Below are 53,791 nucleotides of genomic sequence, written 5' to 3' on the forward strand. Positions count from 1 at the left end.
AACGCCGCCTCCCAAAAGACAGCCTTGAATCAACCTCCGAGTCTCCAGTCAAGCTTTGTCCACGAAACCTAGAAAAGTCGAACGTACTGGAAAGTCTCAGCTAATCATGTCGACGAAAGACCCTCACAATCCTGTTTTTAAGATCGAATTTCGCCCCCCTTCGCTCGCCGATGAATGGATGTTCCGGATACGAGGATTCAAAACCCGTTTTGGTTGAGGCCGCTTCCAAACAATTTTCATCAGGATGTAAGCGTTGAACAAGCCCCTTGTCTTCCACGTTCGATAAGAGCACTGCGTACCTACGCCGTGAGCATTGATCCCGCCTCGACATTGTAAATCGACCTCGCATACGCTATATAAGCGAGGCTGACGTTGCGCGCGACGGATTGCGGCGCTCCGGCACCCCTTTTCAGAACACCGGCCTCTCGGCACCCGCCGCCATGTGGTGCGCGGGTACGATCATGATTTGAATACTGAGACAAAGACATGCCTATCGGCACTGTAAAATTCTTCAACGCCCAGAAGGGCTACGGCTTCATCGCGCCGGAAGGCGCCGGCGAAGACGCGTTCGTCCACATTACCGCCGTTCAGATGGCGGGCATGGAGACGCTCGATAAGGACCAGCGCGTCAGCTATGAGCTGGAGCGCGATCAGCGCGGCCGCACGAGTGCGGTGAGCCTGAAATCGGCCTGAGCGCCCGCGCGCTTGGCGGGAGGTCCGGCGAGGTTCGCCGGGCCGTCCCCACGGCTGTGAAGCCAGTACGCTTCACCGGAAATACGCCGCCTGACCGGCGGCCAAGAAAAATGACAGATATGCAAACCTACAAGACCAACGGACGCCGGCACCCGGCGCGCCGCACGACTTCACCTACGCCGAATACAGCGCCCCCCAAAGGCGCGCGGCGCGAGCCCGGCGGGCTGACGCGCCAGCAGCTTCGGCAGATCGTTTATGACCTGATCGGCTGACAGCTGGTCTCAACCGAAAGAGCCTTGGCGTGAAAGACCAGACAGCATTCTACGAGGAACGCATCGCCGAGGCCCAGCGCGCCATTGCCGAGGCCATGCTCACGAACGTGCGTAAACAGGCGATCCTTGCGCGTGATCGCTGGATCGAACTCGCGCGGCAGCACACCCATAACCTGCTGGAGGGGGAGAAAGTGCGCGCCGCCAAGCTCGCCCGCGACGTGGAACGCGAACTTGCCGCCGCCGGAAAATGAAGGCGACCGAACGCTGGACGCTGGCCTTCGCCAACGCCTTCACCATAGGCGGAGTCGACGGCACGCTGCCCGCGGGCGAATATCAGGTGGAGGTGGACACGGATTCCATCCCGAACGACGGCGGATCACCGAAAGTGGTTTCTGCCTTCCTCTACGTGCGTCGTGGGGGAAAGGCCTATGCCTTCGAAGTCGATGCGGAAGAGCTCGGCCGCATCCACAAGGCCGACCGGAAGAAATCTGGAAACATGCCGCGTTGATGGCACAGACCTGATTTGGCGTTCGCCGCGAATCGGAAAATATGATATCAGTCTTTATCACCCGATTTCCGGCCGCAAGCATCTCGTGACTGAGAGACACCATGCTCCCGCTTGCACATTCGGGAGAAATCGTGTGCTTTCAATTGTAAAACGCGAAACATATTCGCTGTCTTCATTCGCTGGCGGGGAACCGGCGCCGGAAGAGATCGGCGATACCGGTTATTCGGAACTGAGACTGAACCTCACGCCGGTCTGCTATTTCGAGATCTATTGCGGGGAAGAGAAAAGGCTGACTTCCACCATACACTGCGGTGGGGACTGGCGTTGGCGCTTCTGCGCGCCGAACGGGACGATTATGGCGCGGGCCTCCGGATATCGGAGCGAGGTCGAATGCCGCGCCGCTATCGACATGCTGCGCTCCAGAGCGGCCGGCGCCAAAATTCGCGACGCCTTGCAATACGCCTGATCGGCGTACGACACCGCCAGCCTGAAGGGAACCTCATGGACCTGAACCGACTCCTCCGCCAGGAGCAGATCGCCATCATGCGGCGTGACGCGGCCATCGAACCGCACCTGCTTGCACAGTACGAGTCAGAAATTCACCGGCTCGGGCGCAGACTCGACTCTCACGCCTACCCGCACCGCCACTTCCCGGACCGCCGCCTGCGCGCCCGCGCCATGAAACTCTCGCTGATGCGCTGGGACGACGACGGAGGGGCGATCGTCGCGAAGTCCCGGAAGGCATTTGCCAATCAGGTTCGCTCGGATAAGATCGGGACATAAAGCGCCCGAAGGGAGAATTGCGCGGTAGCCTCCGCGCGTACCACGCCCTTCGCTCAGCAGGAGGGGGTGTTCATGCGCGTCTCGTCTTTCGTTTCCAGTTTTGTACTTTCCGTCGCAGCGCTGGCAGCGGCTTCTGCCGCCTCCGCCAAAGACGACACGGCGTTCCTCTCCTTCCCGATGGCGACCGAGATCAGCGCGGCACGCGCGGGCGCCTTCGCGTGGACGGTGCAGCAGGGCGACAAGACGCAGCTCTTCGCCGCATCGGGGCCCGGCTTCAAGCGCACGGCGCTGTTTACGCAAAGCGATGTGGACGGCACGCCGATCACTGGCATCCAGATTTCACCCGACGGTGCGTGGGTCGCTTTCACCACGGGGTTCGCGGCGGGCGGGTATAACCCGGCGAGCCTCATCACGCCGCCGAAGGCGACGCTGTGGCTCGTCTCCAGTGCGGGCGGTGCCACGCCGGTGAAGATCGGCGAGGGGGCTTCGCCGGAATTCACGCCGGACGGGTCGCGGCTCGTTTACCGGAGCGGGGCGGACCTGTGGGCCGTGGCCGTTGGTGCCGGCGCCGCTGATGCGAAGCCGGAGATGCTGGTGCGCGGCGGCGCGGCCTTCGCGCAGCGCGCCTGGGCGGCGGACGGGAAGAGCTTCTACTTCGTGCAGGATCGCGGCGGCTGGTCCTTCCTCGGCCGCCATACGCTCGGCAGCGACCGCGTGGAGTGGCTGGTAACGGGGGCGGATCGGCTCAGCCACCCGGTGCTTTCGCCGGACGGCAAGTCCATTGCGTACCTTCGCTGGCCGGGGCGCGAGCATACGGTGACCTACGACAATCTCGAAAATCAGTCCGTCGCCGTCGAGACGGTGGCGGCGGGCGGCGGGAAAGCGAAGACGCTGTGGCAATCAGGGCCGCGCGGCGGCTCGTTCATTTCCGACGACGACGAGGGGCTGCTGCGTTGGTCCGACAGCAAGACCATTGTGTTCCGCGCCGAGGAAGACGGCTGGGCGCGACTCTATGCGGCGAGCACGGCGGGCGGCAAGGTGCGTGCGCTGACGGGCGAAAAATGCGAGGTCGCGGAGAGCGAGCTTGCCGCGCCGGACACGCTGTTCGTCATCCACAATTGCCGCGATCTCGATACACGGCAGGCCTCGCTCATCACCGTTTCCAGCGGGCGCGAGCGCGTGGTGGAGACGAAGGACGTCGTGCTGGCGCTGGCGAGCGCGGCGGGCGACGGGCGGCATGTCGCGGTGACGGGCGGTGGGGTGGACGCTTCCGCCATGCTGCGCATCGTGGATAGTGCGACGGGCAAGGTGGCATATACGGAGATGCCCGCGGATTATGGCTATCGCCACAGTTTCGCGGCGCCGGCGCCGCAGCAGGTGCGCCTCGCGGCTTCGGATGGAGAGAGCGTGCCGGGGCAGCTTTTCCTGCCGAAGGGCAAGGGGCCGCACCCGGCGCTCGTCTATGTGCACGGCGGACCGACGCGGCAGATGTTCGCGGGCTTCCACTTCAGCGGATATTACGCGAACGACTATGCGATGAACCGGCGGCTCGCGGAGATGGGCTATGTGGTGCTCGCGCTCAACTACCGCTCGGGTGTCGGCTACGGGCGGGATTTCCGGGAGACACCCGGGCGGGCTTGGCGCAAGGCTTCCGAATACGCCGACGTGCTGGGGGCGGGGCGCTGGCTCGCAGCGCGAGCCGACGTGGACGCGAAGCGCATCGGCATCTGGGGCGGCTCCTACGGCGGGCTGCTGACCGGGCAGGCGCTGGCGCGGAACTCCGATCTGTTCGCGGCGGGCTCCGCGATCCACGGCGTGTTCGACTGGAGCTGGCCGTCGCCGGTGCCGGGGCACCTCAACCCCAGCAAGTTCTTTGGTGTGGGTGAGGCGGACAAGGCGGCGGCGCTTGCGGCCTCGCCGCTCGGCGCGGTGGCGGGCTGGCGCTCGCCCGTGCTGCTGTTCAGCGGCGACAACGACATGAATGTGGACGTGCGCGAGACGGTCGACCTCGCGCAGAAGCTGCGGCGGCAGGGTGTCGATGTGCGCACCGTGCTTCTGCCCGGCGAGTCCCACGGGCTGATCCGCTTCTCGGCATGGCAGCAGCTGTGGCGCGATCAGGCTGAGTTCTTCTCGGACACGCTCGGCAAGCGCTGAATATTGTTACGATTGCGTACTGTTAACCATAAGTATTTTGAATTTATTCAGGAATATGAACGGCAAAGCGTCGGCGGGATTTACAGGGGGAAGGCGCGTTAATCATTAAGATGGCGGAACTCCGCAACTGGCACGGTTCTTGATTCTTCGGCTTCGAGATCTGAGACAGGAGTACCGTATATGAAACGCGCTTTCTTCCTTTCCGCTGCCGCCATGCTGATCGCGGGCAGCGCGAACGCCGCGCCGGTGAGCTTCAATTTCGAGCAGGACTACGGCGCGGGCGCCAGCGTCAGCGGCAGCTTTTCGGGCGAAGACCTGAACCTCGACGGTGTGCTCACCGCGAACGAACTCACCGACTTCTCGGCCTTCTGGAGCGGCGGCAGCGACGCGTGGAACCCGGAAAGCTTCGAACTCGGCGGCATCGACAGCTTCGTCTACGACTTCGGCGAATATCTGACCGAAGTCATCGTGTTCGGCACGGGCGGCGCGGACTGGGTGCTGAACGCCTATTACACCGGCGTCGAGGACCGCTTCTCGGGCGTCGCCGAGACGTGGAACGCCGTGCGCGTGTGGGCTGCGGCGCTTCCCGAGGTCGCAGCAATCCTGCCCGCCGTCGAAACGCCGACCGCAGACGTGCCGGAACCGGCGGCGCTCGCGCTGTTTGGTCTCGGCCTTGCCGGCCTCGCGCTCGGCCGCCCGCGCCGCAAATAATCGATGCGGAATCGCAACGACCTCTCCCCTGTGATACACTCCCGGAAAAGGGAAAATGGAGGGGTCGTAATGCGTAAGCGTTGGGTAGCGGCCGCGGTCTTTCTGGCGGCGGCCGGGTTCAGCGGATCGGCGGCGGCGCGCTGTGTGCTCCCGATCCTGGTGCAGCGGGATGCGGACGAAGCCGCGAAATACCTGCTGGCGAGCGAGGCGCTGGTGATCGACGGCATCGTCCGCGAGTTGCCGCGCGGCGACGGCACGCTGTTCCAGCGCATCGAGGTGATCCAGTACCTGAAAGGCAAGGGCGCGGAGTCGATCGACATCTGGCCCGGCCCGGGCAAGCCCACGCGCCACGAAATCCTGAACACCGACGACTGGGGCCGTATCGACGCCCCCGCCGGCTCCCGCGTGGTGACGGCGCTCCGGCAGACCCCCTACGGCTGGACCGTGGGCGAATGCGCCTATCAGGCGCTCGCCGTGCCGGGTGTCGAGACCGCGCTGCGCGAGACGACGACCGTGCGCATCAAGCCTGAAAAACCCAAGAAGAAGTAGCGCGCGCAGACGCGAGCCGTTAGGGCGGAGGGCATGGGGGACACGCTCATCCGCGCCGAAAATCTCGCCTGCGTGCGCGGCGGTCGGCTGCTGTTCGAAGGCCTGTCGCTTGCCGTCGGGGCAGGAGAGGCGCTGCGCGTGACCGGGCCGAACGGCAGCGGCAAATCGAGTCTGCTGCGCTGTCTCGCCGGACTGCTTCCGCCCGCTGCGGGCCGTATCGAACACCCGGCAAAAATCGCCTGGCTGGGGCATGAGAACGCTTTGAAGCCGGGGCGCACGCTTGGGCAGGAACTCGGCTGGTGGGCGCGAATGGATGACACGCAGGCCCTGTTTGCGCTGGGGCTGGAAACGCTCGGCGACGTGCCGGTCAGGATGCTTTCTGCAGGGCAGAAACGGCGCGCGGCGCTGGCGCGGGTGATCGCCTCGGGCGCGGCGCTGTGGTTGCTGGATGAACCCGGCGCGGGGCTCGATGCCGCGAACGCCAAGGCCCTGTCGGCGGCGATCGGCGCACATCTTGCGGCGGGCGGCGGCGCGATCGTGGTGACGCATGGCGAGACCGATGTGCCGGGCGCGCGGGAGCTGGCGCTGTGAGCTTCTGGCGTCTTGTCTCCCGCGGTGTGGACATCGGCGCGGGCGGCCTCATCCCGCTCGTCTTCTTCGTGATGGTCGCGAGCATGACTGCGTTCGCGATCGGGCCGGACGCCGCCCTGCTCGCGCGCGTCGGCGCGGGCAGTCTGTGGGTGGCGGCACTGCTCGCGGCGCTGCTGCCGGTGGGAACGCTCGTTGCCGAGGACGTCGCCGACGGCACGATGGACCAGCTGCGCGTGCGCGGCATCGCGCCCGAGACGATCATGGCGGCACGGCTCACAGCGCACTGGCTCGGCTTTGCGCCTGCGCTGCTCGTCGCGGCGGTGATCGGTGGCGCGATGCTGAACGCCGATGTTCCCGCGCTGGTGACGGGCCTTGCGCTTGGCACGCCCGCGCTCGCCGGGCTCGGGCTGGTGGCTGCTGCGCTCGTCGCCGGCGCGCGGGGCGGGCCTGCGCTTGCCGGGCTCATCGTGCTGCCGCTCGCGCTCCCCGTGCTCATTTTCGGCAGCGCCGGAGAGCTGCGCCTGCTCGCCGCGTCGAGCCTTGTCGTCACCGCGTTTGCGCCGTTCGCGGCGGCGGCTGCGCTCCGGCAGGGCGACGGCTGAATAGCCCTTGCGCGTCAGGCGCTTCCGGTTAGGCTGGCGTCGTTCAACGGTCAGGGAGAACGGGCATGGCCTATACGTTCGAAATCACCAAGGACAAGGCGGGCGAATACCGCGTCGCCTTCAAATACAATTCCGAAAAGATGTTCACGACCGAAGGCTATTCGAGCAAGGCAAGCGCGAAGAATGCCATCGAGTCCATGAAGAAGAACGGCCCCGGCGCCGACGTGGTCGACAGCTCGGACGGCTGACGGCGGCGTTTTGGGCAGCGGCTTTAGGGCTCGTTGCCGCGACTGGTCTTGAAATCGTCGTGCGCGCCGCGATCCCACGCTGATCGTGTGAACGTCTTTGGAGGCGGTGTGGCCGCATATCTGCGCAAGCCTGCAACGCGCTGAGGAGCCAATAGGATCATGACGCCGCTCGCACGCCGCCATTTTCTCCTGTCAGGGAGCGCTCTGGCCACACTGCAATTCATTCCCGGCGCCCTGCAGGCATCGGAGGCAACGACTGCCGCCGACGCAGCCGCAGAACGAATGCTTGGCGGTGTCGCGGAAGCCCTGCTTGCCGAGCACCCCGAAAATGCCGGTGCGCTCGGGCTGGACACTGGCATGCGCCGTGCGCTCAAATCGCGGCTGACGGATCGTTCGCCAGATGGGGTCCAGCAGCTTGCCGCAGCGGCAAGGCAAAGGCTGGCGCAGCTCCGCGCAATCAACCCCGATCAGCTCGGACCGGAAGCACGCACGCATGTCGCGGTCACGACGGCGGCCCATGCGCTGGCGGTGGAGGGCTTTGGTTTCGGCTTTGGCGATACCGCGATGCTCAACCAGCTCTGGTCCTATCGCAACGCTCCGTATGTCGTCGCACAGAATATGGGCGCCTTTGTCGAGATTCCGGATTTCCTCGAAAACAGCCATCCCATCGCAGGGGCCGCCGACGCCGACGCGTATCTGGCCCGTATGGAAGCCTATGCACTGGCGCTGGATGGCGAAACCGCTCGCTTGTCGCACGATCGCGGCATCGGCGTTGTCGCGCCCGGCTTCCTGTTGGACAAGACGCTTCGGCAGATGAAGGCCGCGCGCGCGCAGCCCATCAGCGGATGGGGCCTGGTTTCCTCTGTCGCGCGGCGTACCGAAAACATCGCCGGCGGCTACGCGGCGCAGGCTGCCCGGATCGCCGCAGACAAGGTTGCTCCCGCGCTCGATCGCCAGATCGCGGAATTGGAGCGTCATCGCGCAGTGGCCACCGCCGACGCGGGCGTTTGGAAGCTGCCCCAGGGCGATGCCTATTATGATTGGGCGCTGCGCGCGGCGACCACTTCAAATCTGTCCCCCGACGAGGTGCACCAGCTCGGGCTGGAACAGGTGAAATCGCTGGCCGCACGGATGGATGTGCTGCTGCGCGCCGAGGGGCTTACGCGCGGTACTGTTGGAGAGCGAATGACCGCGCTCGGCAAGGATCCGCGCCACCTTTTCCCCAACACCGATGCCGGGCGCGCGCAGATTCTGGATTATATCAACGGCCGCATCACCGACATCCGCGCCCGTATGCCGCGCGCCTTTGCAACACTTGTTCCCGGCAATCTCGTTGTAAAGCGGGTGCCGCCCGAAATCGAGGCTGGGGCGCCCGGCGGCTCGGCAACCGCGGGCACCATGGATGGCTCCGTGCCGGGCATCTTTTTCATCAACCTGCGCGACACGGCGATATCGCCGCGTTTCGGTTTGCCGACCCTCACCTATCACGAGGGGATTCCGGGGCACGTGTGGCAGGGCGAGTATAGCTACAAGCTGCCGCTCATCCGCTCGTTGCTGGCGTTCAATGCCTATTCGGAAGGTTGGGCGCTATACGCCGAGCAACTTGCCGACGAACTCGATGTCTATGAAGGCGATCCGCTCGGGCGGCTGGGTTATCTCCAGTCCATTTCATTCCGTGCCTGCCGCCTTGTCGTTGACACCGGATTGCACGCCAAGCGCTGGACCCGTGAACAGGCGATAGACTGGTTCGCCACCACAAATGGTTCGCCGATCGGGGAAGTCAGCAGCGAAGTTGATCGTTATTGCGCCTGGCCCGGCCAGGCCTGCGGCTACAAGGCCGGGCAGAACGAGATCAACCGCCTGCGCGAGAAGGCGATGGCCGCGCTTGGAACCCGCTATGATCTGCGGCTGTTCAACGATGCTGTGGTGAAGGCGGGCGGCGTGCCCATGACAGTGCTGGAACAGCTGATCGACGCGCATATCGCGACGTCTCGCATTTAGGATCCGGCCCGTCAGCGAGGCGTCAGCGAGCCGATGATAGCGGTGGTCGTGGTTCTATTTCTGGGGTGAGGCGAGGGCGATGGCTGAATCGATTGTTACCGCGCGCTATGGCAAGGCGACGATTGCACTGCATTGGGTGATGCTGTTGCTGCTGGCGGCGGTGTTCGCGACGATCGAGATGCGTGTGCTCTTCGAGCGTGGTAGCGAGACGCGCGAGTTCGTGAAGTCGCTGCATTTCATGCTGGGGCTTTCGGTGCTTGTGTTCGTCGCCGTCCGCATCGCCGCGCGTGTCGCTGGCGGCACGCCGCCGATATCGCCGCGTCCGCCGGTGTGGCAGACCGCAGCAGCCCATGCCGTGCACGCCGCGCTCTATCTTTTCATGATCGGTATGCCGATCGCGGGCTGGCTGATCCTGAGCGCGGAGGGCGAGCCGATCCCCTTCTTCGGTCTCGAACTGCCGCCGCTCGTGTCCCCCAGCGAAGCGCTTGCCGAACAGGTCGAGGAAATCCACGAGACAGCCGGAGAGGTGGGCTATTACCTGATCGGCCTGCACGCAGCGGCTGCGCTGTTTCACCACTATGTGATGCGCGACAACACGCTCCTCAGGATGTTGCCCGGCCGGGGATGACCGATCGGGTGCAGCCCGTTCAGACCACGGTTCCGAACAGGCGGCCGATCCCGGCGGTGACGGCAAGCGCGAGAATGCCCCAGAAGGTGACGCGCGCCATCGCCTTCCAGACGTTCGCGCCGCCCGCCCGCGCGCCGACGGCGCCGAGCGCGGCGAGGCAGACGAGCGACGTGGCCGAGACGGCGGGAATGATGAGTGCCTGCGGTGCGGCGACCACGGCGAGCAGCGGCAGCGCCGCGCCGACCGAGAAGGTGACGGCGGAGGTGAGCGCAGCCTGCACCGGACGCGCCGCGGTTACCTCCGAAATGCCAAGCTCGTCGCGCGCGTGCGCGCCGAGCGCATCCTTCGCCATCAGCTGATCGGCGACCTGATGCGCGAGCCCGGTTTCGAGGCCGCGATCCATGTAGATGCGGGCAAGCTCCTCGCGTTCGAAGCGCGGCTGGGTGGCGAGCTCTCCCCGTTCCCGCGCGAGATCGGCGGCTTCCGTGTCCGCCTGCGAGCTGACCGAGACATATTCGCCTGCCGCCATCGACATCGCGCCCGCGACGAGCGCTGCCACGCCGGCGATCAGCACGTCGGACGGACCTGCTGCTGCGGCGGCGACGCCGACGATGAGGCTCGCGGTTGAAACGATGCCGTCGTTCGCGCCGAGCACGGCGGCACGCAGCCAGCCGATGCGTGCGACGAGGTGATTTTCCCTGTGCCGACGTGCCATCAGCATCCTCCCAATGTCCCAGCGTTGCTGTTAGCATCCTGCGCGCCGGGAAGGCGAGAGAGGGGTGCGAAATGGACATGGGCGCGGAACTGAACGGTGCCTGCCACTGCGGGCGCGTGCGATTCCACGTGACGTTGACGGACGGCCTCAGGACGGCGCGGCGCTGCACCTGCTCCTACTGCCGGATGCGGGGCGCCGTGGCGATCTCGGCGGACGCGGGCAGCCTTCGCATCCTTTCCGGCACGGAAGTGCTGGCCACGTACAAGTTCAACACCGGTACGGCCGAGCATCATTTCTGCAGTGTGTGCGGGATCTACACGTTTCACCGACGGCGCTCGAACCCTGGCGAATACGGCGTGAACGCTGCCTGCCTTGAAGGCGTGAGCCCGTTCGATTTCGCCGAGGTGCCGGTGCTCGACGGTGAAAATCATCCCGCGGACACAGGCGGCAGCGCGCGGCTGGCGGGCGTACTCCGGTTCGAACGCGCGAAAGACTGAGACGGCGCGAGAGGGGGGTGGCGGATCGCTGCGGGCGTTCCTATCTGCTGGTTTCAAGCAGGAGATCAGCATGAGCGAACCGTCCGACTACGTGCCGCCGAAGGTTTGGACCTGGGATCAGGGAGGCGGCGGACAGTTCGCTTCGATCAACCGGCCCATCGCGGGGCCGACGCACGACAAGGCGCTGCCGGTGGGGAAGCATCCGCTGCAGCTCTATTCGCTCGGCACGCCCAACGGGCAGAAGGTTACAATCCTGCTCGAAGAGCTGCTTGTGGCCGGATATTCGGGTGCCGAGTACGACGCGTGGCTGATCAACATCATGGCGGGTGATCAGTTCGGTTCGGGGTTCGTGGACGTGAACCCGAATTCGAAGATCCCGGCGCTTGTCGACCGCAGCGGTGCGGAGCCGGTGCGCGTGTTCGAAAGCGGCGCCATCCTCGTGTACCTTGCGGAAAAGTTTGGCGCGTTCCTGCCGAAAGACGGCGCGGCGCGCGCGGAAGCGCTCTCGTGGTTGTTCTGGCAGATGGGGAGCGCGCCTTTCCTCGGCGGCGGCTTCGGGCATTTCTATGCCTATGCGCCGGAGAAGATCGAATATGCGATCAACCGCTACGCGATGGAGGTGAAGCGCCAGCTCGACGTGCTGAACCGGCGGCTCGCGGACTTCGAATATGTTGCGGGCGCGGATTACACGGTCGCCGATATGGCGATCTGGCCGTGGTACGGGGGCCTGGTGCGCGGCGAGCTTTACGGCGATTCCGCGACCTTCCTTTCCGTGCACGAATACGAACATGTACAGCGCTGGGCGGGGCAACTCGGCGATCGGCCGGGCTTGCGGCGCGGACGCATGGTGAACCGCCGCACCGGGCCGCTCGAGGACCAGCTCCACGAGCGCCACGATGCGAGCGACTTCGACACGAAGACCGCCGACAAGCTGGCGGCGGAATAGCCGCTAGCGACCGAGCTGGCCGCGCAGCGCGCCCTTCGGGTGCGAGGCGTTGTGGACGTTGACGTAGTAGTCCGCAGGCTTCGCGAGGATTGCGTTGACGACTTCGGCATCTGCCTTGACGCAGCCCTTCGATGCGCCCTTGGCGGGAGGATCGAGCGTGACGACGGGCGGGCCGGCGACGCCTGTCGCACCCTTGTGGATATGCGCCATCGTGGCCGTGTCGATACCGCTTACGTCGAGCGTGTAGCAGACCTCGGGCTTGGTGCTGTCGAGCGTCACGCTCGCTGTGCCCTTGCCGTCGGCGTCCCCGGGGCCGGGAACCTCGGCGGCGCCCGTGAGATGGATCTGCATCGTCACGGGCGCGGCGGCGGCGGGGGTGATGATCATTGCGGCGCCCAGAAGTGCAAGTGCCGTTCGCATCGCGTTTCTCCTCAAGTTGTGAAAGGCCGAAATATCGGCGGCGAATTCCTGTTCGCCAAAACGCTTCCGGGCGCTGCTGGTTCCTAATGTATCGAGGCCTTGATGTGCGCGACGAGCTGGTCGACGACTGTGCCCCAGCCTTCGTGGAACCCCATCTCCTCATGCTGTTTTCGCGTCTCTTCGTTGCCGTGGATAGCGATCGCGGTGTAGCGCGTGCCGGTCGCGGTCGGTTCCAGCAGCAGCGCGGCGGTGAAGAACGGCTTCGGTGCGGGGCGGAAGCCGGGGAGCAGCGTGTCGGTGAAGACGAGGCGCTGGTTCGGCACGACTTCGAGATAACAGCCGCTGTTCGGGAACTCCTGTCCCTCGGGTGAGCGCATCACGGTGTTGAATTTTCCGCCGGGACGCAGGTCGATCTCGCACGAACTCACCGACCACGGCTTCGGGCAGAACCATTCCTTGATGCTGTCGGGCGTCGTCCAAGCCTCCCACACGAGTTCGACGGGAACGTCGATCTCGCGTTCGAGTACAAGGTCAAGCGTGGGGTCGGGGGTGAACGTAAACAGGTTGGACGTCATTCCGATCTCTCCTTCTTCATTTTCAGCAGATAGGCATCGAGCCGGTCCAGCCTGCGCTCCCACATCGTGCGCTGCCTGCCCAGCCAGTCTTCGGCGACCTGAAGCCGTTCGGGGGCGAGTTCATAGGTTCTGACCCGCCCTTCCTTTTTCGAGCGTACCAGCCCTGCGCCTTCGAGCACCCTGAGGTGTGCGACGAACGAGGGCAGCGCCATCCGGTGATCCGCCGCGAGGTCGCTGACCGAGGCGGGCTTCGCGCTCAGCCGTTCGAGCACGCTGCGGCGCGTCGGGTCCGACAAGGCGCGGAAGATGCCGTCGATCACTGCGTGTGGCGGCGGCGCTGACGGCGCGCTGTGCATTCCGGGGATCATGCGCGGCTCCTTTCGTTTGGCGTGCATAGGCAAGGAAAATACTTAGGTCAATTCCTAAGTATGGACCGTATGCTTGCGCAGCTTAAAAAATCTGTCATCAGACCGTCACAAAACTGTCGCAAAGCGCGCTGTCGCAGACGGGGGACGTTTTCATTCGCCAGATTGCCGCCTTGCCCTATCGATCGGAGGGAACCGCGATCGATGCGCCCGTGCGCATCCTTCTCGTGACCTCCAGGAGCAGCCGGCGCTGGGTGATCCCCAAGGGCAATGTCACCAAGGGAATGGCGCCCCACGCCGCCGCGGCCGACGAAGCGGAGGAAGAGGCGGGCGTGCGCGGCGCGGTGTGCCCGACGCCGCTCGGTTCGTATCGCTACCGCAAGCGGCGCAGCAACGGCGCCTCGCTGATGGTCGATGTTGACGTCTTCCCGCTCGCCGTGACGCGCGAGCTGGAGCGCTGGAAGGAGCAGGACGAGCGCGAGCGCCGCTGGTTCACGCTCGCTGAGGCGGCGGAAGCGGTGGATGAGGACGACCTGCGCGATCTCATCCGCTCCTTCGGCGCGTCCGAATTCAATGCCGCCGCCCGCCGTACCGGGATGCTGACCGCCGTGGCCCAAAAATCGAGGATTCCCCACATGTTCGCTTGGTTCCAGCGCCTGCTTCCCAAGACGGGCAATTTCTTTGAACTGTTCGAGGCGCACGCGATGACCGTCGTCGCCGCGGCGGACGCGCTCTCGCGGCTCCTTGAAAACGGCTCTTCCGCAGAGGATCACATCCGCGAGGTGATCGAGCGTGAACACGACGCCGACGACATCATCCGCGAGGTGCTGCACACCGTGCGCCGCACCTTCCTGACGCCGTTCGATCGCGGCGCGATCACCAGCCTCATCGGCGCGATGGACGACGCGATCGACGAGATGCAGGCAACCGTTTCGGCGATCTCGCTCTACGAGGTTGGCGAGTTCGAACAGGAAATGCGCGATATGACCGCGATCATCGTGGACGGCGCCCGGCTCGCCGCCGAGGCGATGCCGCTGTTGCGCGACGTGGGGCGCAACGGCCAACGCCTCCACGAGCTCACCGAGCGGCTGGTGCGCATGGAAGGCCACGCCGACGAGATTCACGCAATCGGTGTGAAGAAGGCGTTCAAGCAATACGGCGCGAGCGACACGCTGCGCTTCATCGTCTCGCGCGAAATCTACAAGCACCTCGAGCGCATCGTCGACGCGCTCGAAGATGTCGCGAACGAGATCGACGGCATCGTCATCGATCACGCCTGACGACACGATACAATGCACGAACTCGCGTTACCGCTGCTTATCGGCCTCATCGTCATCGCGCTTGCGTTCGATTTCCTGAACGGGCTTCACGACGCGGCGAATTCGATCGCGACCGTCGTCGCGACGCGTCTGCTCGGGCCGGTGCAGGCGGTCGCCTTCGCGGCGGCGTTCAACTTCGCCGCCTATTTCCTCAGCCTCGCCTTTCCCGAATTGCACAAGGTCGCCGAAACGATCGGCAAGGGCATCATCGACAAGGATCTGGTGACGCCCGCCGTGGTGTTCGGCGCGCTCATCGGCGCGATGTTCTGGAACGTCGTCACGTGGCTGAAGGGCATCCCGTCCTCGTCGAGCCACGCGCTCGTCGGCGGCATCGTAGGCGCGGGCGTGGCGCACGCGGGCATGTCCGGCATCGAATGGAGCGGGCTCAACAAGACGCTGATCGCGATCGTGCTCTCGCCGCTGCTCGGCATGTTCCTCTCGATGCTCATCATGCTGCTGACGAGCTGGCTGATGAAAGATGCAACGGCGCGCGGGGCGGAGCGCGGATTCCGCTACCTGCACCTCGCCTCGTCCGCCGCCTATTCGATCAGCCACGGCCTCAACGACGCGCAGAAGACGATGGGGATCATCACCGTGCTCCTCTATTCGACCGGCCATCTGCAGGGCGAATTCCATGTGCCGCACTGGGTGGCGATCAGCTGCTACATCGCGATCGCGCTCGGCACGCTTTCGGGCGGCTGGAAGATCATCGAAACGATGGGATCGCGCATCACCAAGCTTTCGCAGCACCAGGGCTTCAGCGCGTCGGCGGGTGGCTCTGTGATGGTGTTCACCGCCTCGCTGCTCGGCATCCCGGTCTCGACGACGCACACGATCACCGGCTGCGTCGTCGGCGCCGGCACCGCCCGCCGCGCCTCCGCCGTGCGCTGGGGCGTTGCGCAGAACGTGGTGATGGCGTGGGTGATCACCATTCCCGCATCCGCGGCGGTGGGGGCGATCTTCTACATGATTACGCGGCTGTTTTAAGGGCGGGGCCCGCTGGATGAATCGCTGCAGTCAGGGGCTCGCGGGGTCTTAATTACCCTTGATCCACTCCGCCCGCAGATACGGCGCCACATTCTCGCAAAGCGTCGTCCATTCGGCGTCTGTCACCGGAAGTGCCTTCCGCTCGGCGGCGAAATATTCGGCCGGGGGCGTGAGCGCGGGCCAGTCGCTGGCGAGGACGAAGCGGTCGAGGCCGATCTTGCGCATCTGGGCGACGTAGGCGGCGCGCCATTCGTCGGCGGTGCGGGTTTCAATGCCCTCTGTCGGAACGCTCGCGAGCTTCGAAAGGTCGAGCTGGGCGACGGCGGATATGTCGAGCACGAGGTTGGCGGTGCCGGGAGCCTTGCGCTCTATGGCGTCGCCATAGAGGCGAAGGGCTTCCAGCGTCGCGGCATCGATGCCGCCGAAGCCGCCGCCGTGCGCGATCTGCACGGGGAGGTCGCCCGCCTCTGACAGCACGGTGTCGATGAAGGTGGCGATGTTCGCGTTCGAGAACGGCGCCGCGCCGCGCAGGTGGACGACGAGCGGCATCCGCGCCTTGCTCGCGGCGGCGAAGAAGGCGGCAAGCGTTTTGACCTGATCGGGATTGCCGAGATCGAGACCGCTGTTACCGAGGTGGAGCTTCACGCCCGACGCGCCGGGCTGGCGCGACCAGTATTCGAGTTCGTCGAGCGCATTGCCCAGAAACGGATTGATGCCGACAAACGCGACGAGGCGGCCGTTCGAGGCCAGCGCCTGGTCGACATTGAAGCGATTCTCGGCACGCATCCGCCGGGCCATCTCCTCGGGGGCGAGCGGGACGGCGGAGAAGCCGAACATGTAGCCGGCGGACAGCAGCACACCCTGGTGAATGCCTGCGCGATCGAGTTCATGCACGGCATCGCCGCCCATGCGCACCTTGAAGATGTCCCCGGAGATGCCTTCAAAGACACCCGGCATCGCCTTCTGCATGTCCTGCAGCCAATCGGTGATGAGCGCGCTCTGGATATGCATATGGTGATCGGCGCGCGGGGCGGGTTCCGCGAGCGCACCGGTGCTGCTGAACAGGATTGCCGCTGTCAGCATCGCGCGGCGCGCGGTGCGCGCCTGTCTTGCCCAGATCATCGTCTCCACCCCCAATAAAATGAACTAATATTCATTTTTCGAATATCCTGAGAGATTCGTCAAGTTAAAATGAATTTCTGTTCATTTTGATATGTGTGCCGTAAAGGCCTCCTCATCGAAGAGCGGGAAATCCAATGCCGAAGCGCGATTCTACCCATATGACGGCACAGCGGGAGCGCATCCTGCAGGCGGCGCTCGGCTGCATTGGCGCTTATGGCGTCGAAGGCACGTCCATCGCGCATATCCGAAAGGCCGCGGGCCTCAGTGCGGGAACGATCTATCGCTATTTCGCGAGCAAGGAGGATCTCGTCGTCGCTGCGCTGGAGCATTTTTCAACATACGAGACAGCGGTTCCCATCCCCGGGAACTGGGCCGAATATCGTGCGGGGCTGATGAAGGAAAAGCGCCCGACCGGGCTCAGCTCCGCCGAGCTGGACAGTGCCATGCTGCACCTCATGGCGGCGGCGCTTTCGGCCGATTATCTGCGCGCGGCGATCCGACCCGTCATCGAACGCAATCTCGCCGAACAGCGGCAGGTGGTGGAGGCGCTGGTGAAGGCCGGCGGCATCGAAATCGCCGGGACGCCTGAAGAGACGGTGCGCGCAGTCGCGGCGGTAGGCATCGGCATGTCGTGGCTCGCGGCGCTCTCCGGCCAATCGGCCGAAGCTGCGGCGGAAGAGGCGGCCGGGATCATCGACCGCCTCGTTAGGCTCTAAACTGCGATAACCAAACTCGGCTATGCCTGCTTCGGCATGTCCGCGTCGTCGAGTTCTGTCGCGCGCAGGTGCGCCGGGCGGGCTTCGAGGCGCTTCCAATAGGCCTCGAACGCGGGGCGCTTTTCCATGCTGCCGAACTGCAGGCCCCAGAAGATGTGCGAGCCGACGTAGACGTCCGCAGCGGTGAAGCTGTCGCCTGCGATATAGGGCGCGGCGCTGACGGCCTTCTCGAGCGTGTCCATCACATGCGCGAAGCAGCCGTAGCCGACCATCATCTGCTTGTCGGCGGGCACCTCGACGCCGAGCGTGCGGTCCGCGATCGCCGCTTCGAGCGGGCCCGCCGCAAAGAACAGCCAGCGGTAGTAGCTGCCGCGATTCTGTGGCGCGGGGGCGAGGTTCGCCTGTGGGAAGGCGTCGGCAAGGTAGGCGCAGATCGCGGCGCCTTCGGTGACGACCGTGTCGCCGTGGCGGATCGCGGGTACCTTGCCCATCGGGTTGATGGCGAGATAGGCCGGGGCCTTCATCGTGGACCCGTACTCAAGGATTTCGGTGCGGTAATCCGCGCCTGCCTCCTCCAGCATCCAGCGCGCGATGCGGCCGCGCGACATCGGGTTCGTGTAGAGCACGAGATCGGTCATCATCCATCCCCTTCGAATCGGAAAGAAGGGAACATATCAGGAACAGTTGGGCGTGTCGATCAGCGTGTCATGGCGTTGGTGATGCTGCTGAACACGTCGACTAGGGAGAGACCGAGCATCTGGAACGCGATGATCGCCGCGAGCGAGATGAGCGCGGCGATGAGCCCATACTCGATGGCGGTTGCACCCCTGCGGCTGACGAGAAGACGGCGAAAAATACGCATCGATCCGATCCCCTGCGATGTTGCAGTACAAGGTATCGGGCGCACGGGTTGCCGAAGCGTTACCGGCCTTTCATCGCGCTCGTTGCGGTTTCGAGGATGTCGACGACGAAATAGCCGAGCACGGCCGCGACGACGATAATGATCACGATGGTGACGACGAGGCGGCGGCCACCGCCGCGTGCTGCCGCGCTGCGTGGTGGTTGGGGTGCGGAGGGCATCGGAGCATCATCCTCCATGCCGGTGCCGACCTTCCAGTTCGACTCTGGTGGCTTTGCCATCATTGGATACTATGGCGAAATGACTGCGCCTGACAATGGTTTCGAATCGCTGGGAACGCTGGGCGAGGATGTGCTTGCTGAGGTGGTGCGCGAGGGCGAGCTTCTGCTTTCGAGCCAGCTTCAGGCCGGTATTGCCGCCGATCAGCGTGCGCTGACCTTCGCGGGGTTTGCAACGACGGCGGCGGGTGCGGTGTTCGGCCTCGTGATCGCCAATCCCATGCCGAAGGATGTTTTGCCGCCGACACTCGTTGCCGTGCTCGGCCTCACGCTGGCGACGGCGCTGCTTGTCGCCGTGGTGATGGCGATCCTTTCGGCACTGCCGCGCCAGTTCTTTTTTCCCGGTAACGAACCTGCGAACTGGGCACCTGAACACTGGTCCTTGCCCGCGTCCGCGCCCCGGACGCTGAAGGCTGCGCGTGTCGAGCAGGCGCAGGTGCTGCAGGCGATGATCACCGCCAACAAAGCGGGCGCGGAACGGCAGGCGAAGCTGATCCGCCGCGCGGTGTGGCTGGCGTTCGGCGCGGCGATCGCGGCGCTGGCGGCGGCGATGGCGGCCTACGTGGTCCTAGCCGTCGCGGCTTGAGCAGGCCGACGCCGCTGCGCGCGGCGGCAGCGCGCGGGCGAAGGCGCTGAGCGCGGCATAGGTCGCGTCGCGCGCCTCGGCATCCAGCATTTCACGGCAGGCGGTGTCGAAGCGCGGTCGGTCGTTTGCTGCGGCCGCCGCCGTCATTGCCGACAGCGCCATCTCGTCAGGCCCCAATCCCCGGCAGCAGGGCGGGCTGATCAGGAAACAATCCGGCCAGTGATCGCCCACGATCTGCACGGCGGTGAGGAGCCGCGTCGCAGCGAGCGGGCTGCCCAGCCGTTCGGCGAGCGCCTCGCGCGGGTCGTGGCCGGCGCGCTGGCAAATAACGACCAGCCGCGTGCCCATCACCATGTGCATCGGCGTGCGCGCGAGATCGCGCAGGTCGGGCTTTCTGAGCAGGTCCTCGAGCGGGTTCGTCATTCGGGCTCCATGAATTGCACATGCGTCTCATTGACAGGTGTCGAGAATCGATTCTAATGAGAATCAGTTGCAGTAGCAATGGTGACATTTGAGTTTGGGGGTGACAGTGACTTCAGCTTCGCGGGCCGCGTTGGCGGCCGCTCTTTGCTATGGAATGACGGTGGGCGCGGCGCACGCGGCGGAGGACGCGGCAGGGCTCGACGACGGCACGATCACGGTGACCGCGACGCGCAGCCCGATCTCGATCGACGACGCGCCGGCGGTGGTGACCGTGATCGACGAACAGCGCATTGCCGACGAACTCGTCACCGACATCAAGGATCTCGTCCGCTTCGAGCCCGGCGTTTCGGTGCGCCGCGCACCCGCGCGCTTCGGCGCCGCGCTCGGCACCACGGGCCGCGCGGGCAACGAGGGCTTCACGATCCGCGGCATCGGCGGCAACCGCGTGCTCATCCAGGTGGATGGGGTGCGTGTGCCCGACGGCTTCAGCTTCGGCGCGCAGGGCGTGGGGCGCGGCGACTATGTCGATCTCGGTCTCGTGAAATCGGTGGAAATCCTGCGCGGACCGGCCTCGGCGCTTTACGGCAGCGACGGGCTTTCGGGCGCGGTGAGCTTCGTGACGAGCAACCCTTCGGACATATTGAAGGAGGGGCAGAGCTTCGGCGGGCTGGTGCGCGGCGCGTACAGCTCGGCGGACGAGGAATATAGCGGAACGGCGATCCTCGCCGCGCGCGGCGGCACCGTCTCCGGCATGGTCGCTTACACGCGGCGCGACTACAAGGAGCTCGACAACAAGGGCACCGACGACCGCACGGGATCGCTGCGCACGACGCCGAACCCGCAGGACGGCAAGTCCGACGCGGTGCTCGGCCGCCTCGTGTGGGAGCCGGGTGGCGGACACAAGGTTCGGCTGACCGGCGAATATGTCGATACGTCGCTCTATGCGAATGTACTCTCGGGTCTCAGCACGACGGTCGACCGGCTCGAGGCGTGGGACACGGGCAAGCGCGTCCGCGCGGCCGCCGACTGGACGTGGGAAGGCGAAGGCGCGATCGATTATGCGCGCGTCGGCGCCTACTGGCAGGACGCCAAGGACCGGCAGTATACCGAGGAGGACCGCACCCCCGCGGCGGACCGCACCCGGCTCAACACGTTCGACAACCGCGTGATCGGCGCGTCGGCGGAATTCCGTGCGGGCTTCTCGACGGGCGCGATCGAGCATCGTATCAGCTTCGGCGGCGACGTCAGCGAAACCCGGCAGAAGGGCGTGCGCGACGGCACGGTGCCACCGTTCGGCGAGACCTATCCGACGCGTGCCTTCCCGGTAACCGACTACACGCTTGCGGGCCTTTATGTGGGCGACGAGATCAGCTTCGCGGACGGCATCGTAACGCTGTTCCCGGCGCTGCGCTTCGATCACTACAAGCTTTCGCCCCAGGACGATCCGCTGCTGCCGGCCTTCGCGGGCGCGGGGCAGAGCGATTCCCGTGTGTCGCCGAAGTTCGGCGTCGTGGTGAAGCTCGGCGAGGCGGTGCGGTTGTTCGGCAACTATGGACGCGGCTTCAAGGCGCCAGAGCCGAGCCAGGTGAACCAGTTCTTCTCGAACCTCGCCTCGGGCTACACCTCGATCCCCAACCCGAACCTCGGGCCGGAAAAGAGCGAGAGCATCGAAGGCGGCTTCCGCGTGACGAGCGATGCAGTGCGTTTCGAAGCGAGCGTGTTCCACGCGAAGTTCGACGACTTCATCCTGCAGAAGGTGGTGAGCGGCAGCTTCACACCGACGGACCCGGCGATCTACCAGTTCGTCAACGTCAATGCCGCGAAGGTGGACGGCGCCGAGGCGAAGCTGGAGGTGAAGCAGGGCGGCTTCACCGGTACGCTCGCGATCAGCTACGCTGACGGCACGCTGACCAACGAGGCGGGTGTCAAATCGCCGCTCGACACGATCGACCCGCTGAAGGTCGTGGCCGGGATCGGCTACCGCGAGACGGAAGGCCGCTTCGGCGGGCAGCTGATCGCGACGTTCGGCGCGCAGAAATCCATCGGGGATGCCGTCGGCGCGTGCAGCACCGCCTGCTGGCGGCCGGGCGATTTCCTGATCTTCGACGCGACCGCGTTCGTGCGGATCGGCGAGGCGGTTACCCTGCGCGCGGGCATCTTCAACATCACCGACAAGAAATACGCGTGGTGGAGCGATGTGCGCGGCGTCGGCGACAGCTCCGCGATCAAGGACGCCTACACCCAGCCCGGACGCAACGCGAGCGTCTCCGCGACGTTCCGCTTCTAAGCCCAAGGATGAGCATGATGAGACCGATCTACCAGACCATCGGCGCAAGCCTGTTCGCGCTCGCCATCGCCGTTTCACCCGCGCTGGCCGACAAGCCCGTCGGCGAACGCAGCGTCGTAGCGGAGGATCTGGCGTTCAAAGCCGACCGCGCCGACATCCTCGCCATGGCGGGCAATTACCGCGTGCGCTTCGAGATGCAGGAATCGACGCCGTGGACGACGGACTACACGCCGCTCGAACCCAAGCGCTCGGGCGGGCACGAGGTCGTGCGCGTGATCGAGGATACCGGCCGCCGCATCGTGCTGCAGCACCTGCTCGTGGTGGAGGACGAGAACGACAAGTCCTTCATCATCAAGCACTGGCGGCAGGATTGGGACTACGAGCCCGCGAAGGTGCTGGTGTACGCCGGCGACGGCAACTGGGTGTGGGAAGAGGTGCCCGAGCGGATGCGCGCGGGGCGCTGGTCGCAGACGGTGTGGCAGGTGGACGACAGCCCGCGCTACGCCGGGTGGGGCCAGTGGGAAACGCAGGCGGGCATCCGCCGCTGGCGCTCCAACTGGACATGGCGGCCGCTCGCGCGCCGCGACGCGATCCGGAATCCCGTCTATGACCGCTACTTCTCGATCAACCGCCACCAGCCGACGCCCACGGGCTGGATTCACTGGCAGGACAACACCAAGATGGCCGAGGAGAACGGCAAGCTGCGCCCGATCGTGCAGGAATATGTGCTGAACACCTACACGAAGTTCGACGGCTACAACGTCAAGGCGGCCGACGATTACTGGGCGAAGACGAAAGCCTATTGGGCAGCCGTGCGCGGCGTGTGGGACGAGGTCGCGGCAAAGCGCGGCGGTATCCACATCGCCGAGAAGGCCGACACCGGCACCGTCATCTCCGGGCGCCTTCTGGAGATCGCCGACGAGGTGAACGGCGGCAAGCTGAAGGATGCGGCGGCGATCAGCGAGGCGCGCAAGCTCATCACCGAGGCGACGGCACAGCCGCCGCAGGCCGCTATCCAACAATAACCAGTGCCGCGAGGCCGACGCCGCCTGCCGCGCAGCTGAACATCAGCGTCGCGGCGGCGGCCCAGCCCTTGCGCCAGCCGGCGAGGCCGATGCAGATCGCGGCCTTGAACGCCGTGTTGAGCAGGATCGGCACGCCGAGCACCGCGCCCGCAGTGACGGGATCGAGGCTGCCCGGCGTCAGCGTTCCCAGCGTGACCGTGGCGGCATCGACATCGAATGTGCCGGTGAGCGCGATGATGACGCCGAGCCCGGCCTCGCCGTAGCGGGCCTCCGCCCAGCGCGCGAACAGCGCTGCGCCCGCGATGAGCGCGGCAAAGCCGAGCGCGGGGAGAATGTCGAACGGGTTTGCCGACGTCATCGGCGCGGCGCGCGAGGGCGCATGTTTGTTGTGCCGCATGACGAACGCCGTGGCGGCAAGCGCGGCAAGCCCGCCCGGCACCACGATCCACGCCAGCGTCGTCACGACGAACCCCGCGACCGCGGCGGCAAGGACGAGCGTACGCGCCATCATCACCGCGCCTGCGAGCGCGATGCCGGCAATCGCGGGTGCGGGCGGATCATCACCTTCGGCAAGACGCCTGGCGAGCGCGGCCGTGGCGGCCGTGGACGAGACGAGCGCGCCCGCCGCCGCCGTGGCGAGCGTGCCGCGCACCTCGCCGAAGCGCTTGGCAGCGACGTAGCCGACGAACGACAGGCCGGAGACGAGCACGACGACGAGCCAGATGCTGCGCGGGTTCCACGCGTCGTAGGGGCCGTAGGCGGCATCGGGAAGGAGGGGCCAGACGACGATGGAGATGAGCGCGAAACGCGCCACCGCCTTCACCTCGGCAGCGGTGAGGCCGCGAATCCACGCATGGAGCTCGTCGCGCATCGAGAGCAGCAGCACCATCACGCCGGTGCAGACCAGCGCGACGAGCACGTTGCCTGTCGTCGTCAGCATACCGAGTGCGAGCGTGATGAGCCCGGCAATCGTGGTGGTGGCGCTGACGTTGCCGTCCTCGGCCATGTCGCGCCAGTAGCCCGCCACAAGCGCGATCCCGGCGACGGCGGCAAGCAGCGTCGCCAACATGTCGTGGCCGGCTTCCAGCGCGATTCCGGCGATGCCGCCGAGCAGGCCGAGCAGGCCGAACGTGCGGAAACCTGCAACGCGCCCGCCCGCTCGCTCGCCGCGCGCGCTCCAGCCGCGTTCGACGCCGACGAGCAGGCCGAGAGCGAAGGCGATGCCCACATCGCGAAGGGGCGTGAGGTCTTCCATGACGCCTGAACTATCACAGCTTTACGGCGCGCGAAGCGGCAATCGGCAAAAGCCGATGGCGAACAAGGGGTTGAAGTCACGCCATGTTCATGAAAATCATGGCAATCACGAAATGAGAGTTGTTTACGGGCACAGGGGGAATTTGCATGGCGGATACACGCATCGGCATCGTCAAGCGGATCATCTGGCCGGCGAAGGCATCGCTCTTCGCGCTCATCGGCGGCGCGGTGGGGCTGTTCGGCGATCTCGTGAACTTCTTCGCGGAGTTCCTTTCAGCCGACATACTCGTGCTGGTCTTCGCGGTGATCACCGGCGTCGCGGGGCTGCTCTGCTTGCAGCGCGCGTTCATGGTGAATGCGGCGGACGACACGGCGGTGGATGAAGTGGTGCAGTGCACGCAGTGCGATGCCTTCCGCTTCGGCCTGTTCGCGACCGCCGCGTTCATCCTCCTCATGCTGGTGGGGCAGGGGCAGTCCGCGACGGAAGCGGTCGGGCGGCAGCTCGGGCTCATCAAGGAAGACACGGCGGTGATCCGCGATCAGGTGGGCGATCTTCATGCGATGGCACAGCCGCAGATGATCATCGACAATCCGAAATCGGCGCAGGATCATTTCAACAACGCGTGGATTTACCAGAACATGCAGCGGAATCCGGGCAAGGCGTTCGCCGAGATGCAGGCGCTGTACGCGGATTATGCCCCGAAGAAGCTCGACGCTGCGCAGCTCTATTTCGATGCGGGCAATGCGGTCACCGGCCGTACGCAGCTCGTGGAGGGTATGCAGGCACTGGCGCGCAAAACGGGGGACGCGACGCTGCTGGTGATTGCCGCGCGCGCCGCGCCGAGCGAGGAGGCGGGCAATGCGATGGCCGCTGAGGCGCAGGCGATGGACCCGGCGCTGCCGTTCGCGTGGTGGGACATCATGCGGCCGAAGACGATGCGGGTGACCGACATGACCCAGCGCGGCGCGGCGGCGCAGCTCGTCCGGCTCACCGCCGATCGCGAGATCATCGAGAAGTTCCGCGCGCTCTACAACGCACAGCCCGCGCAGCACTGGTATTTCCTGCCGCAGTACGCGGGCGATATGGAAAGCATCGCCCGCCAGCAGTCCGAAGGCCTTGCGAACAACATCGCCACCTATGACGACATTGCAAGCGGCCGCCTCGCGCAGCGGGTGCGCGAGGAATATCAGCAGAAGAACCGGTAAAGGCGCGGCCCCTCTCTCCGTCGGGAGAGAGGGGTTGACCGCCTAGCGGCCCTGGCGGCGTTGGCCGCCGCCGGGATTGCCGCGACCGCCGCTGTTGCCACCGCCGTGCGCGGGCTTGGCCGAATATTTCGGCTTGGGCGCGCCGAAATGGCGGCGCTGACCGTCACGATCGCCTTCGCGGCGCTCGCCGCCGCCGGAACGCTCGCCGCGATGGCCGCCGGGTCCACCACGATGGCCGCCGTCGCGGCGGCCGTCACGACGCTCGCCGTGCGAGAAGCCGCGCTGGTCGCCGCTGTTCTCGCCCGTGCGCGCGACCGGCTTCGCGATCGCCGCGGCGCGGGCGAGGAAGTTCTCGGGAAGCGGCATCGGCTCCAGCTTCTGGCGGATCAGCCGCTCGATATCGCGCAGGTACGTGCGCTCGTCACCGTCCGAAACCAGCGCGATGGCGATGCCCTCGCGGCCCGCGCGCGCGGTGCGGCCGATGCGGTGCACATATTGCTCCGGCACGTTCGGCAGCTCGAAGTTGAACACGTGGCTGACGCCCGGCACATCGATACCGCGCGCGGCGATATCAGTGGCGACGAGGATCTTGATTTCGCCCGAACGGAACAGGCCGAGCGCACGCTCGCGCTGCGGCTGCGATTTGTTGCCGTGGATCGCTTCCGCCGCGATGCCCGCACCCTTCAGGTGGCGGACGACGCGGTCGGCGCCGTGCTTGGTGCGCGTGAAGACGAGGCCGCGGTCCATGTCGGCGCCGAGGTCTTGCAGCAGGAGCGTAAGGAGCGCCTGCTTTTCCGAGGCGTTCACGTGGATGACGTGCTGCGCGACGCGCTCGGCGGTCGTCGCCTGCGGCTTCACTTCCACCTTCTGCGGTTCGGTGAGGAACTGCGCGGCAAGCTCCGCGATCGCGGGGGGCATGGTTGCCGAGAAGAACAGCGACTGGCGCTTCTTCGGCAGGATGCGGACGATACGGCGCAGCGCGTGGATGAAGCCGAGATCGAGCATCTGGTCGGCTTCGTCGAGCACGAACACCTCGACCTGCGAGAGATCGAGCGCGTTCTGGTCAACAAGATCGATCAGGCGGCCGGGGGTGGCGACGAGGATGTCGACGCCACGCTGCAGCGCGCGCACCTGGCGCCCGATCGGCACGCCGCCGAACGCCGTGGTGATGGTGAGGCGCAGGAACTTGCCGTAGGTGCGGAAGGATTCGGCGATCTGGCTGGCAAGCTCGCGCGTCGGCGCCAGCACCAGCATACGCGACGTGCGCGCCTTCAGCGGCTTGTAGGTCTGCGACAGGTAGTCGAGCGAGGGCAGCGCGAACGCAGCGGTCTTGCCGGTGCCCGTCTGCGCGATGCCGAGCAGGTCATGACCCTTCATCAGGATCGGGATCGCCTGCCGCTGGATCGGCGTGGGGACGGTGTAGTTGGCTTCGGTGAGCGCCTTTTCGATACGCTCGCCCAGGCCGAACTGGAGAAAATCAGTCATTTCAATCTTTCAAAAACATGTCCGTGCCGCGCAGCCGAAATGGCGCGCGGACGCGAAGCGGTGTCGTGACGACCCGCGTGACGAGGGGAAGCCGGTGGGCCGAACCGTCTGAAGACGCGCGCTCAATCCCCGAAGGAAGCGATCACGCCGGGCGCGTCAGGGCCTTATCGGCCGACGTTCGGTCACGGCGGCATGTGGGGGAGAAATGTGGCGGCGTCAAGGCGCGGATTTGCGGTGGGTCAAGTCGGGCGGCGCGGCACGGCGCTACGCAGGGATATGACTGATCCCTTTTTCTTCCTGGCCGCCGTGTTCGCATTGCTCGCCGTGCCGGGGCCCACGAACACGCTGCTCGCGGCGTCAGGCGCGACCGTGGGCGTGCGGCGTTCGCTGCGGCTCGTTCCAGCCGAGCTTGCCGCCTACACGCTGTCGATCGGGGTGCTCATTGCGGCGCTCGGCCCGCTGATGGTGCGCTATCCGATGGCCGCCGCCGCGGCGCAGCTTGGCATTGCGCTCTATCTTCTGGCTGCCGCCGTGCGCTTCTGGGCGTGCGGGGCGCATGGGGAGCAGGGCGGGGTTTCGGTGCGGCGCGTGTTCGTGACGACGCTGATCAATCCCAAGGGCCTGATATTCGCACTGACCATCTTTCCCCATGAAGCGCTGGCGCGCGCATTTGCCTTGTTCGCGCTGATATGCGTGCCGGTGGCGTGCGGCTGGATCGCGCTTGGGGACCGGGCGGGGCGCCTTGGCGGACGCTTCGCGACGCCGCGACGCGTCTACCGGATCACGGCGGCAGCGCATGTGGTGTTCGCGGGCCTGGTCGCGAACGGCGCGCTGCACGCGCTCTCCTGAGCGGCAAAACAAAACGGGCGCCCGTTTCCGGACGCCCGTTTTCGTGACGAAGATCGTCTGATCAGCCGCGGCGGCGACGCGCCATGCCGACACCCATCAGGCCAAGGCCGAGGAGGCCGAGCATCGCGGGCTCCGGCACGTCCGTCGGCGGCGGCGTGGTCGAATCGCTGAAATCGAAGCGCACCTGCTTGATTTCTGCCCACACCGGTCCGGTCGAGCTGAACGTGAAGGAGTTCACACCCGGCTCGGCGAAGGTGATCGTGAAGAAGTTATTGCCGTTGTCACCGAACGATCGCGTGAAGCCGTCACCGAAATCGACAGTGCCGCCACCGCTCTTCTTCACGCCGATGATGTTGAGAACGAGCGTCGTGAAGGCGATGCTGTTGTCCTGGAAATCGATCGTCATCGTGTTGAAGCCGTTGCCGGCATCGTCAACGATCTTGGCCTGCCCGCCGGCTTCGTAATCGAGCGCCTCGTTGCCGTAGACATAGATGTAGGTGGTGGGGCGCCCATTGAGGCAGCCCACGACGCCGTCGTTGATCGCGGCAGGGCGCGGATCATCGCAGGAGTTGAAAAGCAGGTTGTTGCCCGTGCCGCTGGCGCTGTCCACGACGCCGATGACCGTGGCGGACGCATTGGACGCGCTCATGCCGATCAGGGCGGCGGCGGCCATGCTGAGTGAAATCGTCTTCATGTCTCGTCTCCTGTCGGGCGGTGTTTGACATACCCCGTCCCGGTACACGTGCGTAATGAAGCAAGTCTCGTGCCATCAGCCGGAGACCCGCAGAAACCCTTGATTTGCGATTGATTTTCAATAACTTTCGTAAGAGTCTCCGACACTTTCAGCGCCGCTCAATCGGTCGGAAAGCCCCGGTTCCTCAGCAGCGCCTCGACCTGCGGATCGCGACCGCGGAACGCACGGTATGCCTCGGCGCGGTCGATGGCGTCGCCGGTCGCAAGGATGATGTCCTTGAACCTCTTCGCCGTCGCGGCATCCCACGGATCGCCCGCCTCCTCGAACGCCGCCCAGGCGTCCGCCGCCATCACGTCCGACCAGAGGTAGGAGTAATAGCCCGCCGAATACGCATCGGATGAGAACAGGTGGCCGAACTGCGGCAGGCGGTGCCGCATCACGATTTCCCTCGGCATCCCGATCTCGCCGAGCATGGTCTTTTCGGCCTGCGCAGGGTCGATCACGCCCGATGGGTCCATGTGGATCTTCATGTCTACGATCGCCGAGCCGAGGAACTCGACCGTCTCGAAGCCCTGGTTGAAGGTCTCCGCGGCCTTCAGCTTGTCGATCAGCGCCTGCGGCATTTTCGCGCCGGTCTTGTAGTGGCGCGCATAGGTATCGAGGATTTCGGGGGTCAGCACCCAGTTCTCGTGCACTTGGCTTGGGAATTCCACGAAGTCGCGCGGCGTGCCGCCGAGCGACGGATAGGTGGTGTCGTTGGAGAGCGCGTGGAGCGCGTGACCGAACTCGTGGAACAGCGTGCGCGCATCGTCGAGGCTGATGAGCACGGGGTCCCCCGGCGCGCCCTTCGTGAAGTTGTTGTTGTTTGAGACGATCGCGTCGCGCTGGCGACCCCCGAGCTTGTCCTGCCCGCGATAGGTGCTCTGCCAGGCGCCCGAACGCTTGTACTGGCGGGCGAAATCGTCGCGGTAGAGATAGCCCACGTGTGTGCCGTCCGCTGTGTTCGTAACGTGATAGACGCGCACGTCCGGGTGGAACGTGGGGAGCGTGCCGGTGATCTCCTTGAAGCTGTAGCCATAGAGCTTGCCCGCCATGTGGTAGGAGGCGGCGATCATGTTCTCGAGCTCGAAGTAGTTCTTGAACTCGTTCTGATCGAGGTCGTAGCGCGCCTTCCGCACCTTCTCCATGTAGTAGCGGTAATCCCACGGTTCGATCGTGAGCTTGGCGCCCTCGCTGTTCGCGAGTTTCTGCATGTCAGCCACTTCCTCGGCGACGCGCGCGCGGGCGGCAGGCCAGACGCGCATCAGCAGGTCGAGGCCCTTCTGCGGGTCCTTCGCCATCGTGTCCGACATGCGCCAATGCGCGTGGCTCGCGTAGCCGAGCAGCTTGGCGCGGTCGGCGCGCAGCTTCACGATCTTGCGGATGTCTTCATGCGTGTTGTTGGTGTTCGCATTGTCGCCGCGCATGATGAAGGCGCGCCAGACCTTCTCGCGGAGCGCGCGGTTGCTGGAGAAGGTGAGGAATGGATCGACCGCCGAGCGCGTGTTGACGACGGCGTAGCCGGACAGCTTGCGTTCTGTGGCGGCAGCCTTGTAGCCGGCGATGAGCGCAGGCGGCAGACCGCCGAGGTCGCTCTCGCCGAGCGTGACCCACGTGTCTTCGTCCGCCTGCACCTTGTTGCCAAAATCGTTGAAGAGTGTGGCGAGCTGCTGGTTGAGCTTGCCGAGTTCGGCCTGCTTTTCGGCGGGCTGGCTCGCCCCGCTGCGCACGAAGTTTTCGTAGCTCTTCTCGACGAGGCGCTTCTGTTCGGCGTTGAGGCCGCTCGTCTCGCGCGTGTCGTAAACCGCCTTCACGCGTTTGAAGAGTTTCGCATTGAAATTGACCTTGTCTTCCACCGCTGAAAATTGGGGCAGAAGCTCCGCCGAGATGGCCTGATGCGCAGGATCGTTCTTGCTCCAGCTCATCACGAAGAACAGCGTGGCGAGGCGGTTCAGCGCTTCGCCACTCTTTTCGAGCGCTTCGAGCGTGTTCGCAAAGGTGGGCTTGGCGGGGTTGTTCGCAATGGCGTCCACCTCGGCGAGCAGCTGTGCCGAGGCTTTGTCGAACGCCGGCTTGAACAGGGGCGTCTGCACCTTGTCCCACGGCGGCACGCCGCCATTCGGACCCGTCCATTCGGCGAGCAGCGCATTGACCGCCGCATCGGAAACCGCAGCAGCTGGCGGTGTTTCGGCGGAAGCGGGGAGGGCGAGGGTCACGGCAAGCGCGGCGGCGCCGGCAAGAAGGCAGGAACGAAGCATGGAACTCTCCAGTGGGGGATCGCCGCCACGCCCTCGGGCATCATCCGGATTTGACCTGTGACAATGCGCTCGCTTGGCCGGACGGCAGACATGACGTCATACTTGCCGCCTGCACCCGCTGAGCGCAAGCGCTGGCGGCGGGTGCAAACAGTGCGTATGAGACAGGCTGATGCATCGGTTCGCAAATCCCGCCCGGTTCCTGAAGATCGCCCGCCCGCTGACGGTGGTGGCGCTCGTGCTTGGTTTCGCGCTTACGGCGGTGGGGCTGTGGTGGGGCGTGTTCCACGCGCCGCCCGACTATCTGCAGGGCGAAAGCGTGCGCATCATGTACCTGCACGTGCCGACCGCGTGGATCTCGATGGGGAGCTACCTCGGGCTCGGCATCGCGGGGATTACCATCCTCGTGTGGAAGCATCCGCTCGCCGAGGTGGCGCTGGAGGCGCTGGCGCCGGTGGGCGCGGTCTATGCGGGCGTTTGCCTGCTCACAGGATCGATCTGGGGCCGCCCGACGTGGGGCACATGGTGGGTTTGGGACGGCAGGCTCACCTCGATGCTGGTGCTGTTCTTCCTTTTCCTCGGCGTTGTCGCGCTTGCAGGCGCGTTCGACGAACGCAGCCGGGGCGCCCGGGCGGCGGCGGTGCTCGCGATCGTAGGCCTTATCAACCTGCCGATCATCAAGTTCTCGGTCGAGTGGTGGAACACGCTGCACCAGTCCGCCTCGATCACGCTCCGAGGCTCCAGCATCCATCCCGACATGCTCTATCCGCTGCTGACGAGTGCCGGCGGGCTCGGCTTGCTGATGGCGGCGGCGGTGCTGATGCGGATGCGCGCGATCATCGCCGAGCAGCGCATCGCCGCGCGGCGGGCGCGGCTTGCGGGAGATGCGGCATGAACGCGCTGCCCTTCGTGATCGCGGCCTATGCGGTAGGCGCCATCGGCATAGGCGGTGTGCTCGTGTGGAGCTGGGTTTCGATGCGCCGCGCCGAAAAGGCGGCAGACGCGCTGCGGGGAGAACGGCGATGAAGCCCAAGCACCAGCGGCTCGTGCTCGCGGGCGCAGCTGTGGCGGCGCTCGGCATCGCGGCGGCGCTTGCGCTGCCTGCATTGCAGGACCAGGCGGCGTATTTCTATGCGCCCGCCGACGTGGTGGCGAAGGGTGTGGCGCCGGGGCAGGCGATCCGGCTCGGTGGGCTGGTCGAGAAAGGTTCGCTGACACGCAGCGCCGATGGGCTCACCATCCATTTCCGTGTCACCGACCGGCTCGAATCGGTGCCGGTGGACTACACCGGCATCGTGCCCGACCTGTTCCGCGAAGGGCAGGGCATGATCGCCGACGGCCGCTTCGACGCGGACGGGACGTTCAAGGCCGAAACGCTGCTCGCCAAGCACGACGAGAAGTATATGCCGCCCGAGGTGGCGAAGGCCGTTGAGAAGGCCGAGGCGGCGGCGAAGGCAAGGCCTGAGAAACCGGCACCTTAGAGTTTTCTTCACCTTACCCCGGCATCGTTTCCGCCCTCGACAGGGAACACCCGGCGGCGATGACGGTCCAGATCATTTCGAACCCGGTTTCGGGCGGCTTTTCGCCGCAGCGCATCCTTGCGCTCGAAACGGCTTTTCGAAAGCGCAGCCATGCGCTCGCCTACGGGCACAGCGCGCCGGGGACTGCGATCGCGCTTGCCGACGATCTCAGCCTCGTCTGCGTCGTGGGCGGCGATGGTACGTTGCGGCATGTGGTTTCGGCGCTGCGGCAGGCAAAAGCCGATGTGCCGATATGTGCCTATCCTGCCGGGACCGTGAATCTCCTGGCGCGCGAGGCGGAGTACCCGATCGATCCCGACGCATTCGTCGAGCGCGTGTCGTGTGCGGATCGCAGACGCAGGGGCTTTGCCGGACGCATCGGTGAGCAGCTTTTCCTCGTCTGCGCGAGCGCGGGGCCGGACAGCTATGCGGTGGCGGGCGTATCGTCGCGCCTCAAGCGCTGGATCGGCCGCGCCGCCTATGGCGCAGCATTCCTAAGCGTGCTGTTGCATTGGCCGCGCCCGCGAATCGTACTCGATGTCGATGGGCGGCGGATCGTCTGCGAGGCGTTCTACGTCGCCAAAGGCCGGTTTTTCGCGGGACCGTGGAGCTTCGCGCGCACCGCCTCGATCAACGACGAGACGCTGCATCTCGTCGCGCTGACCCGCGCGCGGAGGCGGGACTACGCGCGGTTCATGTGGGCGTTGCTGCGCGGCAAGCCGGTGGACCGGCTGCCGGGCGTCCTAGCACAGCCGTTCGACACGCTGAGCGCGGCGAGCGATGCGGATGTGCCGGTGCAGGCGGACGGCGACACCATCACCGCCCTCCCCACCACGATAGGCATTCACGACGGCATCATTCACTACGCATAGGTGGCTCCTGCCGCCGCAGGCGTGACGAAAGCGCGCAAGCGGGCTGCATTGCGCGCGCGCCGGTGCTAAGGCGCTGACAATGAAAATTCCGGGGTGGCGCCAACAGTGATTCCCGAGATCGGCCATGCAGCCTTGTGGCTGGCCGCAGGGCTTGCGCTCGCGCAGGCGCTTGCGGGATTCCGCGCCGATGGCGGACGCATCGCTGTGCCCGCTGCGCTCTTGCAGGGTGTGCTCTGCGCCGTCGCCTTTGCGGCGCTGACGTGGGCGTTCGTGAAATCCGATTTCTCGGTCGCGCTCGTTGCGGGCAACAGCCACACTGCGAAGCCGGAGCTCTACAAGTGGACGGGCGTGTGGGCGAACCACGAAGGCTCGATGCTGCTGTGGGTCGCCGTGCTCGCCGTGTTCGGCGCGCTCGCCGCGATCCGTGCGAAGGGACTCGGTGAGCGGTTCCGCACGGTGATGCTCTCTGCGCAGGGCTTTATCGCGCTCGGCTTCTACGCCTATCTGCTGATCGCCTCGAACCCGTTCGCGCGCATCGTGCCCGCACCGATCGAGGGTTCAGGCATGAACCCCCTGCTGCAAGACCCCGGCCTCGCGTTCCACCCGCCGCTGCTTTACATCGGCTATGTCGGGCTTTCGGTGACCTTCTCGTTCGCGGTGGCGGCGCTGTTGCTGAACCGCGTGACGCCGGAATGGGCGCGTGCGGTGAAGCCGTGGGTGCTCGGCGCGTGGAGCTTCCTCACAGCCGGAATCACGCTCGGCAGCTTCTGGGCCTACTATGAACTCGGCTGGGGCGGCTGGTGGTTCTGGGATCCGGTGGAGAACGCCTCGCTGATGCCGTGGCTGGCGGCGACGGCGCTATTCCATTCGGTGGGCGTGCTCGCGGCGCGCGGCGCGCTCAAGAACTGGACGCTGCTGCTCGCGGTCGTCGCCTTCTCGCTCAGCATGGTCGGCACGTTCATCGTGCGCTCCGGCCTCCTCACATCGGTCCACGCCTTCGCGGTTGATCCGGAGCGCGGCATCTTCCTGCTCGTGCTGCTGGCGATCTACGTGGGCGGCGCGCTCACGCTCTATGCGCTGCGTGCGGGCACGGTTACAGCCGGCACGTCGTTCCGGCCGGTGAGCCGCGAAGGCGGCCTCGTCGTCAACAACCTCATCCTCTCGGCGGTGTTGGGCGTCGTGTTCCTCGGCACGCTCTATCCGCTGTTCCTTGAAGCCGCGACGGGCGAGCAGGTCTCGGTCGGCCCGCCCTATTTCCAGACGGCGCTGCTGCCGCTGCTGCTGCCACTCGTCGCGGTGATGGCGGCGGGGCCGCTGATGCGCTGGCGGGCGATGGATTGGGCGGGGCTCGGTCGGCGGCTCGTGCCCGCGCTGGTGCTCGGCATCGCAGCGATCGGGATTGCGCTGGCGCTGGGGATGCGGAGCCCGCTCGCGCTGGCGGGCGTCGCGCTTTCAGCGTGGCTCGCGGCAGCGAGCATCATGATCTTCCGCGGACGGAAGCTGAAGCGCGTCCGCCGCATTCCGGCGAGCGTATGGGGCACGGCGCTCGCGCACCTCGGCATCGCCGTCACCACGCTCGGCATTGCGGTGAGCGGCGCGGGGACGATCGAGACGCTGGCGAACCTCGCACCGGGCGGGCGGCTGAGCGCGGGGCCGTATACGGCGCAGGTCGACGACATCCTGCCTGCGGCGGGGCCGAACTACACGGCGATCCGGGCCATGCTCAGCGTGACCGGGCCGGATGCAACCATAGTGCTTGCGCCCGAACGGCGGACGTTCGTGAATCCCGGCAACGAGACGACGGAAACTGACATCTGGCCGCGTCTCACCGGTAACCTCTACGCCGTGCTCGGACCCGGCGACGGCAGCGGGCGTTGGCAGGTGCGGCTGGTGTGGCAGCCGATGATCGCGCTCATCTGGATCGGCGGCATGATGGCTGCGTTCGGCGGGCTCATCTCGATGATGCAGGGCCGCAGACGGCGGGAGGACATGGAATGACTGTGAGACGCATCGCGCTGGTCTTGCCGCTCCTGATGTTCCTCGGCTTCGTGGCGCTTGCCGTTTACCGCATGGGCGAACCGCAGCAGCGCGTGATCGCATCGAAGATGGTTGGCAAGCCCGTGCCTGCGATGGACCTCGTCGGCATGGACGAACTGCACCCCGGCCTCAACGACGGCGATCTTCGGCAAGGGACGGTAACGCTGGTGAACCTGTTCGCGAGCTGGTGCGCGCCCTGTCGCGTGGAGGCGCCGCAGCTGAAGCAACTCGCCGACAAGGGCGTGGTGATCCACGGTATCGCGGTGCGCGACACACCGGAGAATATCACGGCGTTCCTGAAGGATCACGGCGATCCGTTCCGCCGCATCGGCATGGACCCGAACAGCAAGGCAGTGTTGAACCTCGGCGCGTCGGGCCTCCCCGAGACGTTCCTGATCGACGGCAAGGGCATCATCCGCAAGCAGTATATCGGCCAGATCCGGCCCGAGCAGGTTGCGGAGATCCTGAAGGATATTGACGAGGCAAAGGGCTCATGAGGGCGCTGCTGCCGCTCGCCTTCCTGGTGCTCACGGCCGCTGCCGAGGGGCCGGCGCTGCCGCCCGCGCAGGAAGCGGCGGCGCGTACGCTGATGCACGAGCTGCGCTGCCTCGTCTGCCAGCACCAGTCGATCGCCGACAGCGACGCCGACATGGCGGCGGACATGCGCGCCGTCGTTCGCGAACGAATCGCGGCGGGCGAGAATCCCGAACAGGTGAAATCCTACCTCGTCAGCCGCTACGGCGACTACGTGACCTTCGATCCGCCGAAGACGGGCGCGAACCTTGTGCTGTGGGCGGCGCCGCTGCTGTTCCTCGCGATCGGTGCCGTTGCCGTCTGGCGGCTCTACCGGAGGAAGGGTGCATGAGCGGCTGGATCGCCATCGCCGTGCTGACGCTGCTGACCGGCGCGGTGCTGTGGCGGATGAAGATGCCGCTGCTGCCGGTGGGTTTCGCACTCGCCGTGGGGCTGGCAGGCTATCTGCTGACGAGCAATCCGGCGCTACCGAGCAAGCCCGCGCCGCCGCGTGCGATCGACGCGAACGCCGCGCCACAGCTCGAAGCCGCGCGCCAGCGGCTCCTGCAGAACACGGGCGACGTGGGCGCGTGGCTGTTGTTCGCCGATATCCTCAGCCATCAGGGCAAGACCGAGCAGGCCATCGAAGGCCTCAGCATGGCTGCGAAGGCGATGCCCGATGTGCCGGACCTGTGGGTCGGGCTCGGCAATGCGCTGACGCGCCATGCCGATGGTTTCATCACGCCGGCTGCGCGGCTGGCATTCGGCCGGGCGTCGGTGATCGCTCCCGATCATCCCGGCCCGCCCTATTTCCTCGGGCTCGCATGGCTGCAGGCGGGCGAACCCGACGAGGCGCTCAAGGTGTGGCAAGACCTCTATGCGCGCAGCCCGAAAGATGCGCCTTACCGGCCCGAACTCGAACGGCTCATGCGCGGCGCGCGCGCGATGATGGCGGCGGGCATCGATGGCGGCCGCTTCCCGGGCGCGGATGACAACGCGCCCGCGCTCGAACAGCGTTAAGCCGAAAGGTTCTGCGGACGGATGCCCGTCAGCGCGGCAATCGCCTCAGCGGATGCCGGCTATGACCTCTTTCAGCCTCAGCTTTTCTTTTTTCCATTGTGCGATGAGAAGTTCGTCGGGTAGCGGTCGGTGGACTTCCTGATTGATCTGGCTTTCAAGATTGGCGTGTTTTTCCGAAAGCGCAGCCAGGTATGTGTCGACCATAGTCCGATCTCCTCTGCTCTGAAGTGCATCAGGATGAGCGAGTGGACCACATTTCGAAGCGCTTGTCAGCGGTGAAGCGGTGAAGCGCGCATTTACCACAATCTGTGGTGAAAGAGGGCTATTCATCCCCAGAATCTGGGCGATATGCCGCCCGCGCATCAAAACGACTCGCAGCGACCGCGCGCGCGCTTATGGTAGCGCCATGACCAGACGACTCGCGAACCGGCGGACGGAGTGCAGACAACGTGGATGAAAGCGACGTGAGGGAGCGCCTCGAGTCGCTGCTCGAGGAACACCGCGATCTTGATGCCGCCATTGATGCCATCCGCGCCCTGCCCGGCAGCGACCAGCTCCAGCTTGCCCGCATGAAGAAGCGCAAGCTGCGGCTGAAGGACGAAATCGAGAGTCTCCGCGATCAGCTGCTGCCGGATATCATCGCCTAGAATCGAAGGCTTTTCGGGTGTAGACTGCACCGCATCGTTTCCCTGACAGGGAGGTGGTGCCATGACGAAGAGACTGTGGTTCGCGGCCGTTCTGGTCGTGTTTCCCGTCGCGGGGGCCGCAGACGCGGCTGTGACCATCCTTGGCGACGGCTATGCTCGCAAATGCTACGAAGCAGCCGAGTTCAACCGCGCCGGGCGTACGGCGTTTGCGGACTGCAACCTTGCGCTGAAGCAGGACGCGCTCTCCAGTTCCGAGCGGGCGGCAACGCATGTGAACCGCGGCATCCTGTTCATGCAGGGCCGCGACTATGCAAATGCGATTGCCGACTACGACACGGCGCTCGGGATCGATGACGACCTTGCCGAAGCCTACATCAACAAAGGGATCGCGGTGCTGCACCGCGGCGGCAGCGAGACGCTTGCTGTCGATCTGCTGTCGCGCGGTATCGCGCTGACGCCGAGCCGGCTCGAGATCGCGCTTTATGCGCGCGGTGTCGCGTACGAGAAGCTCGGCCGTGCCCGCGAGGCTTATCTCGACTATCGTGAGGCGGCTGCCCTGAAGCCCGACTGGCCGGAGCCCGCGCAGGAGCTGACGCGTTTCAAGGTGATTGAATAAGCCGGCAGGAGAAATATGCCCGCCCGGTGCATGTCCGGGCGGGCGAGGCGCAGGGTTAGAAGCTCGTGCGAACGGTGAGGCCGTAGGTGCGGGGATCGCCCGGCTGGCCGACGACGAGACCGGTGTTGCTCGGGCCAAACGTAAGCTGCTCGAAGTAGTTCACATCGAACGCATTGCGGACCCATCCGTAGATATTGAACCCGCTATCGTCACGGAAACCGAAGCGGAAGTTGGAGAGGGCGTAGCCCTTGACCCACGTGTACGCCGACGGCGAGGGATTCGACGAGAAGTTCGACCGGTAGTTGCCGTCGAAGCCAAGGAAGACCTCTCCGTCCCGGCCAAGCAGTTTGACGGGTGTATTGGTTTCGGCGCCATACGAGAACGCCCACTCCGATACACCGGGAAGCCGCTTGCCGGAGATGTCGCAGTTCGCCGGGCTGAGGCCCGGTGTGCCAGGCGCTGCCGGCGTCTGTCCGGCGCCGACGGTGGTGCCGCCCGCGAGTTCCGGCGGGCACGGCGCATCGACGAAGCGCTTGTATTTCGCGTCGGTGTAGGCGCCGCTGGCGTAGGCCTGGAAGCGGTCGCTTGCCCGAACCGAGAAATCCACCTCGACGCCTTGTGAGCGGACTTTGCCTGCGTTTGCGAGATAGCCGCGCAGCACGCCGAGCTGACCGTTGGTCACGGTTGCCTGGTAGTTTTTCACATCGGTCCGGAAAATCGCGAGGTTGAGCGTCGCCCGGCGATCCCAGAACTGTGTCTTGAGGCCCGCTTCCCAGTGGTTGACCGATTCCGGTTTCACCGTGCCGGCTTCGTAGATGGGCTCTCCGGCCGCGTTGGTCGGAAGGCCGTTCTGGTTGACGCCGCCGGTTTTGAAGGTCTTGGCGTAGGTTGCGTAGGCGCGAATGTCCTGCGTGACTTCATAGCTCGCCGTCAGGTCATAGCTGAAGTTCCAGTCGCTGAACGTGGGCGCGGAAACCTGCGGCGCAAATACACCGCGCTGCGCGACCTTTCGCGGATCGGTTTGACCGAACAGCACAGGGTTGCCGTCGCCATCGAAAACGGTGCGCTCGTAGTAGCCCGATTTCTTGTCGTAGTTGATCCGCGCGCCCGGCTGGATGGTGAAAGCATCCGTCACCTTCCAGCTCAGCTGTCCGAAGATGGCGGCGCTGGTGTGCTTCAGATACTGGGTGTTGTAGGCGGTGAGACCGTCGAGCACCGACGGATCGAGCGAGAGCGGGTCGGAGGGGCTCAGCGTCCAGCGGCTGGATGCCGGACCGTGCTGTTCGGTACCCTGCGTATCAACCCGCTGCTTAAGGCCGAAAGCGCCCACCACGAAGTCGAACTTGTCGCCTTCGTATGCGTAGCGAAATTCCTGCGTATACTGGTCGTGCTGCGACGGGTTCTGCGATTTCGAGACGATGGCAAGCCCCGTATAGTCTCGGTCGTTCTCCGGCTTCCAATCCCAGAAGCGCCAGGCGGTGACCGAGGTCAGCGTGCCGGGTCCGACATCCCATTTCGCCCGCAGCGAAACGCCGCCCGTTTTGTTTCCGGCGTTGAGGTTGGCGTCGATGTCGGTCAGGCGATCGAAGGGATTGGTGCTGACGACTGCGTAATTCTGAAGCGCGGCCAGAGCAGCATACTGCCGCCCGGTCGAACGCTGCGTGGCCCCGGTGCGAACATACACGGTTCCGCAGCATTCGGGGTTCTGCTTGTTGAAGTCGCCGGCAAGGGTGATGTCGAGATTTTCGTTGGGCCGGAACAAGAGCTGTCCGCGAAGACCAATATTGTCCTGCTCGTTGATCCAGTTTCCGGTCGTGACGTTGAAGATCGTGCCCCTGCGGCTCGTACCCGAAAACGCGATGCGCGCTGCGACCTTGTCGGAGAGGGGGCCGGAAATCGCCGCCTTCGCCTGCTTGAAGGCGAGATTGCCGACGGTCAGCTCGGCCTTGCCTTCGAAATCGAACGTCGGCTGGTTGGTCGTGATGTTGATGGCGCCGGCGGTGGTGTTCTTGCCGTAAAGTGTTCCCTGCGGACCGCGCAGCACTTCGATGCGGTCGACATCAAGAAAGTCGAAAACCGAGGATGACGCACGCGCATAATAGACATCGTCGACATAAAGGCCGACGCCCTGGTCGATACCATCCGTGGTGAGGCCGAACGGCGCGCCGAAGCCCCGGATATTGACCGCCGAGTTGCGTGGGTTCGAGGAATAGAACTGTACCGAAGGCGCAAGCTGCTGAAGCTTGCCAACATTGAAGGCGCCGGTTTCATTGATCTGGGCGCCGGCAATAACCGAAATGGCGAGCGGCACATCCTGAATATTCTCGGCGCGGCGGCGGGCAGTGACGACGATAGCGTCGCTGATGTCCGGCGCTTCGGCGACGGATTCTTGAGCGAACGCTATCGGCGCCGCAAGGATGAACGAAGGCAGGACTGCGGACGCAGTCAACAAAAAGCGGGCGATCATTAGAAAACTCCCTGTTTGATAGATCGCGACGCCTCCGGTGGTCCGGTCGGTGCCAGATTGGTTTTTTGTGAATAGGTTCAGGCCGGGAAGCGGCGCTTCTCGGTGATGTCGAGCTGGACGATCCGCGCATCGTGAACGGTGAGCGTGATCGTGCCGTAGCGAAGACGCCCGAGCGCCTCGCGGATGGTTTGCAGAGCCTCCTCCGTCGACGTGACGGGCTGCGGCGTGGCTTCGGTCATGTGGATGTCCCCCGGATGATGACGATGTGTCAGAGCGCAGCGCAGTGTTGGCGCGACTCGACATGCGGGCGTTCGCGGTCCTTTGCCGCGAAGATGAGGCGATCGAGCAGGCGCGCGCCGAACGGCCAGTCGCCGATGCCGGAATCGGCGTTGATGTGACCGCAGTCGCCCGCGTCGACCAGAAAGCTGCCCCAGCTGCGGGCAAGGAAGCTCGCCCACGAGAACTCGGCATAGGGATCGCTGCGGCTGGCGACGACGATCGACGGGAAGGGCAGGAATACGTTCGGCAGACCGCGGAAGGTATCGAAGCGGCCGCCCTCTTCGCGCTCGCAATCTGGGGGCGCGACGAGGAGAGCGCCGGCGATGGGCTTTCCGTAGCTCTGGCCGTGCTCGGCGACCCACCATGCGGCGGCGAGGCAGCCGAGGCTGTGGGCGACGAGGATGATGGGGGCGGAGGCGGCGTTGATCGCTTCGTCGAGGCGGACGACCCATCCGGTGCGTCCCGGTCGGTCCCAGTTGCCGAGCTCGGCGCGCACGGCATCGGGGCGGGCCTGTTCCCACAGCGTCTGCCAGTGCCGGGGGCCTGAATTGCCATAGCCCGGCACGAACAGCACGCGGGGTGTCGCGATGTCGCTCATCGTATATCTCCACTCAATGAGTAGAGAATATATACAAGTCAAAGAGTAGACAATGCAAAAAAGAAAACGTTTCACCTCTCATAGAAAACGGTTCAACGCCGACGTGGTTGGGGTGTTCGCATCGCGGAGCCGCAAAGGAAGGGCTTGCGCTGGGCTTTGTGCGGGTTAGAGATTTTTGGAATGAAAATCTTGAGCGGCCTAAACCGATGAAACTTGATTCCAAAGACCGGGCAATCCTTGAAATCCTGCAGCGTGACGCCACGCTCTCGATCCAGGAGATCGGGGACCGGGTCGCGCTGTCGGCGAATCCGTGCTGGCGCCGTATCCGGCAGATGGAGGAGGCCGGAATCATCGAGCGCCGCATCGCGGTGGTGAACGCGCCCGCGCTGGGGCTTGCGATGACGGTGTTCGTCTCGATCCGCATTTCGGCGCACGACAAGGCTTGGCTCGAACGGTTTGCCGCGGCGATCCGCGCGATCCCCGAAATCGTGGAATGCCACCGGATGAGCGGCGATGTCGACTATCTGCTGAAGATGCTGGTCCGCGATATCCAGCACTACGACCGGGTCTACCAGCGGCTGATCAGCGAGGTGCCGGGGCTGTCGGACGTCAGCTCCACCTTCTCCATGGAGCAGATGAAGGCGACACCCGTTCCGGTGAGCGCCGTGCCTGTCTAGGGCGCTGCTCTAGGCCGCTGCTTCCGTCTCGCCGGCGCGCGCGAGACGGGTGGGCAGGTAGGCGCGCAGGTACGAGATCATCGCGAGCTTCGCCTCGGCAAGCGCTTCGTCGGTGACGTGATCGCGATCGGCGACCGAGAGCGAGAAGAACACGTCGGAAATCAGCAGCGCCTTGAAGAACAGCTCGCGTGAATCGGCGAGGCCGGGGAGGACGAACTGGCGGCGCACGGCCGTCCAGAGCGCGGTGCCGAACCGAAAATCCTCTTTGCAACCGGCATTCTTGATTTCGGGCGGCGTGTGGGGCCCGAGCATCAGCTGGCGCGCTGCGCGGTTGCTGTTGAAGGCTTTCTGGTGATGCACAAGCGACAGTTCGATGAGCGTTTCCCACTCATCGACCTCGGGAAGCATCAGGTCTTCCGCGGCCTGTACAACGGCAATCGTGCGCACGAGCTCTTTCCAGAGATCGCCGATCTCGGGGAAGAAATGATAGGCCGATGAGGCAGGAATGCCCGCGACTTCCGCGACCGCGATCATGCCGATCTGATCGATGTTCTGCGTGTCGAGCATGGCGCGCGCCGCTTCGAGGAGCTCTGCGCGTCGGGCCCGGCCGCGCGCCTGTGTCGCCTTTCGCGCGGGCGGCCTGCTTTTCACATTGGTGATCATTTGCCCCGTTTCCATCGTTTTCGGGCTGTTGACAACCCCCCTGTTTTCATCAATAGTCGAAGAAATTCGATTTAAGCACAAATGAGGGACGGGGATGGGTGCAAAGCGGGCAGGGCGCGCATAACATCGTATTTTTCCTGAATAATTAAACGGGATGCGCGCGGCGGGAGGCGGTTTCAATCTGCACCGCATTAGACAAATGAAAAATTAACTCGAAGATATACGGGTTAATGTTCGAGTTCCTGAACGGGTCCACTACAAGGAGCCGATCGTGGACGCGCGCATCCCGTATCCAAATGGGCCGGGAACGTTTGAATGCCTCAGAACTATAATTTCGTGATCGAAGGCCGGTCTGTTGAGGCTGGCCGCCATTTTGATGTGATCAACCCTGCGGATGGGGCGGTGTTTGCGCGGTGTCCCGCGGCGACGGAGGCCGATCTGGATGCGGCGGTCGCGGCGGCGCGACGCGCGTTCCCGGGATGGGCGGCGACGCCGGACGCGGAACGCAGGGCGGCTGTGAACGCGATGGCAGACATCATCGAGGCGAACGCGGCGGAGCTTGCCGAGCTGGTGACGCGGGAGCAGGGCAAGCCGCTCGGCGGCATGGGCTCGCAGTGGGAGGTCGGCGGCGCGGCGGCATGGACGCGCTACACCGCGAGCCTCGACCTGCCCGTGGAGACGATCCAGGACGACGCGGCCGGCAAGGTGACGCTGCACCGCAAGCCGATCGGCGTGGTCGGTTCGATCACGCCGTGGAACTTCCCGGTGATGATCGCGATCTGGCACATCATGCCGGCGATCCGCGCGGGCAACACCGTGGTGCTGAAGCCTTCGCCCTATACGCCGATCGCGACGCTGCGACTCGCCGAGCTGCTGCAGGCGGCGCTGCCGCCGGGCGTGCTCAATGCGGTGGCGGGCGAGGACGAGATCGGCCGCGCGATGTCCGTGCATCCGGGGATCGACAAGATCGTGTTCACGGGATCGACGCGCACCGGCAAGCGCGTGATGGCGAGCGCGGCGGACACGCTGAAGCGGCTGACGCTGGAGCTTGGCGGCAACGATGCGGCGATCGTGCTGCCCGACGCCGATCTCGATGCGCTGACCGAGAAACTGTTCTGGGGCGCATTCATCAACAACGGCCAGACCTGCGCGGCGATCAAGCGGCTCTACGTGCATGATTCGATCTACGACGAGGTGTGCAAGCGGCTCGTCGCTTATGCGGCGAACGTGAAGGTCGGTGACGGGCGCAATGCGGACAGCATTCTCGGCACGGTGCAGAACCGGATGCAGTTCGACCGCGTGCGCACGCTGGTGGATGCGGCGATCGCGGACGGTGCGCAGGCGCTGTGCGGCGGCGCGCCGATGGAAGGCGAAGGTCTGTTCTACCCGGTGACGATCCTTGCCGGGGCGAAAGAGGGCATGGCCATCGTCGACGAAGAGCAGTTCGGCCCGGCGCTGCCGGTGATCCGCTACAGCGATATCGAAGATGCGCTGGCACGCGCGAACGACAACCCGAGCGGCCTCGGCGGTTCGGTGTGGTCGGGCGACATCGACAAGGCGGCAGCGCTTGCGGGCCGTCTCGAATGCGGCAGTGCGTGGGTGAACAATCACAGCGCCATCCGCCCCGACGCGCCCTTCGGCGGCGTCAAGCAATCGGGCATCGGTGTCGAGTTCGGAACCCTCGGCCTTGCCGAGTTCACGACCGTGCAGGTTATCCATCAGTGAGCGGAATCGGCCTTGATCCGATTGAGACGGCGAGCCGTGACGAGCTTTCAGCGTTGCAGTTGGAGCGTTTGCGGGCGAGCCTTGCCCATGCGTATGCGGGGAACCCTGCGTACCGTGCGAAGTTCGACGCGGCGGGGGTTCATCCTGACGATCTGAAGTCGCTGAGTGACCTTTCGAAGTTCCCGTTCACGACGAAGGCGGATTTGCGCGATGCGTATCCGTTCGGCTTCTTCGCGGTGCCGCAGGAGAAGCTGTCGCGTATCCATGCCTCGTCGGGAACGACGGGGAAGGCGACGGTCGTCGGCTACACGAAGGCCGACATCGCGACATGGTCGAGCCTCGTCGCGCGCTCGATCCATGCGGCGGGCGGGCGCCCGGGGATGAAGGTGCACGTCGCCTACGGCTACGGCCTCTTCACCGGCGGTCTTGGCGCGCACTACGGCGCGGAGGCCTTGGGCTGCACGGTGATCCCGATGTCGGGCGGGCAGACCGAAAAGCAGGTGCAGCTCATCACCGACTTTGCCCCCGAGATCATCATGGTGACGCCGAGCTACATGCTGGCGATCCTCGACGAGTTCCGGCGGCAGGGCATTGATCCTGCGACGAGCTCGCTGAAGACGGGCATCTTCGGCGCCGAGCCGTGGACCGAAGCGATGCGTGCGGAGATCGAGCGGTCCTTCGCGATCGATGCGGTGGACATCTACGGCCTCTCCGAGGTGATGGGCCCGGGCGTGGCGCAGGAGTGCGTGGAGACCAAGGACGGCCTCACCATCTGGGAGGATCATTTCTATCCCGAGGTGATCGACCCCGAGACGGGCGACGTGCTCCCGGACGGTGAAGAGGGCGAGCTTGTGTTCACCTCGCTCACCAAGGAGGCGATGCCGATCGTGCGCTACCGCACGCGCGACCTGACGCGGCTTCTGCCCGGCACGGCACGCAGTATGCGGCGGATGGCGAAGATCACGGGCCGCAGCGACGACATGATGATCATCCGGGGCGTGAACGTGTTCCCGAGCCAGATCGAGGAGCACATCCTGTCGGTGCCTGCGCTTGCGCCGCACTTCCTCGTAGAGCTGACCCGCCCGGATCGGATGGACATGGTACGGCTTTCGGTCGAGGCGCGCGAGGACACCGACGCCTCCAGCCACGCCGAACACGCCTACACGCTCGCACACCGCATCAAGACCATGGTGGGGATCTCCGTGAAGATCGACATCCAACCCGCAGGATCGCTCCCACGATCACAAGGCAAAGCATCGAGAGTCATCGACAAGAGAACACTGAGTTCCTGAGCAAAGCGTAATTCGTCATCCAGCAAAACACTCAGAAGGGGGTAATGATGAAAAGAGAAACTATCCGCACTCTGGCGAAATCATCCGTCGCGATCGCGGCGCTGATGCTGCCCGCCGCTGCGTTCGCGCAGAGCGGCGAACAGGCCGCGACCGACAATACCGAGGTCCTCGGCGGTTTCGAAGACATCGTCGTCACCGCGACGCGTCAGTCGCAGGCGATCAGCAAGGTGCCGCTCAGCGTCAGCGCCTTCACGCAGGAAACGCTCGACAGCCGCGGCGTGCGTGAATTCGCCGACGTGATCCGGCAGACGCCGGGCGTCGTTTTCGAAGCGACCAACACGACGACGAACATCTCGATCCGCGGCATCAATTCGACCGCGGGCGCGGCAACGACCGGCGTCTATATCGACGATACGCCGATCCAGATCCGTTCGCTCGGCTACAGCGGCGGCAACGCCTATCCGGTGATCTTCGATCTCGAACGCGTCGAGGTTCTGCGCGGCCCGCAGGGCACGCTGTTCGGTGCGGGTTCGCAGGGCGGCACGATCCGCTTCATCTCGCCGCAGCCGAGCCTGACGCGGACGTCCGGATACGTGCGTGCGGAAGCTGCGCTCACCGAAAACGGCGGCCCCAGCTATGAAGCGGGTGTCGCCTATGGCGTGCCGCTCGTGGAGGACAAGCTCGGCGTTCGCGTGAGCGGCTATTACCGCCGCGACGGCGGCTTCATCGACCGCGTCCGCTTCGAAGACAAGGGCGTGGTCGACGACGACGCGAACTACCAGAATTCCTATGTCGGCCGCGTCGCCTTCACCTGGTCGCCGGTGCCGGAACTCCGCATCACGCCGTCGATCACGTATCAGAAGATCTACACCAACGACAGCCCGGAGACGTGGGACAATGTCCGCGCCGATTTCACAGTGCCGGACGCGCAGTTCTCCGATTATGACAAGGGCGTGTTCCTGAACGGCAACCGCGTGCAGGAATCGGGCCGCGACCGCTTCTACCTGCCGACGCTGAACGTGCAGTATTCGTTCGGCGGTGTCGATCTTACCGCGATCGGTTCGTATTTCGATCGCAAGCAGACGTTCCGTTCGGACTATACGACGTTCGACCAGAGCCTGTTCACGGGCATCACGCTGCCGATCTTCCCGGACCAGGAAGGCTTCAGCGATTTCGTGAATACGCAGAAGATCACAACGGGTGAAATTCGCTTGCAGTCCGCGAACACGGATTCGCCCTTCACCTGGGTGGTCGGCGGCTTCTACCAGAAGGCGAAGCAGACCTCGATCCAGCAGGTGGAAGACCGCTTCCTGTTCGAATACGCGCCGTTCCTGATCCCGTTCTTCCCGCCGCTCGTCGACGGGCGCCTTATCTACGATCAGGCGACGAGTTCGAAGGACACGCAGGTCGCGGCGTTCGGTCAGGTGAACTTCAAGCCGATGGATCAGCTGACGCTGACCGTGGGCCTGCGTTACGGCCAGACCAAGTTCAACATCAATTCGTTCGCGCAGGGGCCTGTTGTGGGGCCGCCGGTGACCGACATCGGCACGCAGAAGGAAAAGCCGTTCACGCCCAAGTTCGGTGTCGAATTCCAGGTCGATCCGGCGAACCTGATCTACGCGTCGGCATCGAAGGGCTTCCGCCCCGGCGGTTACAACCCGCAGGTCGGTACGCCGTGCCAGGCGAGCGATCTCGATCCGCTCGGCTATCCGGATGGACGCCCCGAGACGTACAAGTCGGACTCGGTGTGGAGCTATGAAGCGGGCGTGAAGAGCCGTACGCTCGGCGGGCGTCTCAGCGTGCAGGGTAGCGTCTACCAGATCGACTGGAAGAACATCCAGCAGGTCGTCGGCCTCGGCGGTTGCGGCTTCCAGTTCACGGCGAACCTCGGTTCGGCGCGCAGCCGCGGCTTCGATCTGCAGCTCGACTACCGCGTGACCGACGACTTCACGCTGCAGGCAGAGGTCGGCTACACCAACGCCAAGTTCCTCGACACGTTCTTCGGCGGCCCGCTCGCCACCGTGCCGCTGGTGACGGAAGGCAACCATGTCGTCTCGCCGCCGTGGACGGTTTCGGTGCACGCGCAGCACGAGTTCTCGCTGCGTGAGGAAGACGATGCGTATGTCCGCGCCGACTTCGATTACCGGGCGCACCAGACGAGCCTGACGCCGGGCCTCGATCCGCGGAACGGCGGTGTCGATCCGACGCTCAGCAACGCTCCGGCGATCCGGGCGCTCTCGCTGCGCGCGGGCTACCGCCTGAACGGCATCGATCTGTCGATGTTCGCGAACAACGTACTCGATCAGGCGGTGTGGTCCAGCCGCCGGGCGCGCGACAACAACAATGCGACGATCTATCGTTCGAACATCGTGCGTCCGCGCACGTTCGGCGTGACCGCCGCGTACCGGTTCTAGGGCAACGAAGGGCCGCAGTTGCAAGTGCAGCTGCGGCCCATACGGTTGGGGAGAGCGATGGTTTCGATTCAGAAGCGGCGCGTGGCGATTTTGATTGCGGCCTGCCTTGCATCGCCGGCATTCGCCGCATCGCCCACGACGATCTACTACAACGGACAGGTTTATACGCCGGGCGGATGGCAGACGGCGTTTGCCGTGCGCGACGGCCGCATCGTCGCCGTGGGCAACGATGCGGACATCCGCAAAACGCCGGGTGCGCACGCCGTCGATCTCGGCAAGCGCACGGTACTGCCCGGCCTGTTCGACATGCACGTGCACCCGACGCTCGACGCCCGGGGCTACACCGGCAGTTGCAAGCTCCCGCAGGAAGCCGGTGCGAAACAGATTCAGGAGAGCATCGCCGCCTGCGTCAAAACGAAAGCGCCCGGCGAATGGCTGACGGGCGGCCAATGGCAGGCGTCCAGCATCACCGATGAGCCGATGAATACGCAGACGCTCGATGCCGTGTCTCCGAACAATCCGGTCACGCTCGTCGATATCAGCGGACATTCGATCTGGGCGAATTCGAAAGCGCTCGCTGTCGCGGGCATCACGAAGGACACGCCCAATCCCGAGGGCGGCATCATCGAGCGCGATGCGGGCGGAAACCCCACCGGTCTTCTCCGCGAGTCGGCGAGCGAATTGGTGACGCGTCACATACCGCCGCAACCGGTCGAGGAAACGAAGCGCCTGCTCGGGAAAAGTCTCGACCTTCTACTGTCCTACGGGATCACCGGTTTCGTCGAGGCTGTCGCCATGCGCGAGGATCTGGCGATCTATGCCGATCTCGCCGACAAGGGCGCGCTCAAGCAGCATGTTCAGGCGTGCATTGCGACGAGCATGGCCGGGCACGGGAATTCCGAACTTGACGCGACCATCGCCGACATCCCGAAATACACGCGCGAGCGCTTCAAGCCGACGTGCGTGAAGGTGTTCGCGGACGGCGTGCCGACCGATAGCCACACGGGCGCGATGCTGCAAGCGTATCAGGCGGGACAGCCCAATGCGCCCGCGAAGGGCCTGCTGCTGTTCGATCCCGAAACGCTGAACCCGCAGATGGCGAAATGGGACAAGCTCGGCCTTACGGTGCTGTTCCATGCCGCCGGAGACTGGGCGGTGCGCGCCTCGCTCGATGCCGTCGCCTTTGCGCGACAGCAGAACGGCAACACGGGCCCGATGCATCAGGTCGGGCATCTTACCTTCGTCGATCCGGCGGACCTGCCGCGCGCGAAGGCTCTGAACGCCGCGTTCGAATACTCGCCCTATCTGTGGGACCCGCAGCCGATCAGCGACGACATCACCAAGGCTGTCGGCGAGCCACGCATCTCGCGTGTGTGGCCGATCAAGGACGGTTTCGATGCAGGCGCGCTCGTGATCGCGGGGTCCGACTGGATCGTGGTGCCCGCGCCCGACCCCTGGCTCGGCATCGAGACGGCGATGACGCGGCAGAACCCGGGCGGCAGCACGCGGACGTTCGGCGCCGGGCAGGCGATCACGCTCGATCAGGCGATCCGTATGTTCACGATCAATGCGGCGACGCGCCTCGGCCTCGACAAGGAACTCGGCACGATCGAGGCGGGCAAGCGCGCCGATTTCATCGTGATCGACAAGAACCCGTTCCGCATCCCGGCAACTGACATCCATACGATCAAGGTGCAGAAAACCTACATCGACGGTGAAGTCGTGTTCGATCGCGGCACGTCTGGGGAATAAACGGCATTCGTGGAAGGGAGTGGGGCATGGCTTCAACGTCGGTAAGGGCCAAGCGCAACGCGCGGATAATCTTGCTCGCGGCGGGTGCGGCCGTGCTTGCCTCGGCCGCCTACGCGGCCTCGCCGGCAACGATTTACCGGAACGCGCAGGTCTACACGCCTTCAGGGTGGAAGAATGCCTTCGCGGTGAAGGACGGGCGCATCGTCGCGGTCGGGAATGACGAGGATGTGCGCAAGGCCGCGAAAGGCGCGCGCGAGGTCGATCTCGGCAGCCGCACCGTGCTTCCCGGCCTCTACGACATGCACGTGCATCCCGTGCTGCAGGCGAAGGGCGGCGAAGGGCGCTGCAGCATTTCGCCCGACCTTCCCGCCGCCGAACTCCTCGCCGGGGTCGGCGCCTGTGCGAAGGCCGCTGCCAAGGACGAATGGGTGGCTGGCGGCCAGTGGCAGGCCTCCGTGCTTGCCGGCACGCCCATCACCGCCGCGACGCTCGACACGGTATCACCTGATAATCCCGTGATGCTGTTCGACGTGAGCGGCCACAGCCTGTGGGTGAATTCGAAGGCGCTGGCGATTGCGGGCATCACGAAGGACACGCCCAATCCGGAAGGCGGCATCATCGAGCGCGACGCGGCGGGACTGCCGACGGGCGTGCTGCGCGAGACGGCGCGCAATCTCGTGCTGCGCCACCTTCCGCCGCAGCCTGCCGAAAGGACGCAGGCGGAGCTGAAGAAGAACTTCGATTACCTGCTGTCGTTCGGGATCACCGGTTATGTCGAGGCGATGGCGTTTCGCGATGATCTCGAAACCTATGCCGCGCTCGCCGACAAGGGCGAGCTGAAGCAGCACGTGCAAGCGTGCATCGCCTACAGCCACGCCGGGCATCCGAACCCCGATCTCGATGCGACGATCGCCGCGATTCCATCGTACACGCGCGAACGCTTCAAGCCGACGTGCATCAAGGTTTTCGCGGATGGCGTGCCGACGGAGAGCCATACCGGTGCGATGCTGGAAGATTACGAGGCTGGGCAGCCCAATGCCCCCGCGCGCGGGCTGTTGTTGTTCGATCCCGCGAAGCTGCATCCGCTGATGGCGAAATGGGACAAGCTCGGCCTCAACGTGCTGTTCCACGCGGCGGGCGACGCCGCCGTGCGCGCGTCGTTTGACGCTATTGCGTATGCTCGGCAGCAGAACGGCAGCGGCGGCCCGATCCATCAGGTCGGGCACTCGACATTCGTCGATCCCGCCGATCTGCCGCGCCCGAAGGCGCTGAACAGCGCGATCGAATATTCGCCCTATCTGTGGGATCCGCAGCCGATCAACGACGACATCACCACGGCGGTCGGTGCGCGGCGCATCGAACGCGTCTGGCCGATCAAGGATGGATTCGCGGCGGGTGCGCTGGTGATTGCGGGATCGGACTGGGCGGTGATACCCGCGCCCGACCCGTGGATCGGCATCGAGACGGCGGTCACGCGGCAGAAGCCGGGCGGCAGCGTGCGGACGTTTGGCGCCGGACAGGCGATCACACTGGAACAGGCGATCCGCATGTTCACGATCAACGCCGCAACGCGCCTCGGGCTGGAGAAGGACCTCGGCACGATCGAGGCCGGCAAGCGCGCCGACTTCATCGTGATCGACAAGAACCCGTTCCGAGTTCCCGCAACGGACATTCACACGATCAAGGTGCAGAAAACCTACATTGACGGCGAGGTCGTGTTCGACCGCGCCAAGGCAGGCGCACGATGAAGGCGGCATTCGCTTTCGCGCTGCTCGTCGCGGTCGCGGCGTCGCCTGCCCATGCCGAGCGCGTGGAAACGGTTTCGGTCTACAAGGGTGATTTCGCCACGGTGAATTCGTTCGTGTTCTCGAACGGAAAATCGCTCGTGGTGATGGATGTGCAGCGCAAGGCGAACGAGGCGCGCAAGCTCGCCGCGATGATCAAGGCGATGAAGCTGCCGCTGACGCATATCCTCATCAGCCATGGGCACACCGATCATTTTACCGGCATGGCGGTGTTCCGCGAGGAATTCCCGGACGCGAAGATCGTCGTCGCCAACGAGGACATCAAGGCGGACATCAAGCGCTACGCGATCTACATGGACACGGGCGGCGAAACCGGCGCGGAACCGCCGCTCGATCCGGCGCTGAAGCCGAAGACGCCGGAGCATCCCGGCGGCTTCGATTATGAGCGCAATATCGAGGTGCTGAACGCGCCGAAACTGGAGATGGTCGGCGGCGGCAGCCTCGAACTTTCCACCGACTACATGCGCGCCGAAACGCCCTATATCACCACGGTCTACAGCCCCGATCTCAACGCGCTGTTCCTTTCCGATTTCGGCTACAACGGCGTCCATTTCTGGATGGGCGACGATATCAGCCGCGAGGATCTGAAGAACTGGCGGGCCGAACTTGTAGCGCTGAAGGCGCGCTACGCGAAGCAGAAGCCCAAAATCTATCCCGGTCACGGCGATCCCACTGACATGCGTATCTTCGATCCGTCGGTGCGCTATATCGACGATTTCCTCGCCGTGACCGCAGCCTCCAAATCGCCGGAAGACGCGATGGGGAAGATGATCGCGCTCTACCCGGGTTACAAACAGGCCGACTTCTTCCTGAAATACAGTGCCATGGAGCACATGCCGGGGCGCGCATCGAGCGTGGGCCACCGGGCGGACGCGGCATGGCGCGCGAAGGTCCGTGAACTTGCCGCGAAGGAATTCCGCAATCCCGCGTGGGGCTATTCGCACAGCGTGCGGGATTATGTTCTGGCGCAGCAGCTTGCGCGCGCGGACGGTGTTCGGCTGGACGACGACGTGATGTTCGCCGCTGCCTATCTTCACGATATGGCCGCGTTTCCGAAATGGGAAGAGCAGGGCACAGATCACGCCGACCGCGCTGCTGCGATCGTCGATACAGTCCTGAAGGGCAGCGGCTTTCCGGAGCGCAAGCTTGACGCGGTGCGCGAGGCGATCCGCACGCACATGTACGATCGCGAGCCGAAGACGCCGGAAGCGCTTTATCTGCACGATGCGGATGCGCTTGATTGGCTCGGCGCCGTGGGCGTCGCGCGCGTGATGGCGCTCGTCGATCCGCAGGGCGGCAAGCCCGCAGGGCCGGACATGGCGAAGTTTCTGGAAGCCAATCTCGCGAATGTGCCGGCGCGTGTACTCACGCCCGCGGGCAAGGCGATGCTGCCGGCGCGCAAGGCGGAGCTCGAAGCCTTCCTTCGCGATCTGCGCGCGCAGACGGAAGATTTCTCGACACTTTAATGAGCAAGCAGGGGAGACAGGGGATGCTGAAAACGATTGCGGGGAGCGTGCTGGCCCTTTCGGTGATCGGCAGTGCGGCGGCGGAGGAAGCGCCGGCGGATACGATCCTGCTGAACGGCGAAGTGCGGACACCGGCGGGCTGGGTGCAGGCGCTTGCGATCCGCAATGGCGTGATCGTCGCGGTGGGCGATGCAAAAGCCACGGACGCATTTCGCGGGCCCAATTCGGTCGTCGTCGACCTGAAGGGCGCGGCGGTTCTCCCCGGCCTCCACGACATGCACGTGCACAGTCATTTCGCGGGGCTCGAGCAGTTTTCGTGCAGCTTCGGCTATGGCGCGAAGCCTGCCGCCATTGCCGCGCGCGTGAAGGAATGTGCGAAAGCCGCGAAGCCCGGCGATTGGATCACCGGTGGCAACTGGGTGGGCGCGGTGTTCAAGAAGGGCGAGCAGACGCGCGCTTTCCTCGACAAGGTTGCGCCCAACAATCCCGTGGTACTTTCGGACGAATCGCATCACAGCATCTGGGCGAATTCGAAGGCGCTCGAACTCGCGGGCGTGACGCGCGACACGAAGGATCCGGAAGGCGGCATCATCGATCGCGACGCGAAGGGCAATCCCACGGGTGTGTTCCGCGAATTGGCGACGGACCTCATCGAGAAGATCATGCCCCCGCCCACCGAGGAAATGAACCGCAAGGCGCTGATGCTTTCGACGGCGCAGATGCTTTCTTACGGGATCACCTCCTATACCGAGGCGACGGTCCGCGACAGCAACATGAAGACGCTGT

Annotated in this window: 59 protein-coding genes and 1 pseudogene (1 of these 60 cut by a window edge); 42 read left to right on the forward strand and 18 right to left on the reverse strand. The window is 65.1% G+C overall.

All coding sequences use genetic code 11. The features are described 5' to 3' along the window. Nucleotides 1-486 precede the first annotated feature (486 nt). From ACFQ00_RS12590 to ACFQ00_RS12655, 14 genes are all read left to right on the forward strand, one after another. A complete protein-coding gene (locus ACFQ00_RS12590) occupies nt 487-693 on the forward strand; it encodes a cold-shock protein (RefSeq protein WP_271258761.1) in 207 nt (68 codons plus the stop codon). Between the two features lie 110 nt (nt 694-803). Next, nucleotides 804-965: a hypothetical protein gene (locus ACFQ00_RS12595; RefSeq protein WP_381491298.1), complete on the forward strand. Its 162-nt coding sequence runs from the start codon at nt 804-806 to the stop codon at nt 963-965. A 29-nt stretch (nt 966-994) separates the two neighbouring features. Continuing rightward, nucleotides 995-1,216 carry a hypothetical protein gene (locus ACFQ00_RS12600; protein ID WP_381491300.1) on the forward strand — a complete coding sequence of 74 codons (222 nt, stop codon included), beginning with the start codon at nt 995-997 and terminating at the stop codon, nt 1,214-1,216. Further along, complete coding sequence (locus tag ACFQ00_RS12605) at nt 1,213-1,473, forward strand: hypothetical protein (protein ID WP_381491303.1); 261 nt, start codon at nt 1,213-1,215, stop codon at nt 1,471-1,473. Before ACFQ00_RS12600 ends, ACFQ00_RS12605 begins: the two co-directional genes overlap by 4 nt. Nucleotides 1,474-1,606: 133 nt before the next feature. Then, a complete protein-coding gene (locus tag ACFQ00_RS12610) occupies nt 1,607-1,939 on the forward strand; it encodes a YegP family protein (protein ID WP_381491305.1) in 333 nt (110 codons plus the stop codon). A 35-nt stretch (nt 1,940-1,974) separates the two neighbouring features. Beyond that, nucleotides 1,975-2,256 (forward strand): hypothetical protein, encoded by a 282-nt coding sequence (locus ACFQ00_RS12615; RefSeq protein WP_381491308.1) that lies wholly within the window; start codon nt 1,975-1,977, stop codon nt 2,254-2,256. 72 nt (nt 2,257-2,328) lie between these two features. Further along, on the forward strand, nt 2,329-4,410 hold the full coding sequence (locus ACFQ00_RS12620) for a S9 family peptidase (protein ID WP_381491311.1): 2,082 nt from the start codon (nt 2,329-2,331) through the stop codon (nt 4,408-4,410). Nucleotides 4,411-4,590: 180 nt separating this feature from the next. Beyond that, nucleotides 4,591-5,121 (forward strand): PEP-CTERM sorting domain-containing protein, encoded by a 531-nt coding sequence (locus ACFQ00_RS12625; RefSeq protein WP_381491313.1) that lies wholly within the window; start codon nt 4,591-4,593, stop codon nt 5,119-5,121. A 69-nt stretch (nt 5,122-5,190) separates the two neighbouring features. Next, nucleotides 5,191-5,670, forward strand: coding sequence for a hypothetical protein (locus ACFQ00_RS12630; RefSeq protein ID WP_381491315.1), 480 nt, complete (start codon nt 5,191-5,193; stop codon nt 5,668-5,670). Between the two features lie 33 nt (nt 5,671-5,703). Next, nucleotides 5,704-6,261, forward strand: a complete 558-nt coding sequence (ccmA, locus tag ACFQ00_RS12635; protein WP_381491318.1) for a heme ABC exporter ATP-binding protein CcmA — start codon at nt 5,704-5,706, stop codon at nt 6,259-6,261. Beyond that, on the forward strand, nt 6,258-6,863 hold the full coding sequence (locus ACFQ00_RS12640) for a heme exporter protein CcmB (RefSeq protein WP_381491321.1): 606 nt from the start codon (nt 6,258-6,260) through the stop codon (nt 6,861-6,863). Before ccmA ends, ACFQ00_RS12640 begins: the two co-directional genes overlap by 4 nt. Before the next feature lie 65 nt (nt 6,864-6,928). After that, complete coding sequence (locus tag ACFQ00_RS12645) at nt 6,929-7,111, forward strand: YegP family protein (protein ID WP_381491324.1); 183 nt, start codon at nt 6,929-6,931, stop codon at nt 7,109-7,111. A 159-nt stretch (nt 7,112-7,270) separates the two neighbouring features. Next, nucleotides 7,271-9,112 carry a DUF885 domain-containing protein gene (locus tag ACFQ00_RS12650; RefSeq protein WP_381491327.1) on the forward strand — a complete coding sequence of 614 codons (1,842 nt, stop codon included), beginning with the start codon at nt 7,271-7,273 and terminating at the stop codon, nt 9,110-9,112. A 79-nt stretch (nt 9,113-9,191) separates the two neighbouring features. Then, entirely contained in the window at nt 9,192-9,740 is a 549-nt protein-coding gene (locus tag ACFQ00_RS12655; RefSeq protein ID WP_381491329.1) for a cytochrome b, read from the forward strand. Nucleotides 9,741-9,759: 19 nt separating this feature from the next. Here the strand turns inward: ACFQ00_RS12655 and ACFQ00_RS12660 are convergent, their stop codons facing one another. After that, a complete protein-coding gene (locus tag ACFQ00_RS12660; RefSeq protein ID WP_381491332.1) occupies nt 9,760-10,461 on the reverse strand; it encodes a VIT1/CCC1 transporter family protein in 702 nt (233 codons plus the stop codon). A 65-nt stretch (nt 10,462-10,526) separates the two neighbouring features. Here ACFQ00_RS12660 and ACFQ00_RS12665 point away from each other — a divergent pair, with 65 nt between their 5' ends. Both ACFQ00_RS12665 and yghU read left to right on the forward strand, forming a co-directional pair. Further along, nucleotides 10,527-10,952: a GFA family protein gene (locus ACFQ00_RS12665; protein ID WP_381491335.1), complete on the forward strand. Its 426-nt coding sequence runs from the start codon at nt 10,527-10,529 to the stop codon at nt 10,950-10,952. A 70-nt stretch (nt 10,953-11,022) separates the two neighbouring features. Then, the gene (yghU, locus tag ACFQ00_RS12670) at nt 11,023-11,898 is read left to right on the forward strand and encodes a glutathione-dependent disulfide-bond oxidoreductase (RefSeq protein ID WP_381491337.1); all 876 of its coding nucleotides are present in this window, start codon (nt 11,023-11,025) and stop codon (nt 11,896-11,898) included. Nucleotides 11,899-11,901: 3 nt separating this feature from the next. Here the strand turns inward: yghU and ACFQ00_RS12675 are convergent, their stop codons facing one another. From ACFQ00_RS12675 to ACFQ00_RS12685, 3 genes are all read right to left on the reverse strand, one after another. Next, nucleotides 11,902-12,318, reverse strand: coding sequence for a CHRD domain-containing protein (locus ACFQ00_RS12675; RefSeq protein ID WP_381491340.1), 417 nt, complete (start codon nt 12,316-12,318; stop codon nt 11,902-11,904). A gap of 83 nt (nt 12,319-12,401) precedes the next feature. Then, nucleotides 12,402-12,893, reverse strand: a complete 492-nt coding sequence (locus ACFQ00_RS12680; protein ID WP_381491343.1) for an SRPBCC family protein — start codon at nt 12,891-12,893, stop codon at nt 12,402-12,404. Then, entirely contained in the window at nt 12,890-13,261 is a 372-nt protein-coding gene (locus tag ACFQ00_RS12685; protein WP_381491346.1) for an ArsR/SmtB family transcription factor, read from the reverse strand. The genes ACFQ00_RS12680 and ACFQ00_RS12685 overlap by 4 nt, the downstream gene beginning before the upstream one ends. 170 nt (nt 13,262-13,431) lie before the next feature. Here ACFQ00_RS12685 and ACFQ00_RS12690 point away from each other — a divergent pair, with 170 nt between their 5' ends. Both ACFQ00_RS12690 and ACFQ00_RS12695 read left to right on the forward strand, forming a co-directional pair. Beyond that, complete coding sequence (locus ACFQ00_RS12690; protein ID WP_381491349.1) at nt 13,432-14,538, forward strand: DUF47 family protein; 1,107 nt, start codon at nt 13,432-13,434, stop codon at nt 14,536-14,538. Nucleotides 14,539-14,550: 12 nt separating this feature from the next. Continuing rightward, nucleotides 14,551-15,564 carry an inorganic phosphate transporter gene (locus ACFQ00_RS12695; RefSeq protein ID WP_374595522.1) on the forward strand — a complete coding sequence of 338 codons (1,014 nt, stop codon included), beginning with the start codon at nt 14,551-14,553 and terminating at the stop codon, nt 15,562-15,564. Between the two features lie 48 nt (nt 15,565-15,612). Here ACFQ00_RS12695 and ACFQ00_RS12700 read toward each other — a convergent pair whose 3' ends face one another. Then, complete coding sequence (locus ACFQ00_RS12700; RefSeq protein WP_381491352.1) at nt 15,613-16,686, reverse strand: amidohydrolase family protein; 1,074 nt, start codon at nt 16,684-16,686, stop codon at nt 15,613-15,615. A 134-nt stretch (nt 16,687-16,820) separates the two neighbouring features. On the opposite strand from ACFQ00_RS12700, the gene ACFQ00_RS12705 reads away from it, so the two are divergent. Further along, nucleotides 16,821-17,402, forward strand: a complete 582-nt coding sequence (locus ACFQ00_RS12705) for a TetR/AcrR family transcriptional regulator (RefSeq protein ID WP_381491354.1) — start codon at nt 16,821-16,823, stop codon at nt 17,400-17,402. Nucleotides 17,403-17,422: 20 nt separating this feature from the next. Here ACFQ00_RS12705 and ACFQ00_RS12710 read toward each other — a convergent pair whose 3' ends face one another. From ACFQ00_RS12710 to ACFQ00_RS12720, 3 genes are read right to left on the reverse strand one after another with little or no spacing between them, the layout of a single operon-like run. After that, on the reverse strand, nt 17,423-18,040 hold the full coding sequence (locus tag ACFQ00_RS12710; protein ID WP_381491985.1) for a glutathione S-transferase family protein: 618 nt from the start codon (nt 18,038-18,040) through the stop codon (nt 17,423-17,425). A gap of 59 nt (nt 18,041-18,099) precedes the next feature. Then, a complete protein-coding gene (locus tag ACFQ00_RS12715; RefSeq protein WP_374595514.1) occupies nt 18,100-18,264 on the reverse strand; it encodes a Flp family type IVb pilin in 165 nt (54 codons plus the stop codon). A 59-nt stretch (nt 18,265-18,323) separates the two neighbouring features. Further along, nucleotides 18,324-18,545 carry a hypothetical protein gene (locus ACFQ00_RS12720; protein ID WP_381491357.1) on the reverse strand — a complete coding sequence of 74 codons (222 nt, stop codon included), beginning with the start codon at nt 18,543-18,545 and terminating at the stop codon, nt 18,324-18,326. Between the two features lie 16 nt (nt 18,546-18,561). Between ACFQ00_RS12720 and ACFQ00_RS12725 the strand changes: the two genes are divergently transcribed. Continuing rightward, nucleotides 18,562-19,125 carry a hypothetical protein gene (locus ACFQ00_RS12725; RefSeq protein WP_381491360.1) on the forward strand — a complete coding sequence of 188 codons (564 nt, stop codon included), beginning with the start codon at nt 18,562-18,564 and terminating at the stop codon, nt 19,123-19,125. On the opposite strand, the gene ACFQ00_RS12730 is transcribed toward ACFQ00_RS12725, so the two are convergent. Further along, a complete protein-coding gene (locus tag ACFQ00_RS12730) occupies nt 19,108-19,548 on the reverse strand; it encodes an addiction module antidote protein (RefSeq protein WP_381491362.1) in 441 nt (146 codons plus the stop codon). The two genes, ACFQ00_RS12725 and ACFQ00_RS12730, sit on opposite strands and share 18 nt — an antisense overlap. Before the next feature lie 154 nt (nt 19,549-19,702). Between ACFQ00_RS12730 and ACFQ00_RS12735 the strand changes: the two genes are divergently transcribed. Both ACFQ00_RS12735 and ACFQ00_RS12740 read left to right on the forward strand, forming a co-directional pair. Then, nucleotides 19,703-21,835 carry a TonB-dependent hemoglobin/transferrin/lactoferrin family receptor gene (locus ACFQ00_RS12735; protein WP_381491988.1) on the forward strand — a complete coding sequence of 711 codons (2,133 nt, stop codon included), beginning with the start codon at nt 19,703-19,705 and terminating at the stop codon, nt 21,833-21,835. Between the two features lie 17 nt (nt 21,836-21,852). Next, nucleotides 21,853-22,860 carry a DUF6607 family protein gene (locus ACFQ00_RS12740; RefSeq protein ID WP_381491991.1) on the forward strand — a complete coding sequence of 336 codons (1,008 nt, stop codon included), beginning with the start codon at nt 21,853-21,855 and terminating at the stop codon, nt 22,858-22,860. On the opposite strand, the gene ACFQ00_RS12745 is transcribed toward ACFQ00_RS12740, so the two are convergent. Beyond that, nucleotides 22,847-24,115, reverse strand: a complete 1,269-nt coding sequence (locus tag ACFQ00_RS12745; RefSeq protein ID WP_381491365.1) for an MgtC/SapB family protein — start codon at nt 24,113-24,115, stop codon at nt 22,847-22,849. The two genes, ACFQ00_RS12740 and ACFQ00_RS12745, sit on opposite strands and share 14 nt — an antisense overlap. A gap of 146 nt (nt 24,116-24,261) precedes the next feature. Between ACFQ00_RS12745 and ACFQ00_RS12750 the strand changes: the two genes are divergently transcribed. Next, nucleotides 24,262-25,320 (forward strand): hypothetical protein, encoded by a 1,059-nt coding sequence (locus tag ACFQ00_RS12750; protein ID WP_381491368.1) that lies wholly within the window; start codon nt 24,262-24,264, stop codon nt 25,318-25,320. Between the two features lie 42 nt (nt 25,321-25,362). Here the strand turns inward: ACFQ00_RS12750 and ACFQ00_RS12755 are convergent, their stop codons facing one another. Further along, on the reverse strand, nt 25,363-26,805 hold the full coding sequence (locus tag ACFQ00_RS12755; RefSeq protein WP_381491371.1) for a DEAD/DEAH box helicase: 1,443 nt from the start codon (nt 26,803-26,805) through the stop codon (nt 25,363-25,365). Nucleotides 26,806-27,081: 276 nt separating this feature from the next. Here ACFQ00_RS12755 and ACFQ00_RS12760 point away from each other — a divergent pair, with 276 nt between their 5' ends. After that, complete coding sequence (locus tag ACFQ00_RS12760; protein ID WP_381491374.1) at nt 27,082-27,654, forward strand: LysE family translocator; 573 nt, start codon at nt 27,082-27,084, stop codon at nt 27,652-27,654. Nucleotides 27,655-27,715: 61 nt separating this feature from the next. On the opposite strand, the pseudogene ACFQ00_RS12765 reads toward ACFQ00_RS12760, so the two are convergent. After that, nucleotides 27,716-27,808 (reverse strand): annotated as a pseudogene (locus ACFQ00_RS12765) (PEP-CTERM sorting domain-containing protein); the annotation flags it as partial. Between the two features lie 698 nt (nt 27,809-28,506). Beyond that, on the reverse strand, nt 28,507-30,645 hold the full coding sequence (locus ACFQ00_RS12770) for a M3 family metallopeptidase (RefSeq protein WP_381491377.1): 2,139 nt from the start codon (nt 30,643-30,645) through the stop codon (nt 28,507-28,509). A 169-nt stretch (nt 30,646-30,814) separates the two neighbouring features. On the opposite strand from ACFQ00_RS12770, the gene ACFQ00_RS12775 reads away from it, so the two are divergent. The 8 genes from ACFQ00_RS12775 to ACFQ00_RS12810 all read left to right on the forward strand — a co-directional run bounded on the left by ACFQ00_RS12775 (nt 30,815) and on the right by ACFQ00_RS12810 (nt 36,604). Continuing rightward, complete coding sequence (locus tag ACFQ00_RS12775) at nt 30,815-31,537, forward strand: heme ABC transporter permease (protein WP_381491380.1); 723 nt, start codon at nt 30,815-30,817, stop codon at nt 31,535-31,537. Continuing rightward, nucleotides 31,534-31,668 (forward strand): heme exporter protein CcmD, encoded by a 135-nt coding sequence (ccmD, locus tag ACFQ00_RS12780; RefSeq protein ID WP_381491383.1) that lies wholly within the window; start codon nt 31,534-31,536, stop codon nt 31,666-31,668. The genes ACFQ00_RS12775 and ccmD overlap by 4 nt, the downstream gene beginning before the upstream one ends. Continuing rightward, nucleotides 31,665-32,123 (forward strand): cytochrome c maturation protein CcmE, encoded by a 459-nt coding sequence (ccmE, locus tag ACFQ00_RS12785; RefSeq protein WP_381491386.1) that lies wholly within the window; start codon nt 31,665-31,667, stop codon nt 32,121-32,123. Before ccmD ends, ccmE begins: the two co-directional genes overlap by 4 nt. 59 nt (nt 32,124-32,182) lie before the next feature. Next, entirely contained in the window at nt 32,183-33,034 is an 852-nt protein-coding gene (locus tag ACFQ00_RS12790; protein WP_381491388.1) for a diacylglycerol/lipid kinase family protein, read from the forward strand. A gap of 93 nt (nt 33,035-33,127) precedes the next feature. Then, nucleotides 33,128-35,032 carry a heme lyase CcmF/NrfE family subunit gene (locus ACFQ00_RS12795; RefSeq protein WP_381491391.1) on the forward strand — a complete coding sequence of 635 codons (1,905 nt, stop codon included), beginning with the start codon at nt 33,128-33,130 and terminating at the stop codon, nt 35,030-35,032. Then, a complete protein-coding gene (locus ACFQ00_RS12800) occupies nt 35,029-35,568 on the forward strand; it encodes a DsbE family thiol:disulfide interchange protein (RefSeq protein WP_381491394.1) in 540 nt (179 codons plus the stop codon). Before ACFQ00_RS12795 ends, ACFQ00_RS12800 begins: the two co-directional genes overlap by 4 nt. Then, nucleotides 35,565-35,936, forward strand: a complete 372-nt coding sequence (locus tag ACFQ00_RS12805; RefSeq protein ID WP_381491396.1) for a cytochrome c-type biogenesis protein — start codon at nt 35,565-35,567, stop codon at nt 35,934-35,936. The genes ACFQ00_RS12800 and ACFQ00_RS12805 overlap by 4 nt, the downstream gene beginning before the upstream one ends. Further along, nucleotides 35,933-36,604: a tetratricopeptide repeat protein gene (locus tag ACFQ00_RS12810; protein ID WP_381491398.1), complete on the forward strand. Its 672-nt coding sequence runs from the start codon at nt 35,933-35,935 to the stop codon at nt 36,602-36,604. The genes ACFQ00_RS12805 and ACFQ00_RS12810 overlap by 4 nt, the downstream gene beginning before the upstream one ends. Before the next feature lie 45 nt (nt 36,605-36,649). Here the strand turns inward: ACFQ00_RS12810 and ACFQ00_RS12815 are convergent, their stop codons facing one another. Next, entirely contained in the window at nt 36,650-36,808 is a 159-nt protein-coding gene (locus tag ACFQ00_RS12815; RefSeq protein ID WP_374595476.1) for a YdcH family protein, read from the reverse strand. Nucleotides 36,809-37,053: 245 nt separating this feature from the next. On the opposite strand from ACFQ00_RS12815, the gene ACFQ00_RS12820 reads away from it, so the two are divergent. Both ACFQ00_RS12820 and ACFQ00_RS12825 read left to right on the forward strand, forming a co-directional pair. Further along, the gene (locus ACFQ00_RS12820; protein ID WP_381491401.1) at nt 37,054-37,251 is read left to right on the forward strand and encodes a YdcH family protein; all 198 of its coding nucleotides are present in this window, start codon (nt 37,054-37,056) and stop codon (nt 37,249-37,251) included. A 61-nt stretch (nt 37,252-37,312) separates the two neighbouring features. After that, a complete protein-coding gene (locus ACFQ00_RS12825) occupies nt 37,313-37,867 on the forward strand; it encodes a tetratricopeptide repeat protein (RefSeq protein WP_381491404.1) in 555 nt (184 codons plus the stop codon). A gap of 55 nt (nt 37,868-37,922) precedes the next feature. On the opposite strand, the gene ACFQ00_RS12830 is transcribed toward ACFQ00_RS12825, so the two are convergent. From ACFQ00_RS12830 to ACFQ00_RS12840, 3 genes are all read right to left on the reverse strand, one after another. Then, complete coding sequence (locus ACFQ00_RS12830) at nt 37,923-40,334, reverse strand: TonB-dependent receptor (RefSeq protein ID WP_381491406.1); 2,412 nt, start codon at nt 40,332-40,334, stop codon at nt 37,923-37,925. 77 nt (nt 40,335-40,411) lie between these two features. Beyond that, on the reverse strand, nt 40,412-40,573 hold the full coding sequence (locus tag ACFQ00_RS12835; protein WP_374595468.1) for a YezD family protein: 162 nt from the start codon (nt 40,571-40,573) through the stop codon (nt 40,412-40,414). Nucleotides 40,574-40,602: 29 nt separating this feature from the next. Then, nucleotides 40,603-41,211: an RBBP9/YdeN family alpha/beta hydrolase gene (locus ACFQ00_RS12840; protein WP_381491409.1), complete on the reverse strand. Its 609-nt coding sequence runs from the start codon at nt 41,209-41,211 to the stop codon at nt 40,603-40,605. Between the two features lie 206 nt (nt 41,212-41,417). Here ACFQ00_RS12840 and ACFQ00_RS12845 point away from each other — a divergent pair, with 206 nt between their 5' ends. After that, nucleotides 41,418-41,888, forward strand: coding sequence for an Lrp/AsnC family transcriptional regulator (locus tag ACFQ00_RS12845; RefSeq protein WP_381491412.1), 471 nt, complete (start codon nt 41,418-41,420; stop codon nt 41,886-41,888). Nucleotides 41,889-41,897: 9 nt separating this feature from the next. Here ACFQ00_RS12845 and ACFQ00_RS12850 read toward each other — a convergent pair whose 3' ends face one another. After that, the gene (locus ACFQ00_RS12850; protein WP_381491415.1) at nt 41,898-42,551 is read right to left on the reverse strand and encodes a TetR/AcrR family transcriptional regulator; all 654 of its coding nucleotides are present in this window, start codon (nt 42,549-42,551) and stop codon (nt 41,898-41,900) included. A gap of 315 nt (nt 42,552-42,866) precedes the next feature. Here ACFQ00_RS12850 and ACFQ00_RS12855 point away from each other — a divergent pair, with 315 nt between their 5' ends. From ACFQ00_RS12855 to ACFQ00_RS12885, 7 genes are all read left to right on the forward strand, one after another. Next, complete coding sequence (locus tag ACFQ00_RS12855) at nt 42,867-44,276, forward strand: aldehyde dehydrogenase family protein (RefSeq protein ID WP_381491418.1); 1,410 nt, start codon at nt 42,867-42,869, stop codon at nt 44,274-44,276. Further along, on the forward strand, nt 44,273-45,568 hold the full coding sequence (gene paaK, locus ACFQ00_RS12860; protein WP_381491421.1) for a phenylacetate--CoA ligase PaaK: 1,296 nt from the start codon (nt 44,273-44,275) through the stop codon (nt 45,566-45,568). Before ACFQ00_RS12855 ends, paaK begins: the two co-directional genes overlap by 4 nt. A 44-nt stretch (nt 45,569-45,612) precedes the next feature. After that, entirely contained in the window at nt 45,613-47,982 is a 2,370-nt protein-coding gene (locus tag ACFQ00_RS12865; protein ID WP_381491424.1) for a TonB-dependent receptor, read from the forward strand. Between the two features lie 81 nt (nt 47,983-48,063). Further along, the gene (locus ACFQ00_RS12870) at nt 48,064-49,734 is read left to right on the forward strand and encodes an amidohydrolase (protein WP_381491427.1); all 1,671 of its coding nucleotides are present in this window, start codon (nt 48,064-48,066) and stop codon (nt 49,732-49,734) included. 26 nt (nt 49,735-49,760) lie between these two features. Beyond that, nucleotides 49,761-51,482: an amidohydrolase gene (locus ACFQ00_RS12875; RefSeq protein ID WP_381491429.1), complete on the forward strand. Its 1,722-nt coding sequence runs from the start codon at nt 49,761-49,763 to the stop codon at nt 51,480-51,482. Then, the gene (locus ACFQ00_RS12880) at nt 51,479-53,005 is read left to right on the forward strand and encodes an HD domain-containing protein (protein WP_381491432.1); all 1,527 of its coding nucleotides are present in this window, start codon (nt 51,479-51,481) and stop codon (nt 53,003-53,005) included. The genes ACFQ00_RS12875 and ACFQ00_RS12880 overlap by 4 nt, the downstream gene beginning before the upstream one ends. A gap of 23 nt (nt 53,006-53,028) precedes the next feature. Next, nucleotides 53,029-53,791, forward strand: the 5' end (the start) of a protein-coding gene (locus tag ACFQ00_RS12885) for an amidohydrolase (RefSeq protein ID WP_381491435.1). It continues 941 nt past the right edge of the window; only the first 763 of its 1,704 coding nucleotides appear in the window; it begins with the start codon at nt 53,029-53,031; the stop codon falls past the right edge of the window.

Origin of the sequence: Sphingosinicella xenopeptidilytica (assembly GCF_042676985.1) — a bacterium.
GTDB classification, from domain to species: Bacteria; Pseudomonadota; Alphaproteobacteria; order Sphingomonadales; family Sphingomonadaceae; genus Sphingosinicella; species Sphingosinicella xenopeptidilytica.

What these genes read in the sequence shown, in the direction of transcription:
- ccmE (WP_381491386.1), top strand. Translation starts at nt 31,665, where the DNA reads ATGAAGCCCAAGCACCAGCGGCTCGTGCTCGCGGGCGCAGCTGTGGCG.
- ACFQ00_RS12615 (WP_381491308.1), top strand. Translation starts at nt 1,975, where the DNA reads ATGGACCTGAACCGACTCCTCCGCCAGGAGCAGATCGCCATCATGCGG.
- ACFQ00_RS12650 (WP_381491327.1), top strand. Translation starts at nt 7,271, where the DNA reads ATGACGCCGCTCGCACGCCGCCATTTTCTCCTGTCAGGGAGCGCTCTG.
- ccmD (WP_381491383.1), top strand. Translation starts at nt 31,534, where the DNA reads ATGAACGCGCTGCCCTTCGTGATCGCGGCCTATGCGGTAGGCGCCATC.
- ACFQ00_RS12645 (WP_381491324.1), top strand. Translation starts at nt 6,929, where the DNA reads ATGGCCTATACGTTCGAAATCACCAAGGACAAGGCGGGCGAATACCGC.
- ccmA (WP_381491318.1), top strand. Translation starts at nt 5,704, where the DNA reads ATGGGGGACACGCTCATCCGCGCCGAAAATCTCGCCTGCGTGCGCGGC.
- ACFQ00_RS12745 (WP_381491365.1), bottom strand. Translation starts at nt 24,115, where the DNA reads ATGGAAGACCTCACGCCCCTTCGCGATGTGGGCATCGCCTTCGCTCTC.
- ACFQ00_RS12740 (WP_381491991.1), top strand. Translation starts at nt 21,853, where the DNA reads ATGAGACCGATCTACCAGACCATCGGCGCAAGCCTGTTCGCGCTCGCC.
- ACFQ00_RS12845 (WP_381491412.1), top strand. Translation starts at nt 41,418, where the DNA reads ATGAAACTTGATTCCAAAGACCGGGCAATCCTTGAAATCCTGCAGCGT.
- ACFQ00_RS12590 (WP_271258761.1), top strand. Translation starts at nt 487, where the DNA reads ATGCCTATCGGCACTGTAAAATTCTTCAACGCCCAGAAGGGCTACGGC.
- ACFQ00_RS12790 (WP_381491388.1), top strand. Translation starts at nt 32,183, where the DNA reads ATGACGGTCCAGATCATTTCGAACCCGGTTTCGGGCGGCTTTTCGCCG.
- ACFQ00_RS12680 (WP_381491343.1), bottom strand. Translation starts at nt 12,893, where the DNA reads ATGACGTCCAACCTGTTTACGTTCACCCCCGACCCCACGCTTGACCTT.
- ACFQ00_RS12755 (WP_381491371.1), bottom strand. Translation starts at nt 26,805, where the DNA reads ATGACTGATTTTCTCCAGTTCGGCCTGGGCGAGCGTATCGAAAAGGCG.
- ACFQ00_RS12760 (WP_381491374.1), top strand. Translation starts at nt 27,082, where the DNA reads ATGACTGATCCCTTTTTCTTCCTGGCCGCCGTGTTCGCATTGCTCGCC.
- ACFQ00_RS12805 (WP_381491396.1), top strand. Translation starts at nt 35,565, where the DNA reads ATGAGGGCGCTGCTGCCGCTCGCCTTCCTGGTGCTCACGGCCGCTGCC.
- ACFQ00_RS12720 (WP_381491357.1), bottom strand. Translation starts at nt 18,545, where the DNA reads ATGATGGCAAAGCCACCAGAGTCGAACTGGAAGGTCGGCACCGGCATG.
- ACFQ00_RS12705 (WP_381491354.1), top strand. Translation starts at nt 16,821, where the DNA reads ATGCCGAAGCGCGATTCTACCCATATGACGGCACAGCGGGAGCGCATC.
- ACFQ00_RS12605 (WP_381491303.1), top strand. Translation starts at nt 1,213, where the DNA reads ATGAAGGCGACCGAACGCTGGACGCTGGCCTTCGCCAACGCCTTCACC.
- ACFQ00_RS12710 (WP_381491985.1), bottom strand. Translation starts at nt 18,040, where the DNA reads ATGACCGATCTCGTGCTCTACACGAACCCGATGTCGCGCGGCCGCATC.
- ACFQ00_RS12825 (WP_381491404.1), top strand. Translation starts at nt 37,313, where the DNA reads ATGACGAAGAGACTGTGGTTCGCGGCCGTTCTGGTCGTGTTTCCCGTC.
- ACFQ00_RS12855 (WP_381491418.1), top strand. Translation starts at nt 42,867, where the DNA reads ATGCCTCAGAACTATAATTTCGTGATCGAAGGCCGGTCTGTTGAGGCT.
- ACFQ00_RS12660 (WP_381491332.1), bottom strand. Translation starts at nt 10,461, where the DNA reads ATGCTGATGGCACGTCGGCACAGGGAAAATCACCTCGTCGCACGCATC.
- ACFQ00_RS12685 (WP_381491346.1), bottom strand. Translation starts at nt 13,261, where the DNA reads ATGATCCCCGGAATGCACAGCGCGCCGTCAGCGCCGCCGCCACACGCA.
- ACFQ00_RS12775 (WP_381491380.1), top strand. Translation starts at nt 30,815, where the DNA reads ATGCATCGGTTCGCAAATCCCGCCCGGTTCCTGAAGATCGCCCGCCCG.
- ACFQ00_RS12750 (WP_381491368.1), top strand. Translation starts at nt 24,262, where the DNA reads ATGGCGGATACACGCATCGGCATCGTCAAGCGGATCATCTGGCCGGCG.
- ACFQ00_RS12730 (WP_381491362.1), bottom strand. Translation starts at nt 19,548, where the DNA reads ATGACGAACCCGCTCGAGGACCTGCTCAGAAAGCCCGACCTGCGCGAT.
- ACFQ00_RS12695 (WP_374595522.1), top strand. Translation starts at nt 14,551, where the DNA reads ATGCACGAACTCGCGTTACCGCTGCTTATCGGCCTCATCGTCATCGCG.
- yghU (WP_381491337.1), top strand. Translation starts at nt 11,023, where the DNA reads ATGAGCGAACCGTCCGACTACGTGCCGCCGAAGGTTTGGACCTGGGAT.
- ACFQ00_RS12865 (WP_381491424.1), top strand. Translation starts at nt 45,613, where the DNA reads ATGATGAAAAGAGAAACTATCCGCACTCTGGCGAAATCATCCGTCGCG.
- ACFQ00_RS12835 (WP_374595468.1), bottom strand. Translation starts at nt 40,573, where the DNA reads ATGACCGAAGCCACGCCGCAGCCCGTCACGTCGACGGAGGAGGCTCTG.
- ACFQ00_RS12665 (WP_381491335.1), top strand. Translation starts at nt 10,527, where the DNA reads ATGGACATGGGCGCGGAACTGAACGGTGCCTGCCACTGCGGGCGCGTG.
- ACFQ00_RS12875 (WP_381491429.1), top strand. Translation starts at nt 49,761, where the DNA reads ATGGCTTCAACGTCGGTAAGGGCCAAGCGCAACGCGCGGATAATCTTG.
- ACFQ00_RS12620 (WP_381491311.1), top strand. Translation starts at nt 2,329, where the DNA reads ATGCGCGTCTCGTCTTTCGTTTCCAGTTTTGTACTTTCCGTCGCAGCG.
- ACFQ00_RS12770 (WP_381491377.1), bottom strand. Translation starts at nt 30,645, where the DNA reads ATGCTTCGTTCCTGCCTTCTTGCCGGCGCCGCCGCGCTTGCCGTGACC.
- ACFQ00_RS12725 (WP_381491360.1), top strand. Translation starts at nt 18,562, where the DNA reads ATGACTGCGCCTGACAATGGTTTCGAATCGCTGGGAACGCTGGGCGAG.
- ACFQ00_RS12675 (WP_381491340.1), bottom strand. Translation starts at nt 12,318, where the DNA reads ATGCGAACGGCACTTGCACTTCTGGGCGCCGCAATGATCATCACCCCC.
- ACFQ00_RS12655 (WP_381491329.1), top strand. Translation starts at nt 9,192, where the DNA reads ATGGCTGAATCGATTGTTACCGCGCGCTATGGCAAGGCGACGATTGCA.
- ACFQ00_RS12800 (WP_381491394.1), top strand. Translation starts at nt 35,029, where the DNA reads ATGACTGTGAGACGCATCGCGCTGGTCTTGCCGCTCCTGATGTTCCTC.
- ACFQ00_RS12880 (WP_381491432.1), top strand. Translation starts at nt 51,479, where the DNA reads ATGAAGGCGGCATTCGCTTTCGCGCTGCTCGTCGCGGTCGCGGCGTCG.
- ACFQ00_RS12850 (WP_381491415.1), bottom strand. Translation starts at nt 42,551, where the DNA reads ATGATCACCAATGTGAAAAGCAGGCCGCCCGCGCGAAAGGCGACACAG.
- ACFQ00_RS12625 (WP_381491313.1), top strand. Translation starts at nt 4,591, where the DNA reads ATGAAACGCGCTTTCTTCCTTTCCGCTGCCGCCATGCTGATCGCGGGC.
- ACFQ00_RS12735 (WP_381491988.1), top strand. Translation starts at nt 19,703, where the DNA reads ATGACGGTGGGCGCGGCGCACGCGGCGGAGGACGCGGCAGGGCTCGAC.
- ACFQ00_RS12595 (WP_381491298.1), top strand. Translation starts at nt 804, where the DNA reads ATGACAGATATGCAAACCTACAAGACCAACGGACGCCGGCACCCGGCG.
- ACFQ00_RS12700 (WP_381491352.1), bottom strand. Translation starts at nt 16,686, where the DNA reads ATGATCTGGGCAAGACAGGCGCGCACCGCGCGCCGCGCGATGCTGACA.
- ACFQ00_RS12815 (WP_374595476.1), bottom strand. Translation starts at nt 36,808, where the DNA reads ATGGTCGACACATACCTGGCTGCGCTTTCGGAAAAACACGCCAATCTT.
- ACFQ00_RS12830 (WP_381491406.1), bottom strand. Translation starts at nt 40,334, where the DNA reads ATGATCGCCCGCTTTTTGTTGACTGCGTCCGCAGTCCTGCCTTCGTTC.
- ACFQ00_RS12715 (WP_374595514.1), bottom strand. Translation starts at nt 18,264, where the DNA reads ATGCGTATTTTTCGCCGTCTTCTCGTCAGCCGCAGGGGTGCAACCGCC.
- ACFQ00_RS12630 (WP_381491315.1), top strand. Translation starts at nt 5,191, where the DNA reads ATGCGTAAGCGTTGGGTAGCGGCCGCGGTCTTTCTGGCGGCGGCCGGG.
- ACFQ00_RS12810 (WP_381491398.1), top strand. Translation starts at nt 35,933, where the DNA reads ATGAGCGGCTGGATCGCCATCGCCGTGCTGACGCTGCTGACCGGCGCG.
- ACFQ00_RS12840 (WP_381491409.1), bottom strand. Translation starts at nt 41,211, where the DNA reads ATGAGCGACATCGCGACACCCCGCGTGCTGTTCGTGCCGGGCTATGGC.